Source organism: Chryseobacterium sp. AC417 (assembly GCF_979258215.1).
Genome location: NZ_OZ409845.1, coordinates 2765725 through 2823395, shown reverse-complemented (window position 1 = coordinate 2823395; position 57671 = coordinate 2765725). Strand labels below are relative to the sequence as shown.

The window sequence follows — 57671 nt, the reverse complement described above, 5'->3', positions numbered from 1 at the left end:
AATACGATGAAATACCATCCTCACGGTGATGCTTCTATTACCGATGCAATGGTAGGAATAGGGCAGAGAGAACTTCTGATCGATACTCAGGGAAACTGGGGAAATATTTACACAGGAGATTCTGCGGCGGCGGCAAGATATATTGAAGCAAGGTTAACTCCTTTCGCTCTGGAAGTAGTTTTTAATCCAAAAACTACGGTATGGTCAAAATCATATGACGGTAGAAATAATGAGCCGGTTGATTTACCGGTGAAATTTCCGTTGCTTCTGGCGCAGGGTGTTGAAGGAATCGGGGTTGGGCTTTCTACAAAAATTCTTCCGCATAATTTCAATGAATTAATTAATGCATCTGTTGCTCATCTAAAAGGGAAAAAATTTGAAATTTTCCCTGATTTTCTTACGGCAGGTTTTCTTGATGTTTCAGAATACAACGACGGGCACAGAGGCGGAAAAGTAAGAGCCAGAGCCAAGATTTCTCAGGTAGACAAGCATACTTTGATGATTTCTGAACTTCCTTTTTCTAAAAATACAGGTGATCTGATTGATTCGATCATTAAAGCCAATGAAAAAGGAAAGATTAAAATTAAAAAAATTGAAGACAATACATCAGATAAAGTTGAAATTCTGATTTATCTTCACAACGAAGTTTCGCCCGACAAAACGATTGATGCTTTGTACGCATTTACCGATTGCCAGGTAACGATCTCGCCAAATGCCTGTGTAATTGTTGGTGATAAACCTATGTTCCTGAATGTTTCCGAAATTTTAAGAATGAATACCGATCATACGGTTTCATTGCTAAAAAAAGAACTGGAAATTGAACTGAATGAATTACAGGAAAGCTGGCATTTTTCTTCATTGGAAAGGATTTTTATCGAAAACAGAATCTATCACGATATTGAAGAAGTAAAAAGCTGGGAAGATGTTTTAACAACTATTGCAAACGGTTTAAAACCTCACACAAAACATCTTTTAAGAGAAGTTACGGAAGAAGATATTCTGAGACTGACAGAAATTAGAATTAAAAGAATTTCCAGATTCGATTTAGATAAATTTAAAGAAAATATTGCATCCCTTGAAGGTAAAATAGAGCAGGTAAGACATCATTTAGCAAACTTAATTGAATATGCAATTGATTATTATCTGAATATTCAGAAAAAATACGGAAAAGGGAGAGAACGAAAAACCGAACTGAGGATTTTTGATACTATAGATGCTTCTAAAGTTGCCGTAGCGAATGAGAAATTCTATGCCAATTTTGAAGAAGGTTTCGTAGGAACTTCATTAAGGAAAGATCAGTTCTTATTTGATTGTTCTGATATTGATGACATCATTACATTCCGAAAAGACGGAAGCATGAAAGTCGTAAAGGTGGAAGCCAAAACATTCATCGGAAAAGACATTCTGCATGTAGCTATCTGGAAGAAAAACGATAAGCGCACAGTCTACAACATGATCTACCGTGAAGGAATGCAAGGTCCTTATTATATGAAACGTTTTTCGGTAACCGGCGTGACGAGAAATACAGATTATCGTTTGGCATCAGATGCAAGAGGTTCAGAAACCCTTTATTTTTCGGCAAATCCTAACGGAGAAGCAGAAACGGTAACGGTTCTTTTAAAACCAAACCCAAGAATCAGAAAAAATAAAATGGATATTGATTTCTCTGAAATAGGAATCAAAGGTCGTGACTCAAAAGGGAATTTGGTAACGAAGTATTCTGTGAAAAAAGTTGATTTAAAAGAAGAAGGTGTTTCAACTTTGGCACCCCGAAAAATCTGGTTTGATGACACCGTCAGAAGATTGAATGCAGACGTGAGAGGAACTTTACTGGGAAGCTTTAAAGGCGATGATAAAATTTTAACCATCAATTCTCACGGCGAAGCAAAATTAATCAGTTTTGATCTTGGAAACCGTTTTGATGATGAATACATTGTTCTGGAAAAGTGGAGACCGCAACAGCCGATCACCTGTATCTACTATGATGGTGAAAAAGATATGTATTTCATCAAACGGTTTTTGCTTGAAAATACAACTAATCCGCAGACATTTATGCCGTCTGAACATCCCAAGTCTTTCATAGAAAGAATTTTAGTATCAAACGGATCGACTGCTGAAATCATTTTTGCAAAAGATAAAGGTAAAGAGCGTGATCCTGAAACTATAAACATAGACGAATTCATCGGTGTAAAAGGAATTAAAGCCATCGGAAATCAGTTTACAAAATTCAAAGTAAAAACAATCAATATCACAGTTCCCGAACCGGAGGAAGAGGAACCGGAAGTTGATGACGAACCAGATTTTACTCCTTCTGCAGATGATGAAGGTGGTACGATTGGTGATTTGTTTGATGAGGGAAGTATAGAAAATTAAGAAAATATGAATATTGTTATACTCATTATTGCGATTACTTGTATCATTAGCTATTTAGCTTTAAATGATATGAAGATTTTTGAAAAATACAAATTTAATGTGGGAGCAATTCTACATCGAAAAGAATATATAAGACTTTTATCGGCAGGTTTTCTACATGCTGATTTTATGCATTTGATTTTGAATATGTATGTGTTGTATATGTTCAGTACCGCAGTAATATATGATTTCGGGATAATTGGTTTTTTGATTATTTATTTTGCTTCTGTTTTATTAGGGAATTTATTTTCACTATTCATCTACAAATCACAAAATTGGTATTCTGCGATTGGTGCAAGTGGAGGAGTTGCAGGGATTATATTTGCCAGTGTTTCTTTAGATCCGGTCAATACAAAAATCGGAATTATATTTTTACCTCCAGAATTAAGCATTCCTGGATATATTTTTGGGTTCTTATATTTTGGCTATTCAGTTTATAGTATGCTAAAACCTCGAAGTCATGATAATATTGGGCATGCGGCACATCTGGGAGGCGCTTTTTTTGGATTATTATATTCAGTTATTGTTTTTCCAGAACTTGCATTAAGCAATATATTATTTTTGGGCATTATGTCTTTACCTCTTTTGTACTTATCTTACGAGATATTTATCAGAAAAAAAATCGGGTAAAATTTAAAGATTAAAATATAAAAACCAATGAATCATTCATTGGTTTTTATTTTGCTTAAAGTTAGATTTACTTAAAACAGATATTAATCAGCGTCATAAATAAAAGTGGATTTTTTTAAATTGAAATATCAATTCTACAAAAGGTCAATAAAAATAAAAGTCCGCCTCACTGTAAGTGAAGACGGACTCTCGATTAACATGGTAAATGTTTCTGGTTACTTTTTAATAATTGTTTGATTGAAAATTTCCTTCTTGGTTTTAATTTGTATGAAATAAACCCCGTTACTCAAGTTACTCATATCAATCTTAGTGGTGGTTTCGTTTATTTTTTTAACTACTTGTCCCGCAGAATTAGTGATAATCACCTGCTCTGCCAAATTGTTGCCAGGTGTTGCAATAGTAAGTATTGAACTTACAGGATTCGGATAAATAGTCAGTTTTCCTTTGCTATTCTCTTGTGTTCCCAAAGTTCCCGAATTGAAAACTGTTTTAATGTAGAACAAGTTGGCAACACTTCCTTTTGTAATCGTATGTGCTCCTGCTGCAATATTTTGAATAGTAACGAGACCAGCCGACGCAGTGTAACTCACATTATCAAACTTTACGGTTCCTGTGAAGGTAGGATCAAAAACCATCGTTAGCGTCGAAGTCTGCAGAGTGTTATAAGCTATAGAAGTTGCTGATTCTAATTTTAGGCGTTTTGTTAAAGTAAGCCCGTCATAAGTAGCTGATCCGTCTGTTGAGTTGATGTTGGCTGATGTAAAAGTATAGAATGAGCTGCTTAATGCTGATGTTGTGAAATTATGAATTTCATTTCCTTGTGCAGTTCCTGGTGCAATCACGCTGATGGCTCCTGTTCCTGAAACTGGTGTTCCTGCTGAGCCAACAGTATTTACAGTAAAGCTTACATCATCTGTAGGGTTTCCTGAGACTGTCACTGTTTTGTTTGTAGTATTTTTTACAAAGCTGACTCCCAAAGCAGGTAATCCTGTTACTGTTACGTCGGTTGCAGTTCCGCCCCAAGTAAATATCATAGGTGCCATTGCAGTTGCAGTTATTACTGTTTGGTCGTTATTTGCTGGGATCGTTAATGTTTGAGAGCTAACCGGAGGTGAGGTAATTCCTTGTACAGAAACCAACTGCGAAGTATAGTTTTGTAATAGAGCCATTAGTCCTGTATTTACAGAAGATGATGTGTCATCTATTGCATTGTTGAATGTCCAGCTAATATCTCCGCCAGAAACTCTACCTGAAAACTGCATTGTTTTATCTCTTCCCTGCACCGGATTATCAATCACTAAAGAATTGATATATAAAGCCGCATTTGTATCGAAATTATTATAGTTTGCACCTCCCTGAACAGCTGTAATACTGCTGGTTAATACTTCACTTCTATTAGTGGCAACATAAGCATCAAACTGAGTTAGTGCTGATGAACTGTAAGGTACAAAAGCGGTTTGGCCCGTCATGAAATTGTTATGAGCTTTGATCATTCCACCATCTTCATTAGAAAATGTTCCCTGTGAACCTCCGGCAATATCAGTTCCTTGTTTAGAAATCAACATTGGATATTTACAGTTTCTGAAGTAGTTTCCTTCTACAAAAATTGATGATCCTAAAGTTGATCCTACACCATATTTTGAGTTTCCGTCATAATAGTTGTTGTAAACATGTGCAGAAAAATAACGTACACGTGGATGTCTAGAATCTGAATGATCAAACCAGTTGTGGTGATAGGTTATATAAAGGTCAGTTGTAGTTCCTTCACTTAAACCCAAAAGGCAACTCTTTCCGTTATCCCAAAAGTGATTGTAAGAAAATGTTACATAAGTAGATTTTTTTGAATCAAGAGCGCCGTCACCTTTTGCCTGATCGGCATCAGATCCCGGAGCACCATAAAAAAGATCATTATTATGGGCCCATACATAAGAATTGTCTTGTTGAAGACTGAGGTTGTCACCTTCAGACGCGTCTGTCAGCATAAATCCTAAATTCCGAACTTCAATATTGGTCGCAGTTTTTATTCTGATACCCCAACCATTCACCAATGCATCAGATCCTACACCTTCGAAGGTGATAGAGCTTGCTGCAATTTTTTTGTTTTCTATGACGATATCGCCATTCAGCATATAATTAGGATCAGTAACATTTCCAATCATTCTGATGTCTAATGGACGGGTGTCAAATCCTTTTTTGAAGCCATCCAAGATCGTCTGTAAACCTACACACGGATTTGCATTGGCCCCCGTAACATTCATTGAAATAGTATTTTTTGTATCCTGAGTAACATATAAAACTACTGCATTAGCTTTTAGAGTTCCGTCAAGATTATAAGCCCCAGGTATTCTTCCATTGCTATGGGCAAACCCCGATCTGTCATGAGCAGTTACAGTAATAGGTGCAGATACAGTTGCCGGTCCGTCAACATTGGCAGTAACGGGAACCACTTTTATGGTATATACACCTGCACTCAGGCCAAGAACGTCAGCTCTATAGTAGGTGCCGTAATTTCTGATTAATTGGGTATCGATGATTTTATCGGTTAAATTTCCTCCCGTGTAATACACTTTATAGCTATCGGCACCACTTACAGGTGTCCATTTTACATAAGCTGTTTCCATCCAGCCGACCGCTTGGGTAATAGTGACGTTTTGTGCATGCAGGTTTAAAAACCCCATAAACATTACAAAAAGTATAATTATTTTCTTCATAGAATTGATCATTAAAATAGTTTGATAATAGTTTTTAAGAGTGTAATCGATTGCACGTAAATATAGTAATATTTTTAATTTAACAAAATTTGTTATCAAAAATTTATTTTTTGTTGATTTTAATTGGTGTATTAAAATAAATTTAAATTTTTTCTTGCGTATATCGAAATTAGATTTAACTTTATGCAATCGATTGCCTTAACAATAAATTTATATAATAATAACATTAAAAATCTTTAATTATGAAAAACACATTTACTTTATTTATGCTGTTCGGTCTGTTTTTTACGAACCTATTCACCGCCCAAAGCAAAACCTGGGATTTTGGAAACAGTGCTACCTGGCCGGTTTCTTCCGGTTACTCTACAGATACATTATTGGATAATTTAGCGATGATTCCGGGTTCGAGTGTTACCAATCTGGGTGCGGTAGAAGCAAACAGCGCTACGTTTCTTGACGGATATACTGCAACAAAACGTTTCAAACTAAACGGCGGTAGCTGGGATACGGGTGCAACTTCTTTTGTAATGCCCACTAAAAGATACATTTATTTTGCAGTAACAGGCGCATGCACGGTAAAAGTGTGGTTCAAAAGCGGAGGCTCAGGTACAAGAACCTTATATGTCACTAATGGAACCAGCGTTATTGGTTCTTTAGGAAGTGCAAGCTCTTCAGATCCTTTGGTATTAACTGCTAACTATACTGGTGGTGCAGGAATTATTTATGTGGCAGGTGACCAGGCGATGAATATTTACAAAATTGAGGTTTCAAACAATGTAGGCGCAACCACACTTGCAACTTTAGGAACACATGACGGAGTGAAAAAAGCGCAAGCAACAGTTTATACAAAAGGAAATTCTCTATTTGTATCTAACCTAAATAACACAAACACGGAAGTGAAAGTGTATACAGCAACAGGAAGTTTGGTTAAAACTGCAAAATCTAATTCAGAAATGAATTTTGATCTGGAAAGTGGTTTTTACCTCGTGCATTTAAAATCTGCGGCAGGTGAAAAATCTGTAAAAGTTGCTCTGAGATAATTTAAAATAGTAAAAAAAGAGCCTTGTGAAGTGTTTCATAAGGCTCTTTTTAATTTAAGATTTAAATATTATAAAAATTTATTTCTTGTATTCCCTTATTTTATTCCGAAAATAAAACGGTCATTTCCGCTCAGATCTTTGATTAATTCAGTTTTTGAGAAATTTGTTTGATATAAATCCAAGGTTTCCTGACCTAGTTTCTGATTAATTTCTAAGAATAACAATCCGCTTTTGGTTAAATATTTTTTTGAGTCTTCAGCAATTTTTTTGTAGAAAATTAAAGCGTCTGCAGTTGGTGAAAACAGTGCCATTTTAGGCTCAAATTCTTTTACTGAATCTGCAATTTCGTTCTCTTCATCAATTCCGATGTAGGGCGGATTTGAAATAATCACATCATACAATTCGCTCAAATTCAAATTCAGATAATCTGCGTGAATAAATTTGATGTCAAGCTGATGAAATTCTGCGTTTCTTTTGGCAACTTCCAAAGCTTTTTCCGAAAAATCTATGGATGTAATTTCTGCATTCGGAAAATGTTTTTTTAAAACCAAAGGAATCATTCCGCTTCCCGTTCCAATATCCAGGATCTTTAAACCCTGAACATCAAACCCTGAAGTTTGAATTTTACTGATCGCCAATTCAAGCAATTCTTCAGTCTCCGGACGCGGAATCAAAACATTTTCATCCACAAAAAAAACCATCCCATAAAATTCTGTTTCACCTAAAATGTGCTGATATGGCTTTCCTGTTTTTAATTCTAAAATAATATCTTGAAGTAGCTTTTGGTGATCATCTGATATTTCATTTTCGAAAAATATTCTTTGCTGAACAGGATTTAATTCTAAAATTTTCTCAATAAAAACCGAATAGAGAAAGTCACTTTCAGATTCTGTATACAATTCTGAAAGTTCTTTTTTGAAATATTTTTTTAATGCTGAAATTGTCATTTATCTCGTAAAAACCAATTTAACATCCGTTGATTTTTCTTCATCAATCCTGTAGCCTTCATAGTTGAAAGCTTTTACATCATTCAATGTTTTCACATTGTTTTCAGCACAAAATCTTACCATCAAACCTCGTGCATGTTTGGTATAAACAACAATGGTTTTTAGCTTTCCTTCCCTCAATTCATAAAATTCAAAGTCGATAACTTTGTGATTGAGTTTTTTCCGGTCAATCACTTTTCCGTACTCATTACTGGCAAGGTGGAGTAGGATTTCATTTTTTTTCATTTCAGAATTGAGGTGTTCTGTGATTTTATCGCTCCAGAAACTATACAGATTTTTGTATTCATCAAATTCAAATGGTCGTCCCATTTCCAGCCTGTAAAGCATAACCTTATCCGAAGGTCGCAGTAAGCCGTATAATCCGGATATTATTCTGTAGTTTTTCTGTAAATAATCTACAGCTTTTTTATCTAAAGTTTTAGCATCCAGACCCCGGTAAACTTCTCCTGTGAAAGCAAACATTGCAGGAGCAGACTCTTTTGCAGTAGGTTTTGCTTTCCATTTTTGGTTTCGTTCCCAGTTTTCGTCTGCTAATTTTGAAGAAATCTCCATTAGATCAGAAAGATATTTTGGAGATTTAGTTTTTAAAAATGAATGTATAAATGTTGCATCATCAATGAATTTGGGGCTTGTGCTTCTCAACAGATCTGTTGAGATTTCAGTATTCATTAATTTTGCAGGAGATGTTATGATTTTCATACGTTGAATAATGATAGATGTTTAGGATCAATGAAATTCATTGCCATGATGGATATAAAATCTATCAGAAAATGACAGATTATTAATATTTTAATGTTGGAATATTTTTTATAAAATAAAGCAAATATAATCCCAATAAAAAACGGGATAACAACCTGACCAATTGTTCCGTACGTGCTGTGAAGAATTCCGAATAATAACGCAGAAACTACCACTCCCAAAACCGGGCTGTTGTAAATTTTTTCAATTCTTGACTGAATATAAGCTCTCATCAATAATTCTTCAGTCACCGCTGCTGTTAAGCAAGTGAAAATCATCAGCAGATAATTATCTTTAAATAAAATTTTAAATTCCAAAAGCCTTCTGCTAACTTTTTCTTCAGTAAAAAGAATAATAATCGCATTCAGAATTGCTCCGCCAAAAACACAAATTAAATATAAGGAGATTATAGATCCGATATAAAACAATATTGGATATTTTCTGTCTTCCCAAGCGAAGAATGACCTGTTTTCGATAAAAAAATTATAGAATAATATCAAAATCAAAACCAGCCAGAGAGATAATCTGTTGTAGAAAAAAAGTTCTGCTGTTAAGATTTTTGAATTAAAATATAAATTAATTACAGGAATTGAATAAAGCATTGAGAGGATAAGCAATACAAAAGTAAGTACAATCCCGACAGCGTATCTTCCGTTCAGACTCATATCGTAAAATACTTCTAAATTTCTCCTTTCCCCTGTCTTATGATTTCCGGCTCGCCTGATGTCAAGTCAACGATTGTAGAAGCAATATTATCACCATAGCCGGAATCAATGACGATATCAACCAAATGATCATATTTTTCAGCAATCAATTCAGGGTCTGTAGAATATTCGATGATTTCGTCATCATCTTTTATTGATGTGGATGCGATAGGGTGTCCCAATTTTTCAACAATCAATTGCGGAATGGGATGATCCGGTACACGAATTCCGATTGTTTTATGATTTTTGTATGCTAAAGGTAAGCCTTTATTGGCTTCAAGTATAAATGTAAACGGACCAGGAAGATGGCTTTTTAGGAATCGGAAAACAGATGTGTCAATGGGTCTTGTAAAATCCGAAAGATGGCTTAGGTCGTTACATATAATTGAAAATTTTGATTTCTCAAGTTTGAGTTTTTTGATCTGGGCGAGTTTTTCCATCGCTTTAATATCGAAAATATTGCAGCCCAATGCGTATACAGTATCAGACGGATAAATGATCAGTCCGCCATTATTCAGGGTTTTAATAACCTCATTGATAAGGTTTTCCTGTGGATTATCGGGGTAAATTTTCAGTATTTTTGCCATAAAACAAAGATACAAATATTTAAATTATTTTCTGAAAGTACCGTATTTAAAAGAAAAACTTGCAATATTAAAATATATTCGTATATTTGCAATCCAATATCGCGGGATAGAGCAGTAGGTAGCTCGTCGGGCTCATAACCCGGAGGTCATCGGTTCGAGTCCGGTTCCCGCTACTAAGTTAGTGCTTTCGGTAAGCACTCTAAAAATACACCGCGGGATAGAGCAGTAGGTAGCTCGTCGGGCTCATAACCCGGAGGTCATCGGTTCGAGTCCGGTTCCCGCTACTAAGGTAAGTGCTTTCGGTAAGCACTCTAAAAATACACCGCGGGATAGAGCAGTAGGTAGCTCGTCGGGCTCATAACCCGGAGGTCATCGGTTCGAGTCCGGTTCCCGCTACCAACAGGAGAATTACGAAAGTAGTTCTCTTTTTTTTGTCTAAAATTTTAAACAAAAAAATCCCGCTTCTGACAGAAACGGGATTTTTTAATTATTTTACTAAAGTGTCAAAACTTTGAAGCTTATACTCATCAGATTTTAACTGATCGAAATAAGTAGATTTGTTGTTTCCTTTCATCTTTTTTACAGCACCTACAGCTCCCATGAAATCTTTGTCGATTTTGGTTGCAATCTCTGTAGGTTTAAAATCTAATTTTACGCTGTCATCAGCCACTCCTAAGTATCCATTTTTTTTAGTAACATAGGTGATGTAATTTTCATAAATGCCCAATGTATTTCGGAAGTATAACGTATGATAATTCATGCATTTTGTTGCTTTTTTAGATTTGCCCAAAACACAGCTTGCCATATTTCCTTTATAAAGATCAAATTCCTGAGATACTTTGTTGTACTCGTTTCTAAGAGCAACTTTTCCGTTATCTAAAACCGTCGTATTTCCTTGTGCGTCACTTACTTTTTTCAAGTGCTCTAATACGATAGGAACCGTAGCTTCAATTTTAGATTTTGCCTCGGTAACTGAGCCGAAAACTGATGACATCTGAGCTGATGTTAAGCCAAAAATAAACAATAATAAAACAGGTAGTAGATTATATCTTTTCATGAGAAATTTTTAAAGCACTAAAATAAATATATTTTCTCAGTTTAAGCAAGTAGATTTAATTTTATTTAATAAATTTTAACAAGTTTTATGGATTTTACAACTTTAAAGGTAAGTCATATAAGTTAATGATACATAAAACACAGATTTTTGATAATCTTACATATTTTAATGAAATTTATTGTGTTGATAATCAATTTGTTATAGGTATTTATAATTTATCACTAAAAAATTAGTTGTTAGTGTGAATTTAATTTCTACATTTGTATAACTAATTTATTAGTGATATAAGGATTGCTGATAAAATAATGAATAGAAAAATATGAAGATTCAAAATCTAACAAAAGCAGAAGAACAGGTGATGCAGTATTTATGGAAACTAGAAAAAGGTTTTCTAAAAGATGTGCTTGACCTTTTTCAGGAACCGAAACCTCACACCAATACAGTTTCTACGATTTTAAAAGTTTTGAAGGATAAAGAATTTGTTGATTATACTTTATATGGAAGACAGCACGAATATTTTCCTTTGGTTTCTAAAGAGCAATATTCTGGCAAGACGATGAAAAGCCTGGTGAAAAACTACTTTAAAGGTTCTTACAAAAGCGCCGTTTCTTTTTTGGTGGAAAAAAATGAGATGACGGTTGAAGATCTTGAAATGCTATTAAACGAACTCAAAAATAAAGACTGATATGGAAGCACTGATTTTATATTTCGGAAAAGTAATCCTCTGTTCGGGTGTAATGTTTTTGTATTATCAGTTGTCTTTAAAGGACAAGACATTTCATCATTACAACAGATTTTATCTTCTGGCTGCGATGTTGATTTCAATTTTGCTGCCACTCATCAGTATAGAATATTTTACAATAGAGGTGAGCAATGATATCTATTTGCTTATTAATAAATTTCAGAATTTAAATACAGATAAAAACATACACAATGACTACATTTATTTTAGAGTTATTTTTTCAGCTTTGGGATTGGTTTCTTTCTATTTTTTAGGAAAATTAATCTACGGAATTTTTAAAATCAATCAGTTGAAAAGACAGTTTCAAAAGGAAAGTTTTGAAGGTGTTAATTTTTACCAGACCGATCTTTCAGAAGCTCCTTTCTCTTATTTCAGAAACCTTTTCTGGAAGAATTCTATCATCATCAATTCTGATATCGGAAAACAGATTTTAAAGCATGAAATGGTTCATATCGAGCAAAAACACTCATATGATAAGATTCTTATTGAGATCATTACCTCTGTTTTTTGGTTTAATCCTTTTTTTCATATCATCAAGAAAGAAATCAATTTAATTCACGAATATCTGGCTGATAAAAAAGCCGTCAAACAATCGGACACAAAAGCATTTGCGCAGATGCTTTTAGCAAGCCACTTTTCCGGAAACCAGTTGCCTGCAACCAGTCCGTTTCTAAGTTCAAACCTCAAAAAACGACTCAAAATGTTACAAAAACCACAAACCAAATTCGGATATATGCGTAGAATTTTTGCATTACCGGTTTTATTTACTGTTGCTTTCGCCTATATGGTGAATGCGAAAAACAAAGAGATTGCAGAAACCAATATTGAAATTGCCAACGCAGTTTCTGAGATTAAAAAAGATACCATCAGTCCTAAAAATAATATTGATCAGATTGTGGAAAGACAGGAGGCTAAAATTTTGAAAGCTAACGAAAAGTTGAAGATTCAATCTGAAAAACTAAAAACTTTAAGTGAAAAGTCAAAGGAAAAAGCTGAAGAGCTGAAAAAAATTGCTCAGGAAAAAGGTGATAAAAGCTACGAGTTTGAATTAAAAGCCAAAGAACTGAAGCAACTTTCAGGTGAAATGGATAAAATTGTCGATAAAGATCTGGCATACCATCTCGATTTTGAAAGTCTTGAAAATTTGAGATCTAATATCCTTTCTGATCATCCTAAAATAAAATTAGAAAACCTGGAGCTGAGAAGATTTTTTCCTGATGGGGATCAATATAAAATCAGAATGAATAATAATAAGGATATTGAAAAATTATTCGATTCAAAAGAGTTTAGAAATAATTCCGGAATGAGCGAAGAAAAAATAAAAGCTTTAAAGGAAAAATTTAAAAATACTGACTTGAAAGAATTAAGCAAAATCAATCAATTGTATCTCAATGGAAAAGACATGCTTGCAGATAGTAATTTTCCAAAGGTTGAAATTGAATCTTTCTTAAAAGATACTTCAAAACTTTCTAAAAAAGAAATTCGTAAACTTGAAAAATTAGCTAAAGAAAAAGCTGAACTTACCAGAAAACAAGCAGAAATTGCAAGAAAGAAGGCGGAAATTACAAAAGAGCAGATCAAAGTGCAGGGAAATCCGTGGATCATTTCAGTTGATGCTCATGCGAAACCCGATGTTAAAATTATAGGTACAAGAACTTATAGGAATAGTGATAAAAGTAATAAAAATGCTATTGCAATTGCCAAAAGTTATCAAAAAGACGCTTTTAAAAATCTTGTTAAGACCGATTTTAATGAAAATACAAAGATCTACATCAACGGTAAATCTGCTTCTAAAAATGATATGAATGATCTGAATCCGAACGAAATAGCATCAATAAATGTTAACAAATCAAATTCTGATGGGAAAGAAGCTGGGGAAATTCACATCAAAACAAAAGACTAGAAAGCATTTCTAAAAAGATCATATCTAAACAAAATGAAAATATTCATCCTGGCTTTTCTTTTATCTGCAATTTCTATTCAAGCGCAGAATAAACGTTTTACCTATGACTATCAATTTATTCCCGATTCTACGAATATTTCTGATATGAAAAACGAAATGATGAATCTGGATGTTACAGAATTTGGATCAAAATTTTACAGCTACACCGTTTATCATTCAGATTCTGTGATGAAAGTAGATTTAGATAAGCAACTTGCTGCTACGGGTGCGATCAATATTAGATCTGATATGCAAAAAGGTCTGGTTAAATATTCGGTTACAAAAAAATATCCTAAGTATGAAGTTGATCTGCATTCCAGAATTTTAGCAGACAAATATAAAGTTGCAGAAGAAAGACCGTTTGTCTGGAAAATATCTTCTAAAAAACAGAAGATCGGTGAATGGTCTACACAAAAAGCAGAAGCCGATTTTGGTGGTAGGCGTTGGGTTGCATGGTTTACCACTGACATACCCATTCAGGACGGTCCGTATAAATTTCACGGACTTCCCGGCTTAATAGTAAAACTGGAGGACAAAACAAAATCTCATACTTTTACTTTACAGGGAATTAAAAATATGAATGCTATTCCTGAAGATGTCTTTGATGCTCAAGAAATATCAGTCAGTTTAAAACAATACAACAGGTTGTTGAAAGAGTATGAAAATGATCCCACAAAAGGTCTTAAGCAGATTCAAATGGGTGGGATCGTGATGAAAATGATCGACGGACAAAACAATCACATGAAAGATCAGGAAGAACGCATAAAAGCTAAAATGAAAAAAGACAATAACAAAATAGAAATCAATAATAATAAATAGCATGAAAAAAATATTTCTTTCCTTTCTATTAGTAGCAGGACTTGGAGCTTCTGCACAAAACCGTTTTTTCTACGAATATAAATTCATCCCGGATTCTACAGATAAAGCAAAAGTGATCAAAGAAATGATGCTTTTGGATATTGATAAAAATGGTTCCAGTTATTACAGTCATGATAAATTTGTTTCAGATTCTACCTCAAAAGCAGATTTAGAAAAGCAGCTTAAATCAAGCTCAGGCAACATTAGTATCAACAGGACTGAGAAAAGCGGGCAGGTTTCTTATAAAGTAACCAAACAATATCCTGATTTTAAAACCTATCTTTTCACTCGGGTTTCTACAGATAATTACAAAATTTCTGAAGATCAGAAACCGGAATGGAAAATTCTTCAGGAGAAGCAAAAAATCGGAGAATACAACGCTCAAAAAGCTACAACAAGTTTCGGTGGAAGAGAATGGACGGCCTGGTTTTCTACAGATTCTTCCGTTTCAGGACGGACCGTATAAATTCTACGGACTTCCGGGTTTAATTGTAAAATTAGAAGATAAAACGGGTTCTCATTCTATGACTTTGGTCGGTAATAAAACAATTCAGATTTTATCTGAAAAAGAAACCGAACTTCCACAGGGAATCCAGATTTACGGAATGGGAGGAAAAGATATCGAAGTGAACAAAAACCAATTTAAAAAGGTCTGGAAATCTTACGTGAATGATCCCACAAAAAATATGCGTGAAATGATGATGAAAAACTCAGAGTCAAACAAAGTTACTTTCAGAACAAGAACTGCGGACGGAAAGGAAATTTCAGATCCCAATCAGGTTTTCAGAGAAATGGAGAAAAAAACAAAAGAAGGATTTAAAAAGAACAACAACCCCATCGAGCCGGATTTGTATAAATAAAAATTTAATTAAAATTACATCTTTCAGGTTTGTGAAAATTCATTTTGATGAAATTTTACGATACATTCAAAAAAATGCGGGGAAAATTTTTCCCCGCATTTTTAATTTTACTTTTTACCTGTTAGCCATTGGCTTTGAAGTTTCAGTTCAGTTGGTGTAGGATTGGCCTTAAATTGAAGCGTTTCAATCGTCATTTTATCTAAAATCGCTTTTCCTTTAAGATCTATCTTGTCAGTTTTATCACCATTTTTTCTCAGGACCGTTACTGTAACGTTTTGTCCGTCTTTGATGGTTTTAGAATAATTGATAAATTCTTGTACGTTTTGAATATTAATAGTTTTACCATCCAAAGCAACTACCTCATCAGTAATTTTAAATCCGATACTTTTAGCGAATGGTGACAGAGCTGAGCTTTCGTCAAACACAAAAGTATTGTTTTTATCATTATATCCTGTCTGGTTAGGATCTTTTATCATCCAGAAAATTGGCGGCGTTTCCTGCTTGTTGATCTCTACACCAGCCATGTTCAGATATTCTGCGTAAGGTGTTGGCTGGCTTCCTGCAATGTATTTGTTGTAAAAATCTTTCACCTGAGGAAATCCTGTAATCGTTACCAGCTCATCGATTAATTTGTCATCTTTGAAAGGCTTGTTTTCTCCAAATCTTTGAGAAAGTTTTCTGATCATATCACGGTAACCCATTTCGCCGTTTGACAGTTTTCTTAATTCAATATCAAGACACATCGTCAAAAGAGTTCCTTTTTCATAAACGTTTCTGTACTGATCTTTGTACTCATCCAGGAGAATATTTTTACTCATTACCGTAAATGGCATCGTGTCATTGTAGCTTTTTGAGTTTTTGATTTTGTCACTCATTCGCTGCAGAAACTGATCTTTAGTGATCAGACCTTCCTGAATCTGGAATAAATTGGCAAAATATTCCGTTCCGCCTTCATACATCCAAAGATGCTGAGACATTTTAGGATTAGCATAATCGAAATAATGTATTTCTTCAGAATGCGTTTTCAAAGGATTTACTGTATGGAAAAATTCGTGAGAAACTACATCCACAATCGCTTCATCAATCGCTTCTTTGGGCATCATCTCATGAAGCACAACGCTCGTAGATTCATGATGTTCCAAAGCGCCGAAACCTTTGATCTGAGGACCTTCAGTTCCACCAAGATAAAGCATGATGGCGTATTTTTTATTGGTATTCATATCGCCCAGGAATTTTTTCTGAGCAACTACCATTTTTTCTAAATTTTCCTTAAAATCTGCAGCTTTGTATTTTCCTGTCGGAGAATAAACTCCCAAAACCAGGTCCATTCCGCCAGCGTTGAAAGTGATATAATCAGGTTTTGAATACATAAGCGGAGAATCTGTCAGTTTAGCATAGTTGGCTAAAGTGAACGTATCTGTTGACTCAGATTTATCCTGATCTACCAAAGCTGTTGTTCCGTAGAAATCGTTTGGTTTTTGAATAACCAACTGATAAGGAACATCCTGCATATTATCGATGTATCCTACGAAACCGTGAGTATTGATTAAGTACAGTTTGCCTTGCTCAATATCTGTTCCTGAAGGTGAAAATACTGCTTTGTGTTTTCCTGTTTCATTTTCTTCATCGAAACTGTCATTCACCAAATACGAGACTTTAGTTAAAGCCTGCGCATTTTTTAGAGAATAAGTATTGTCACCGACTTTTGTGAAGGCCAATTCTTTTCCTTTGTTGTCTAAAAACTTGATTCCTTCAATGAATCTTCCGTAATCATCCACAGAATATGTTCCCGGAACGGTTTTCGGAAAGTGAAATTTCACATCTCCCGATTTCATTTTCGGAAATTCCAGGGTTACGGCTACTTTATCGTCTTTTACATTCACAAGGTCGATATTAGTTTTGATCGACTGTGCATTTACAAAAGCTGCGGCAAGAATTCCTAAGCTAAGTGCTGTTTTTTTCATTAGGTTTATTTTATAGATAAGTAGTTGATGGAAATTTGCTTTTGTTACAGATTCATTAAAAATTAATTAAAAATTGATATGCAATTAATTTTGAAAATAAAAAGACAAAACTATCCAGAAGTTTTGTCTTAATTATAATTATTGAACTTTTTTATATCGAATGTAATAGTTTTTATTAAACTCAACAGGAGTTCCGTTTTTCAAAGTAGTTTTCTGCCAAGATTCGGTCGGAGAAATCGTCTCATTATTAAATTTAACAGGAAGATTTAGGTTTTTAACTACGTTTGCAAAACGGTATTTCAATTCAGTTCCATTCTGAGAATATTCTAAAACCGGAACGTTTATGGTTCTCAGATATTGATTAAAAACTGTTGAAAAATCAATTCCTGATTTCTCAGAAATGTATTTCTCAATCTGTTCGGTAGTAACGGTTTGATGATAAAAATCTTTATTTAAGCCTCTTAAAATCTGTCTGAATTTCACATCATCATTAATAACTTGGCGCATTGTGTGAATCATGCTTGCACCTTTCGGATACATATCGCCGCTGCCTTCATTTCTCACGCCATATTTTCCAATAATTGGAATATCATTTTCAATATTATTCTGAATTCCCTGAGCATACATATCTGCAGATTTTTTATCCATGTAATTTTCGGTAAAAAGCACTTCAGAATACATCGTAAAACTCTCATGAATCCACATATCCGCTTTGTCTTTTGCTGTGATATTGTTGGCAAACCATTCGTGACCACTTTCGTGAATGATAATGTAATCCCAGTTTAATCCAACTCCGGTTCCTGAGAGATCATTTCCCAAATATCCGTTCACGTATTGATTTCCGTAGGCAATATTACTCTGATGTTCCATTCCTAAATAAGGGGAATCAACCAGTTTATAAGAATCTTCGTAAAAAGGATACGGTCCGAACCAGTATTCAAAGGCTTTAAGCATTGGTTTTACTTGCTGGAATTGTTTTTTTGCTTTATTTAAATTATAATCAAGCACCCAATAATCAAGCTCCAGTTTTCCTTTTTCTCCATTATAAGAATCTTTAAAATTTATATATTTCCCGATATTTGGGATGATAGAATAGGCATTGATAGGGTTTTTTACCTCCCATGTGAAAATATTTTTTCCGTTTTCCGTTTTTTTATCAATTAACTTTCCGTTCCCGATACCCACTAAATCTGATGGAGTAATAATTTTCATCACAATTCCGCTTTCCGGTTCATCAATCCAGATATCCTTTGTGGGAAGCCAAACAGATGCGCCAATCCCTTCATCTGCAACGCTCATCCAGGGATTTCCTTTTTCGTCTTTAGTGAAAACCCAACCGCCATCCCAAGGTGCATTTTTTGCAATCACAGGATTTCCGGAATATGAAATGTCGATGGTATATTTTTCTCCTTTTTTAAATGTTTTATTAGCGGTTACAAATATAAAATCGCCGTCTCTTTTAAAATTATTTTTTGTTGGAAAACTGCATTCAATTTTATCAGCTTTCATAGGATTTTGAAGGTCAATCTGAAAAACAGGGTTTGTAATGTCTTTCAGAATTTCAAAACTGATTTTATTATTTCCCTGAATGCTTTTTTGTTCGAAATTGGGTTCAACAGACAATTCATATTTTTTTACATCCCAAAAATTTCGGAATTCGGTATTAGAACCTTTTAAGGTATCTTGTCTGGTGAACGATTTATTTTTTTCAAAAAATTGTCCGAAAGCTAATCCGGATATCAACAATATCGAACATGAAATTCTTTTCATAATATACTATGTGAAATTTGATGTTACCAAAAATATAAAATTAATATGAATTGTATGAAAAAGTGTGCGAAAAATGTAATTTAAAATAGATTTTAGGGTATTTTTTTTACAATTTTAAAGAAAAAAGCGGCGGGAAAATCTTCGATTTTCCCGCCGCTTTTATGATTGTTTTATTTTGCTCTTAACCTTAATTTATTTCGGTACAACAGGCAATTTAGCTTCTCTTTTCTGTACTTTTTTAAATGTATAACCGCACATCAAAATACTTACTTCGTAAAGGAACAACAAAGGTAAAGCTGCCATCATCATACTTAAAACATCGGCTGGAGTAATAATTGCTGCAACCACCATAATCAAAACAATGGCGTGTCTGCGGTATTTTTTCATGAAAGCAGGATTCAGAATTCCGATTGTTGTAAGAAAATAAATAAGTACCGGAAATAAAAATACAACTCCCATTCCCAAAACTACCTGTAGAAATAAAGTAGTATAATCACTTAAATCGTAAAGCGGTATAATAATGTCAGAAATTTTGAAAATAACTCCAAAATTAACGGCGAACGGCAATATCAAAAAGTAACCGCACAAAACTCCCATTATAAACAGAATCCATACTGAATTGATGATGAATATAGAATTTTTTCTTTCGTTAGGATGCAGAGCCGGACCGATGAAACGCCATAACTCCCAAACAATGTAAGGAAAACCAATCACCAAACCGCCAAAAATGGAAACTGCCATCATCACATTAAATTGCTGATACAATCTCTGCACACGCACAGGAAATTCTGCTGGCAAAGTAATGCTGTCTTCACCCAAAATCATTCTCGAAAAGTGATTAACCGCTTTAAAAGTGGGGAAATCATTTCTTGTTGGTCCGAAGAAAACGTGATCCATGATCCAGTTGATATTGAATCCAACTACAAAAGCAGCAATAATGATAGCAATAATTGAACGGATAAGATGACCTCTCAGTTCACCAATATGCCCAAAAAAGGACATTTCTTTACCTTCACTCACAGATTTTTTTTTAATGGTTTCAAATGTAAGAAAAAAAGCGGGGAGTTGGAAGCTGAAAAGCGAAGTTTAGCATCAAACTTAAAGTTAATTAAATTATTAATCTAAATTAAAAATTGCTACAAAAATATCTTACTTCTCTCAATTTCAGAATCCCTTAGTTAATTCCCTCATCTAATAATTTATGAATATCAATAATACCGAAATACTGACCGTGTTCAGTGACGATCAATTGCCCGATATTATTGTCTTTTAAAATTTTCATGGCTTCTTTTGCCAAAGAATCTTTTTCGATAGTTTTAGGATTTCCGGACATGATATCTTTAGCCAGAACTTTAGAAATGTCGTCACCGTTCAATAACATTCTTCTCAAATCGCCGTCTGTAATCACACCAAGAATTTTTTCTTGATTTGTGACAACCGTAATTCCATGGCTTGATGCGCTGATAGAAATGATGACATCTCTTATTGAAGATTCTTCAGAAACCTGTGGTTTTTGGGACGAAACAAACTGCTCAACTCTCGCCGTTAAATTTTTCCCTAAACTTCCACCGGGATGAAATTTTGCAAAATCATTTTCTCTAAAATCATTTAACTCCATTAGACAAATCGCTAAAGCATCACCCAATGCCATTTGTAAAGTGGTAGAACTTGTTGGAGCCAATTTATTAGGACAAGCCTCTAAGTCTACATGAGTATCCAGAATCACATCAGAATATTCTGCCAGTTTGCTTTTCCTGTTTCCGGTCATTCCTATTAGAGCGGAAGAGTAATCTTTAAGATAGGCAACCAAATTAATAATTTCAGGAGAATTTCCTGAATTGGAAATACACAATACAACATCTTGTTTCTGAATAACTCCCAAATCACCATGGATTGCTTCTGAAGCGTGTAAAAATTGAGAAGGGGTTCCTGTGGAATTTAACGTAGCAACGATTTTATTTCCGACATGAGCAGATTTTCCGATTCCTACGACAATTAATTTTCCTTTTGCAGAATTGATGATTTCTACTGCCTTTACAAAGTCATCATCGATTCTGTTTTTTAGTTTTTCTAATTCAGCAATTTCTATGGCTAGCGTACTCTTAGCGATTGAAATAATGTTTGATAACTCCATTTTTCCGGTATAATTTATATCTAAAATATTCCAAAGTGAAACTGCATTATTTAAGAATCTTTAATGCGGGTTTTATTTTTTATAAAACGGTTTACTTTTATTTTCAGTAAAATTGTTATAACTTTGGGTAGGATGCAAATTTAGCAATACAAAATTAGATGAGCGCAAAAAAAGCCAATTTATCAGGCGAGTTAAAGAAATACTTCGGGTTTTCTACTTTTAAAGGTCAGCAGGAGCTTATTATACAAGAACTGTTAGAAGGGAAAGACATATTTGTCTTGATGCCTACCGGAGGCGGAAAATCTTTGTGTTACCAACTTCCCGCCCTTATTTCAGAAGGAACTGCTATTGTGGTTTCCCCATTGATTGCTTTAATGAAAAATCAGGTAGATGCCGTCAACGGTCTTTCATCTGAAAACGGGGTAGCCCATGTTCTTAATTCATCTCTAAACAAAACTCAAACCAAACAGGTATTTGACGATATAAAAAGCGGAAAAACAAAACTTCTCTATGTAGCTCCGGAATCTCTGATAAAGGAAGATTATCTTGAATTTTTCAGAGAAGTGAAAATTTCATTTGTTGCGATTGACGAGGCGCATTGTATTTCCGAATGGGGTCATGATTTCAGACCGGAATACAGAAACTTAAAATCAATTATCGACAAGATTGCAGATGTTCCGGTTATTGCTCTTACAGCAACGGCAACACCGAAAGTTCAGGATGATATTCAGAAAACTCTTGGGATGACGGATGCTTTGGTTTTTAAAGAAAGTTTTAACAGAGCCAATTTATATTATGAAGTCCGTCCAAAAGTGAATGTAGACAAAGAAATTGTAAAGTTTATCAACAAGCACAAAGGAAAATCTGGTATCGTTTATTGTCTCAGCAGAAGAAAAGTGGAAGAGTTTTCCCAGCTTTTACAGGTAAATGGCGTTAACGCACTTCCTTATCACGCTGGTTTAGATCAGAAAGTGAGAGTAACCAATCAGGATAAATTTCTGATGGAAGAAGCGGATGTTATTGTTGCCACTATTGCTTTTGGAATGGGAATTGATAAGCCGGACGTTCGTTTTGTCATTCACTACGATTTTCCCAAATCTCTGGAAAGTTATTACCAGGAGACCGGTCGTGCAGGTCGTGATGGAGGAGAAGGTCACTGTCTCGCATTTTATGACCCGAAAGATATTGAAAAATTAGAAAAATTCTTAGCTCAGAAGCCTGTATCAGAAAGAGAAATAGGATTACAGCTATTAAATGAAGTCGTGGGTTATGCCGAAACTTCAATGAGCCGCAGACAATATATTTTATATTATTTTGGTGAAATTTTTGACCCTGTCACGGGTGAAGGAGCCAATATGTGCGACAATGCATCGAACCCGCCGAAGCTGAAAGATGCAACAAAAGATCTGGAAAAAGTGCTTGAGCTTATTAATGAAACAAAAGAAAAATTCAAATCTAAAGATCTTATTTCCGTTATTGCAGGAAAAGAAAATGCAGTTACAAAGTCTTATAAACTTGAGCAGACTTCATTTTTCGGTTTTGGAAAACATGAGAAAGACAATTACTGGAAAACGATCCTAAGACAGGCAACGGTACAAAATTTTTTACTGAAAGATATTGAGACGTACGGCGTTTTAAAAATTTCTCCAAAAGGTCATGAGATGATCAACGGTAAATTTAAAGAGTCTTTTTTAATTGCCGAAGACCGAGAATTTGATTTATCACAAACCAAAGCAGACAGCGATCAGGTTCAGATGCAGGCAAGCGGATGTTTAGATCAGAATTTGTTTGGTCAGCTTAAAGAATTAAGAAAAAAAGTAGCCAAAAAATACGGAATTCCCCCTTATACGGTTTTTATGGATCCGAGTTTGGAGGATATGACCGTCCAATATCCGATCACCGTTGAAGAAATTGCAAAAATCTATGGAGTCGGAGAAGGAAAGGCTAAAAAATATGGCAAAGAATTCGCAGATTTTATTTCAAAATATGTTGATGACAATCATATAGAACGTACTCAGGATATGGTGCTGAAAAATGTGGCGAATAAATCCAGCCATAAGGTTTTCATTATTCAAAGCACCGACAAAAAAATTGATCTTGAAGATATTGCAAGAGCCAAAAACTTGTCAATGAACGATTTGTTAAAAGAAATGGAACGTATTGTTTACCAAGGCACCAAGCTGAATATCGATTATTATATTGAAGAAAATTTTGATGAAGATATGGTTGATGAGTTCATGGAATTTATGACCGAATCTGAAAGCGACAGCATGAAAGTTCTGCTTGATGAGTTTGGAGACGAACTTTCAGACGAAGAAGTGAGAATGCTGAGAATTAAGTTCATCAGTGATGTTGCCAATTAAAAAATAATTATTAGTGCTGAAGGAATAGATTAGCATTTTTTTACTCATGAAAAAGAAAATTTCTGTCATGTTTATTCTGCCGGATTTAGAAACCGGAGGTGCAGAAAGAATCATTACCACCATTGCAAATCATCTTTCCCGTGATCGGTTTGAGCCTAAGATTTTGCTTTTGCGCAAACAAGGCGGTTATCTCAATGTATTGAAAGATGATATAGAAATTATAGACATTAATACTGAAAGAATAAGACATTCTCTGAAGCCTATTTTAAAAGAAATTTACAGAAGAAAACCGGATATCGTATTTTCCGGATTTGGAGAAGTTAATGCCTATTTATCAATGTTTATTAAGCTTTTTCCGAAGGTTAAATTCATTGCAAGAGAAACGAATGTAGTTTCACAGCACGTTACAAAAAAAGAAATTAAATTTTTCTATAATTTTTATAATAATTACCAGCAGATTATTGCACAAAGCGATGATATGATGAATGATCTGGTTACAAATTTTAAAATTGACCGGTCAAAAATTATTAAAATCAATAATCCTGTTGACTTTGAATTTATTGATGAAAAATTACTTTTTGCCCGAAAACCGGACTGCTTTAAATACAACTACAAAAACGTGGTTGCAATCGGTAATTTATCTGCAAGAAAAGGATTTGATAATTTACTGAAAGTTTTTTCCAGAATTAAAAAACGAAAAAATTATCCTTCATATTTTAGGAGACGGCAGAGACAAAGAAATTCTTCATCAGATGAAAGATTTTTTAGGCTTGAAAAATGTAGTTTTTCATGGAAGACAAGACAATCCTTATCAGTTTTTAAAATATGCAGATCTGTTTATTCTTTCTTCAAGATACGAAGGATTTCCAAACGTTCTGCTTGAAGCCGGAGCGTGCGGAACGTATTCTTTAGCCAATAATTGTCCGGGAGGAATCAATGAAATCATTCAGAATGACATCAACGGAGAAATCGGAAATATTGAAAATCATGAAGATTTTGCTCAGAAAATCAAAACACTTTTATTACAGAATTATGATGAAGAATGGATTATCAATTCTATTAAATCAAGATTTTCAAAAGAGATTATTTTAGACAGATATGAAAAGATTTTGTTGGATTTGATGAAGAGATAATCATTTTTCCTTCATTAAAAAATAGCTTATATTTCCTTACATTTGAGCCTTAAATTCTTTTAAAACCAATTTTCATTCATGAAAAAAATCCCAAAGTTAGGATGTGGCTGCGAACAACCTTCCCAAAGTTCCTCAGACTATAGAACTTCAAAAATAGGAACCGATTCTACAGATAACCGAAATGCAGAAGTAAGCATAATTCAATGCAGACTTTGTCAGAGAATATGGTTGAAATATTCTGTTGAATCTGAAAATTCTCAAAACTTAAACAGATGGTTTAAAGGAATTATTGTAAAAAAAGAAGTTGCAGGAATGAAACCTGAAAACGCAGCAGATTATCTTGAAAATCTTGAATGGTATATTTGCGGAGGAGAATTTTTTGGAAACAAAGAAGTCTTTGGCAAAGGGAAGCTGTTAACAGATATCTAAAATTGATATTAAAAAATGAGTGACGAATTAACAAAAGAATCATTAAAAAGGGAAATATATAAAAAATATAACAGCTACGTTGCGGGAAATTATAATGAAAAATTTATTTGCAGATTAATTATTCAAGAAGGCTATAATCAAGAGGATGTTGAAGAAGTGATGAGGGAGATTAATGCCGAAAAGCAGAAAATTCTAAAAAAGCAAAACAAATACCGGTCTGTTAAAAGTCTCGTTTTATATATATTAGGTACAGTATTGCTTTGTGTAGGTATAGGACTCATAATAATAGGTGGAAGATTAGGATTCGGTTTGATTTTTCTAGCTGTTATTATTTGGATCAATGCAAACAAATAAAATTATGTTGAATGATAGGTAAGTTTAAATGCGATTAGCAACAAACTTCCATCATCCATCACCCAACATTCCGCTCTCAAAAACTTGATAAAACTCACTTTCTCAAGTGGTAATTAATCATTAAATTTGTAATGCTCTAAGAATAGCTAATAATAAATTATAAAAATAAAATGAGTCAATTCGATGTTACCGTAATAGGTTCTGGTCCTGGAGGTTATGTAGCTGCAATTCGCGCTGCGCAATTAGGTTTCAAAACAGCAATTATTGAAAAATATTCAACTTTAGGCGGAACTTGTCTTAACGTTGGATGTATTCCTTCAAAAGCGCTTCTTGACAGTTCTGAGCATTTCGAAAACGCAAAACACAATTTTGAAAACCACGGAATTATCATTAATGAGCCAAAAGCAGATATCGCAAGAATGATTGCGAGAAAAAATGAAGTGGTAGATCAGACAACAAAAGGAATCAACTTTTTGATGGACAAAAACAAGATCACTGTTTTTGAAGGTCTTGGAAGCTTTGAATCTGCTACTCAGGTTAAAGTAACTAAAAACGACGGTTCTACAGAAACGATCGATTCTAAATATACAATCATTGCGACAGGTTCTAAACCTTCATCTCTGCCTTTTATCACTTTAGATAAAGAAAGAGTGATCACTTCTACAGAAGCTTTGAATTTAAAAGAAATTCCTAAGCATTTAGTGGTCATCGGTGGTGGAGTGATTGGTCTGGAATTGGGCTCAGTTTATCTAAGATTAGGAGCTCAGGTTACTGTGGTTGAATTTATGGATAAAATTATTCCTACCATGGATGGAGCTTTAAGCAAAGAATTGACTAAGGTTCTTAAAAAGCAAGGGATGAAGTTCATGCTTTCTACAGCAGTTTCGGCAGTTGAAAGAAATGGAGACACTGTAAAAATTACGGCAAAAGACAAAAAAGGAGAAGAAGTTACGGTAGAAGGTGATTACTGTTTGGTTTCTGTAGGAAGAAGACCTTTTACTGACGGACTTGGATTGGAGAAAGCAGGTGTAGAGCTTGACGAAAGAGGACGAGTGAAAACAAATGACCACTTACAAACTAACGTTGCAAACATTTATGCAATCGGTGATGTAATCAAAGGTGCAATGCTGGCTCATAAAGCTGAAGAAGAAGGCGTTTTCGTTGCTGAAACTTTAGCCGGACAAAAACCTCACATCAATTATAACTTAATTCCTGGAGTAGTTTATACCTGGCCTGAAGTTGCAGGAGTTGGTAAAACTGAAGAGCAGTTAAAAGACGAAGGTGTAGCTTACAAAATCGGAACTTTCCCTATGAGAGCATTAGGAAGAAGCCGTGCAAGTGGTGACATTGACGGTCTTGTAAAAATTATCGCTGATGAAAAAACAGATGAGGTTCTAGGTTTCCACATGATTGGTGCAAGAGCAGCAGATTTAATTGCTGAAGGTGTGATTGCTATGGAATTCCGTGCAAGTGCAGAAGATATCGCAAGAAGTTCTCATGCTCACCCAACTTACGCAGAAGCCATAAAAGAAGCTGCTTTGGATGCTACAGGAAAGAGAGCATTGCATATGTAAGACCATCAACTTAATATAGAAGAGAGGCTTTTGTCTCTCTTTTTTTGTAAAAAAAACCAGATTATCGATGAAATGGTTGTTTTAAAAATTCCTCAAAAGCTTTCAAAATCCAGATATTATTAAAGAAAGGAAAAGCTAATCTCATCTTCAGGTAACTTATTATAAAACTCCAACCCTCCAAATCCTGAAACTCTCCAACTAATTTGCGTACCTTTGCCCATTAAATTTATCATTACATGCAACTCGGAAAAACCCAGACTTTAAAAATTTCAGAAAAAAATAGTTCAGGATGGATGCTTGAATCAGAAACCGGCGAAACCGCTTTTTTGTCTAAAGTTTTCATTCATGAAGAAAAAGAATTGGGTGACGAAATAGAAGTTTTTGTTTATCAGGATGACCACAAACTGAAAGCGACTACAGAAACTCCTTTGGCAGAAGTAGGTGAATTTGCTGTGATGAGCTGTGTGCAAAGTCTTCCAAGTGGAGCGTTTATGGATTGGGGAATTATTAAAGATCTTTTTATTCCGTACAAACAGCAGAAATCAAAAATCCTTGAAGGCAAAAGATATTTGGTTAATCTTTATGTAGATGAAGATTTGGGATTGATTACAGGAACTACGAAATTTAAAAGAAACCCACAATACGAAGATTTACCGCTTAAAAAAGGTGATAAAGTAGAATTGATCATGATGAATGAAAGTGAATTGGGGTGGAATGTGGTGATCAACAAAAAGTATATCGGGCTGATCTATGTTTCAGATGTTTACAAAAAATTATATCCACTTTCTGAAGAGGAAGGATTTATCAAAGCCATCCGGGAAGACGGGAAAATAGATGTTTCGCTTCAGCCGGAAGGTTTTGAAAATATTGATGAGTTCAGACAAAAAATTCTTAACAAACTAGAAGAAAATTTTGGCTTACTTCATTTATCAGACAAATCTTCTCCTGAAGAAATCAAAGATGAACTCCAGATGAGTAAAAAGAATTTCAAAAAAGCACTCGGTGGTTTGTACAAAGATAAAATCATTGATATTTTGGATGATAAGATAAGATTGGTATAAAATAAAAAAGAGCAGAAATTTCTGCTCTTTTATTTTTAGTTCCTGTTTTTGATCAATAGCCAGCCATTATAAACCCTTCCATCTGAAACTTTTATCGTATACCAATAATTTCCTGTGGCGAGTGGAGCAGAGTTGTATTTTCCGTCCCATTCAAATAGTTTCTTAATTAAAATTTTCATAGTAAAATAGATTATGAATATCTAAGTCCCTGTATAAGTCCCTTGTAGCTTTTTCAAAACTTGACCTGTTTTTCCATCCAAAATCACTTGCTCTGTTTTTATCTTCTTTTCCCTGAGTAATTAAATAGGTAATCTCCCAAACTTTTTTGTTATCTGTTTATTCTTTTACAATTAACATATTTGCAAACGGTGTAATTTCTTCATTTTTAACAATTTTCAAACCTGCATCAAAAATTGCTTTTTCCCATTTCTTTTGGCTTAAAAAATGAAATGCTCCAATATTGAAAAAAATAAAATTGGTAATATCTCTAAATTGTTCTGAAACTATTATTAAACCGCCCTTTTTCACAATTCTTTTTGCTTCTTTAAAAAATAAAACTCTTTCTTTATGGCCTAAAATTTCATGAAGAGCTGTAATTGCAAGGATTGCATCTTGAGATTTATCTTCAAAGGGTAATTCGCTTGGAATTATCTTAATTTCTTTTGGATTTGGTGGAAATACTTTCTTAGATGTTATAATTCCTCTGTCTTGTTCGTGTCTGTTCTCAAAAATATCACAAACACTTAAATTCAAATTTGGATATTCATCTTCTAATTGTCTAGACAATGGGTCAAAACTTGCATGAATTAAAACTACATTCTCGATTTTTTCAAAATCTAAAGTCCCTCTTAAATTATTTAACGTGTACAAATCCGACTTATCGTAAAGAATGTACGAAGCTAAAATTGAAGCAATTATATTTATTAGTATTAATGCACTTAAAATTTTCAGCAAAAGACTAAAAGTTGTAGAACTTGTTTGAGTTGAAGCAATTAATAAAAATACTGCAACACAAATCCCTAGCAATATTTTTTGATAATTGAAAAGGATAACAAGTTTAGTTATTTTCATATGTTAGAATTTTTATTTTTAATGAAAATTTTCTCCGCAATTTTTTTATTTAACCAAAAAAGGGGCAACAATAGCATTAACATTATTGACATAGGGAAAAAGAAAATAAACTACATATATGAAAATTATTGCTAATCTGTTATCAATAAAAGTATATCCAATAATAATTATTTTTATGATGATAAAAGTGACAAGTAGTCTAGCAATCGTTTTAATAACATTTTCTTTACTATACCATCTATTTGCAATATAAAATAAAATAGCACTAATGAATAAATTAAAAAATAAAAATAAAAAGTCACCTAAGGAATATGTTGAAAATATATTATTTTGACAAAGAAGATATTTTCTAATAACACGGTCGATAGGCGTGAGTATATTTCTATTCTTTTCATCAAAATCATAAAATGTAACTAACGTTTCAAATACTAAATGATATAAAACGATGCAAGACAATATATTTATTATAAGTAATCTATATTTCATCTTCACTCATTTTTTTATATTGTGGGATGTTTCCTATGTTAGAAACAGGGTTTTTGTAATATTTATCATTGAATTTTTTAAAATTAATTCTATCCATTTCAGCCTGCATTATCGTTGTTGCACCTCCGTTTTTAACTATAAAATCCGATACATTTTTAATTAAGTTTATCCATGTAGAGTCTGCTATCTTTAAATAATCTTTTATTACTAAATTTTTTTGTCTCAAACTTACATTTAATACAGTATTACTTGGCCATATTCTATCAATGGCTCGTGCAAAAAATCGATAATATCCTTCTTCGTCTTTATGAATTCCAAATTGTCTGTGCCCGGAAAATGGCTGCGTACCACTTTCTTCAGTAAAAATAGTAGTAAATATCCAACACATTTGAGATGAGTCACTTTCACTTTCGAGGACGGCACCATGATCACCAATTAAATCCTCTACTGCTCCTCCACCTGCTTCAATAAAAATAATTGTGCCTCCACGCTCATTCTTCCAAGCTTCCAACTGTTTTTTTGCATATGTTGGCTCATCTTCTTTGGGATATGGTTTAAATTCCCAACTACCTGTAATATTTTTATGAAGTGGTTCTATATGAGACTCGAATGGCTTACTGCCCTTAGAGAGAGTTAAAAAGTTTTCTCTAATTTTTTTATATAGCAGCTTAACATCATTCTTAGCAAAATGTGGTAATTCATTAATCCTGACAGAAAAGTAATCCATGTTCACTTCTCTATCCTTTTTTGGCTCTTTTTCTAATGTAATTATAGGCCATATATAACCAATTGAATATTTATTACCATCAAATTCATATAATTTGAAAGAAATAATATTTTGTTTTTCTGTTGATAGGTCTGTCTTTGGAAATTCATCAGTCATTTCTATTTGAAAATATACTGTATCTCCAATTTTCGCATTGGTTATTTTATTATTGCCTGCAAAGTCCGAACTCCACCATCCTTTATCAAAATAATCTCCAGCAGGTGGGGGAGGTGGCGGTGATCCAAAAATAATTTCTTCATCGGAAGTCAAACTAATTTTTCCTCCGCTGTTTATGGTATAATTATCCGTCCAAATAGTATAATCACCTTCTATTTCTTTAGTGAGATTTCCACCTACAATTCTTGTAATTGTTCCTCCTGCCATAATTAATGGAAATTAGATTTTTCGCCACTATTCTTATGAATATTTTTCTGAGCATGAACATTCGTTTTTCCTTCTGTATTTGCTGTATTCTCAGAAGAATTTTCGTTCATCACTTTTGCCTTGCTTTTCCTTTCTCCCTGTGCTACTTCCATAATATTCGCCGCCATCAGAGAATAATCTGCAACCGCATTCTGCATCATCATGGCTCCGGCGAAACTAGAATGGTTGACTACAGCAGTTTCAGAAATGTTTATCCCTGCATTGGATGTAATATTCATGCCTGCCGTAATTGTTACGTTTTCACCCGCCGTAAAACTCATATTCTTTGGCGCATTCACATTAATATTTCCAGCTCCATCAAATACGTATTCCCACTCGGGTCTTCAATGAAAACACTTCCTTCAGCGTCATTCAGAATGATCTTGGTTCCGCTTCGTGTGTGAATCACTTTTTTATCGTTGCCACTTGTATGGTATGAACTCGTTTCACTCCCATTATAATGCGTTCCCATCACAAAAGGTTTTCTGTATTCTGAGATTCGTGGCTTACCAGAACTTCTTCAACAATTTCTGAAATAAAATATCTGTATCAAAAATAAATAGCCTGTTATAATTAATTAAATAACTTCAAATACCTATCATATTTTTCAAGAAAATTGTTTAGACTTTGTTTTCTTTGTCTTTGTTGAATCCAATTAAGCGTAATTCTTTCAAAAAATATGAACAGTGAATCTGAAATATCTTTTCTGTTTATAGAATAATCAAAATAAATTCTCTTTAGATTTTTATGTACAACTTCCGGAATTTCAATTGTATCTAACCATTGATTGAATTTTTTAACTTCTATCGAGAATAAAACTAAATCTTCAGAATCAATATAATCCTTCTTTAAAATATCGACTGCATAGTTTAAAATAAACACAAACTGCTTTCTTACAATTTTTAGATTTTCATATTCCATTTTTACCATTTTATTTTAAATCTTTGCGATTTGAATACTTTTTCTTTTTTATTGCTAGTTGTAATTTCTAACACATCAGGAACTTTTTCCATATTTCTTATAATTTCTGGAAAATCTTTTCGGAACTCTTTATAGGAAGCTATTTTTGCCGAATCCCTAAAATTTTCTATATCTTTATTTACTCCATATTTTTTAAAGACTTTTTTAACATCGTCTTTGTCAATGTAAAGTTTTTCTATATGGGATATTATTGTATTGCTTTCTCCTTTTAATAGATTCCAATGTATCTCGTATTCAATTCTTGTTTTTTTATCTATATTTTCGTAATCTCCTAATGAAGCATGCTTTTTATCAATATAAAATGTAGTTTCAACATAATCAAAATTTGTATTACTATTATTTTTGATATAGAACTCTAATGGAATATCGATCTTTAAACTATCTCTACTTTCCGAATACATATCGGGAGTAATGTAGACAAATTCATTACTGAAACTTTGATTAAACCCTAATCCGTTTTCTTGATTTTTACAAGAGTAAATGCATATGAAAATTAGAAATGAGATAATTATTCTTTTACTATTCATAGTTAATAAATCAACTTTCCATTATCCCATTTTTCTTCTTTAATAACTTTTCCATTTTTATCGTAATACTTCCAAATTCCTTGATATTTACCCTCTAAAAATTCTCCCTCTGCAAAATTATAAGGTATAAGCTTAGGATTATCATCTCCTGAAGTTTGATAGTAAGTAAAAAGTGTTGTTTTACCATCAAGTATATTACAGTTTTTATCTATTTTCCAGCAATATAAACTATCTTCATTTTTTCTAAATCTCCCAAATTTATATAATTGAACAATCTTGGAAGTTTTTGTGTTTGTTGTATATTTTTCATATTTTTTGGTGGGAATACTGGAGATTTATCAATTTTTTGTTGTGCACATGATATAAGAATGAGTAATAATATAGTTATGTATTTTGCTTTCATTTTCATTTTTATTTATTTTCTATTACATTACCATAAAAAGATTTTACATCATTTTGCATCATCTTCCATTGCCATTGAGTATAAATATTTACTTTAGATGAATAATCCATTATATTTAAAGTTGATTTTTCTTTAAATTTATTTATATTCTTTTCTATAAATCAACATCCCATTATCCCAATTTTCTTTTTTTATAACTTTTCCATTCTTATCATAGTATTTCCAGCTACCATCATATTTTCCTTCTAAGAATTCTCCTTCAGCATATAAATATTCTGATACACTTGCATTATCTCCTCTTGCAATACTATGACTATACAATGTAATTTTACAATCAATGACATTGCATTTACCTTCAGCTTCCCAACAATACAAATTATCTTCTTTTTGCTTTAATTCGCCTAAATTTAATACAATATGTCCTTTTTTAATTTTTGTAGGCGGAATACCTTTTGAATTTTATAATTCTTACCTTTCCCGGTTTCGGAGGTTTTTCAAACTTTTGTTGTGCACAAGAATTTATAAAAAAACATACACTCAAATTAACGATGTAAATAATTTCATGTTTATCTATTTTCAGTAACTGAGCCATAGTACGTTTTTAAATCATTTTACAAATTCTCCTACCATTGCACGTCCGCCACTTTTCGGAGAATCAAAATGCCAGAAGATACCTTCTGTTACCAAAAACTGATCTTTGTAAAAACCGACAAGACTTGAAAGAATCGTAAAATCTGTTACATGATGTACTTTCCATGTTTTATCATAGTCATAAGAATAGCGAATCTCAGGTTTGGCTCCTAGTTTACGGTAATCGCAGACAAAGTTTTGGTACCTGTAATTGTCTATATTTTTATCTGTCAAGTCATATAGTTTATTTTCACTTGAGTTATAAACACTAGTACTAAATGTATCGTCTTTATTTACTTTATCATCAACTCCAAAAGTATAACCTTCTTCTTTATACCAAAAATAATCATATTTTCGAGCAAGCTTTTTAATCATATTTTTTGAATCTGTTTTCACATCATATTCTATAATTTCCTGATTTGCCATATAAAGCAATTTGCCATTTCCTGTATTATAGAAATTTATATTCTCTTCTAATAAAAATTTAGGTATTCTATATTCTTCATTTTTATTAAATAAATTAATTAATTTTGAATTTAATCTACTTTTTCTAATAATGTATTTACCATCGAACTTACTATAAGAAATGCTATCAAATTCTGTATACTCATCTACCTTTTTCAGTTCAAACGTTTTGTTGTTCAAAAGTTGTATTTTATAAGTTTTGATTGCTTCTTTGTTACTTGTAAAAGATTCTATAAATGTATAATCTCCTTGAGACTGGATAAAAGTTAAATAATCATCATTTAAATAAATTTCCTTATAACTTTTCCCCTTGTCATTAGATACAAACAACACGGCGATAGTACTCCCTTTTAAATTATCATTAAATTCCCATTCTCTTTTTTCTCCTCCCAATATTATTGTATCATCATAAGAAATAATTATGTTTCTAATAGTAATTGCACTACCAGGATTAAATTGACCTTTTCCAAGCCGCTTTTTATATAAATCAAAAAAATCATATTTTGCTGTCCATTTCATATTATCGTCTTTTGTTTGTTGCGAGCAGGCAAAAAACGACAACAACAAAGTCAACATTGATATTTTCATTATTCTGATCATTTTACAAATTCTCCTACCATTACACGTCCGCCACTTTTCGGAGAATCAAAATGCCAGAAGATACCTTCTGTTACCAAAAACTGATCTTTGTAAAAGCCGACAAGACTTGAAAGAATCGTAAAGTCTGTTACATGGTGTACTTTCCATGTTTTGCCATAGTCATAAGAATAACGAATCTCAGGCTTGGCTCCTAATTTACGGTAATCACAGACAAAGTTTTTATAACGATAGAAATATTTATTTTCGTTAGTTTCTTCATATAACTTGTTTTCATAAATATCATAAATTCCGTACTTATATTTATCTCCTTCTTCTAATATTTTTTTTTGAAGAGTTAGTTGATTATCTAAATAAAAAAAATAATTATATCTATTTTTAAGTGTATTTAAAAGTTTATCTTCTTTTGTTATTGCATTATATTCTCGGATTTCATTACTTTTTTGATAAACGATTTTTCCATCACCTATATGAAAAAAATAGTCTCCAATCTTACTTGTTGGTATCGTATATTCTTCTTTTATATTAAGCAGGTTTATTAATTTAGAGCTATCATTACTTCTATGACTTTCGAGAATATATTTTCCATCAAAATAGCTGTAAAAAACATCTTCTTTATCAGCATAATCCAGCACTTTTTTCAGCTCAAAGGTTTTGTTGTTTAGCAATAAGATCTTATAATACTTTACTGCCAAGCTATCCGCAGTAAAGGCTTCTACTAATGTATAATCGCCTTTGGATTCCATGTACTCTAAATCTTTTTCTCCTGTTTTTATTTCTTGGTAACTTTTCCCTTTGTTATTAGATACAAACAATACAGCTGTGCTACTTTTTTTGGAGGAATCAAATGAATGTTCATCTTTTTTTGCTCCCATAATGATGGTATTCTCATAAGGGATGACTATTTTGTCTAAACTGATTGCACTTCCGGGGTTGAAAGTATTATCATTAACTTTTACCTTATATAAATCAAAAAAATCATATTTTGCTGTCCATTTCATATTATTGTCTTTTGGTTGTTGCGAGCAGGCTGATAGGGATTTTATAATGCATAATGCACCCAGTAAGAATCTGCTTATTTTGTAGAGTAGTTTAATCATGTGTGATGCAGTTTTCTCGTATGAATTTTTCTATGTCTTCCAACAGCATAATATCTACAACTTCATCTTTTATTTTTTTTCCGGCTTCTTTTGCGACTTCCCATCCATCCACTATCACCGAGTTTTCATCCTTACCATAATGGTCAACATTGGTTAGAATCAGTTCTCCATAATTCATATTGCCGGCTACAATGGCTGCCTGCATCCAGGTGCCATACGCCCCTTCGCCAATCCATTCTTTGAAATCTGGAGACAAAGATATCAATGCCAGATCTTTAATGGGTAATGCAGACATTCTTTTAGGATCATAAGCATCGGGATGCGTAGCGAAGGCAAATTCCTGAAAACGTTTGTTGATCAGCTCGATATTTTTGTAATATTTTTGTTTTTTTAATATTATAGCTCCTTTTACACCCTCTTTGCCAGCAGCTATTACTTCTTCTTTGGTCGGTGCAAAGTTTTTATTGAAGGTGCTTTCCATGCTTTCTATGATTTTGTCATATTTCGCCTCGTATCTGTAATAGATTAGCCCTTCTTCCATTAAATTTTGCAGTCTGAATCTTGCATTGTAAAGCCAAGTTTTTCCTTCAGGAGATAATTTTGGATTCAGCACATGTGTAAATCTCACACAATACTTAAAGCCATAGCTGTACCCAACCAAAGGTTTTCCGGCTACGCCCAGTCTGTCTTCTGTTTTTATTCTTGTAACGGTCATCCCAACAGGGTTTTTCATTTCATCATTAAGGGCATAATGATCATAAAATTTTTGGGTATCTTCATTTATCTTTATCATCGGCCCATAATAATAGTCGGGTGGTACATGCCCGCATTTCTCATGTCTCCTCATAAAATCATTGTACCTGTACTGGTAAAACTCGCATCTCCCATAGCCAATACTTTCATAACTCTGTACTACTTTTTTGTCACATGTTTTTACCAAAAGATAGTCTGATTTTTCTTTTGGCAGAGGAATCATGAAATCTTCCTTGTAGGCACACTGAAAAAAAAGCTTTATATCATCATCAATAGCCACTTCTTCTACTCTTTCTAAACCTGGCGACAAAGTAAGTTCAGATATAACGGCTTTGTTATTTTTTACTGAAACAGAGACAATGCGATTGCTATTGCTATTCTTATAATTTACAGTAATAGGGTCATGATATCCATCATCATCGTGATCGTACAATTGAATACTGATTTCAGAATCAAATCCTGATTTTGGATCTTTATCCGTAATATTTTGTGTTTCAATATGGAAGTATACTACATCTCCCAAATTGGCCGTTGTTATTTTTTCACCATTTTTATCTGCCCACCACGCATCTATAAAATATTTGGTTTCATTTCCTTTGTCTTTTGCCGGCTTGCCAATGATTGTTTCTTCTTTTGCTGTGAAGTGACTGAATTGCCCTGCATAGGCTTCAAAATCATCCGTAAAGACAGTCCATCCTTTTTCTATTGCTGTAATATGGTCACCTTCTGTAATTCGTGTAATAGACATAATTAGTGCATTTTAGAATTTTCGCCGCTGTTATTATTAAAAGTCTTTTGAGAGTGGATATCATTATTTTCCTGAGAAACTATTTCCCTTCTTTTTAGAATTTTCTTTTACCTCTTTTGCTTTGGATTCTCTATTTCCTTTCACAAACTCCATCAAACTTCCCATAACGTTTGTCATAAAATTCGTTCCAACAGAAAGATTTTTAAGCATTCCCACACTTTCTGTTTGGTTCATGCCTATTGTATTGTTTTGGTTTTGTCCTACTGTAGTATTCATATTCTGCCCCACATTAATGTTCATATTCTTACAGTTGAATGTCATCGTTTCAGGAGCAGTAACTGTAATATTACTTCCAACAGTATCAAAAATAATTTCGTTACCGCTTTTATCTGTCAAAATAATACTTTCATCTTCTGTAAATTTTAAAATATGACCGCTCCTTGTATGAATTGCTTTGATACTGTTGTCAGAAGTTCCATAACCACTCGTTTCACTCCCATTATAATGCGTTCCCATCACAAAAGGTTTCTCCGCATTTCTGGGATTCGTGGCTTACCAAAACCTCTTCGCCAATCTCCGGGATAAAATGAAAACCTTTGCCTGATCCTGAATGTGGCTGTATCAGTCTGATCCACGGGGTTTTCTGTCCTTTATCTTCCTGCCACGGGAATTGTACCCGAACTCTTCCCATTCCCATCGGGTCGTTGTTATCCATCACTCTTGCAGGCTGCTCTTCACCTTTCGGTACGGCTTCGGTATCGATGTAAGGGGAGGCATTGAATAAATCGGGGATTCCGACAAACTCGTTGTAATAATCACCCGGCTCATAAACGTGCTTGATTTCTATAATGCGGTAGGTTTCCATTGCTTTGCCGTTGATGTCCGAAAGCTGGGTTCTTCCGCCTATTTTCAGTTCGGGAGTTTTACTTCTGCCTTTTACCTGCATCAGGTTCTCCCGCTTTTCTTTTTCCAATCGAACGGCTTCTGCCAATTGTCCTTCTGACCCTTTTTGGATTCCTGTATGGTTGAAGTGCATTTTTGGTTTTTTATTAAAAATGGTTTGGGAAGCAATGACCGCAATTGCCTGAAAAGGACTTTCTTTGAACTCGCTTTGTACACCATTGCTGTGTTTCTCTATTTTGGCTCCGCTCTGCGAGTCATAACAAGTGAAGGTAAATTCCTGTGCCTGCATCCGCATCTCAAATTCAACATCGATCAGGTCCATATTTTCCCTAAGCTTCAAAACAGGCTGTACCTGACCTCCAAAAACCAGTTTTTCACCGTTGTAATATAAATATTCACCGTGACGAATGGCGAGTCTCCGGATAAACTGATAATCAGATTCTTTATATTGAACGGTGTAGGGAAGGGATTTTTTGTTGTAAGCATTCAGGTGATTTGAAGAAATCTCTACCTGTGCTTCCTCTGGATATTCTTCGTTAATTTGCTTGATGATCTGTTCCAGTGTTTTGTCTTCAAAGCTTTGGCAATCCTTACCGCTTTCTAACAAAATGCCTGGTGCAAATCCTGTAATGTGCAAATCTCCGTAACCGCCGCCTTCGTCTTTTTGTTGCGGATTTTCCCGACGATGCCTCTAAAATAATACCGGGATTCGCCAAAACGCCAATAGGTAATTCCTATTTCTTTTCCGAGTAGTTTTCTGGAATTTTCCATCACATACCCTTTGAATGTGTCTAAAGCATCATCCGGAACGGTAATGGTAAAGGTATCGTGGTCATTGGTTTTCTGGTGAAGTTCTACTTCATAGCTGTTTTTTCTCAGAAATTCTTTTCCGTCTATGGTCAAAAGACAATAAACCATGGAGTTGGTTTTGTCGTGAAGCCAGTCTTGAAAAGAACGGCAAGTGCCGAATATAGAGGGGTCGAGGTTTTCGCTTTCCATAAAATGTGTTTTTTGTTGTGTCAAATATAATTAATTATTTTATTCGATGTAGTTTTATTACGGCAATTTCTGAAATATCATAAGTGAGCTCATAAATAAGATGATACAAATCATCAAAATTCTCTTAGTTATTTTGTTTAACAATTTTGTCAAAACAATTGTTTGATCTATATTTGCACAAAATTGTTTAACAATAATGTCAAATCAAACAAAAAAAGATCAAACACAAGAATTAATCAAAGAGACTGCGAAGAATTTGTTTTTCGTGCAGGGGAAATTTAATGCAACAACACAGGAGATCGCAGACGAAGCCGGCGTCAACAGAACGCTCATCAACTATTATTTTCGCTCTCGAGATAACTTGATTCAGATTATTTTTGATGAAGCGCACAGAGTAGAAAAAGAAAAATCTGAATTGATTATGAATTCTGATCTGCCTTTTAAAGAGAAAATATCCAATTTCATAGACGGAAGTTTACAAACAAGTCTTCAATATCCATATCTGGAAACTTATATTGTTTCACAAATCAATAAAGGAAGCTGCCACAAAAAAGATGTGGAAGAAGAAGATCTGAAAAAAATGTATCGAGAGATAGAAATAGAAATGGATTTGGGGAATATAGAAAAAATGGCACCTGTACAGTTTGTACTCAACATGATCTCATTGCTGGTTTTTCCAAGTGCTGTTCGTCCTTTGTTCTTAGAAAATATGATGATCAGTGAAGAGGAATTTGATTTACTCATTGCTGACAGAAAAGAAATCATTATGAATATTCTTTTTAAAAATTAATCAAAGAGTGTTAAAGTATTTATAAAACTGAATCGTCCTTTAGCAATAAAAGCTAAATAATCAAAACTATTAAAAAAAATAAACGAAGTAATATATTATGAATAGAAAACTTGTAACTGCAAAAAAGCTAAAAATTGGGATAGCTGCAGCATTTATGATTTTCGGCTCTACATCTGCCTTTGCCCAGCAAGAGGTATCTTTACAGGAAGCCATCAAACAGGCTTTGCAAAATAAAGCTGAAGCCAAAAAAGCGGCTTTGCAGATCAAAAAAGCCGAATACAAGATTGCCGAAGCGAGAGCGGGTGCATTGCCACAAATTAGTGCTACTGCGGGTTTGACGTATAACCCGATCATTCAGGAATCACTTTTAGAATTCGGTGGAGAAAGAATTCGTGCTCAATTGGGACAGCCATGGAGCTCAAGCGCTGTCGTAACAGTGAATCAGGCTATTTTTGACCAAAGAGTTTTTACAGGTCTTAAAGCTGCGAAATCTACAAGAGAATTTTACGTTCTGAACGCTCAGCTTTCTAATGAGCAGATTATCGAAAATGTGGCAACTGCCTATTATCAGGTTTTTGTGCAGGAAGAAAATCTTAAAACATTAAATGTAAGCTATACGAATACTGAAAAAGTAAGAAACGTAATCAAAAGTTTAGTTGAAAACGGTTTGGCAAAAGGTATTGATCTTGACCGTACCAATGTACAGTTGACCAATATCAGCGCAAGCAGACAACAATTGGTGAACGCTGTTGAGCTATCTAAAAACTCTTTGAAGTTCTACATGGGAATTCCTATTGATACACCAATTGATCTGGAGGAAAAAACAATTGAACCAAAACCTGAATTGATTGCAGGAAATGTAGACTTAGATACAAGAACTGAAGTGAAAGTTTTGCAGAAAAACAGAGAACTTCTGCAATTTAATAAAAAAGCAACAGAAGCTTATTTATATCCTACGGTTGGTTTGCAGGCAAACTACGGTTGGGCCGGTCAGGGTTCTAAATTTCCTTTAGCAAACGGTATCAATAATGGTGTTCTTTGGAGCGATTATTCGGCGATTGGTTTAAATATTAATATTCCGATTTTTACGGGTGGAGCTACGAAATCAAAGATTCAGCAGGCTGAGATTGATATTTTAGATTTAGACCAGGATATTCAGAATACTCAGTTGACTTTAAGCTTAGATTATAAAAATGCCATCACCAATATTGAAAATTCTCTGATCAATATAGAAAGCATGAAAAATAACGTAACCCTGGCTGAAAAAGTTCAGAGAGATACACAGGCTAATTACCAATATGGTTTGGCAACATTGACGGAAGTTTTAGATTCTGAAAATGCTTTAACCGATGCAAAACAAAACTATACAACGGCATTATTAGATTACAAACAGGCTGAAATTAAATTAATTAAAGCTAAAGGCGAACTTAATACTTTACAAAACCCATAATAGAAATGAAATCGCTATGAACTACAGTACAAAAACGTATGAAAATGTGGCGATTGCATTTTACTTTTAAAATAATAAATAACTTCAAATGAAAAAAACTTTAATATATATCATCGTAGCTGCAGTGCTTATTGGTTTAGCAGCCTGGAAAATTACGGACAACAAAAAGAAACAGCAAACCGAGGTAGAAGAAGTAGCGAAGCAGGTTGACAAAATCAATGTGAATGTAGTGACTGTTTCTAGAGAAAATATTAACACAGATTATTCTGCAAACGGAACTTTTATCCCAAAACAGGAATCCAATCAGTCTTCTGAAATTTCAGGACGTATCGTGAGCGTTTTGGTGAAAGAAGGTTCTAGAGTAGGAGCAGGTCAGGTTTTAGCAACCATAAAAAGAGATGCGATTGAAGTAGACGTTACTCAGGCTCGGAACAATCTACAGAATGCAATTGCAGATAATCAGCGTTACGAAAATGCTTTCAAAACAGGAGGTGTTACCAAACAACAGCTAGACAATTCCAGATTACAGTTGAAAAATATGCAGGCTGCAGTAAGAGCTCAAGGTGTAAAAGTAAATGATACAAGCATCAGAGCAGGAATCAGCGGTATTATCAACAAAAAAATGGTAGAACCGGGAATGGTGGTTGCACCGGGAACAGCTTTGTTTGAAATCGTCAATATCAACAGCTTAAAACTTTCAGTTTTGGTAGACGAAAGCCAGATTGGAAGAATTCAATTGGGTCAAAATGTTTCTATCAATGTAAATGTTTTGCCAGAAGAGTCTTTCAGCGGACGAATTACCTTTATCGCTCCAAAAAGTGATGCTTCTTTAAATTTCCCAGTCGAAATCGAAGTTTCAAATAACGGAAAGTTGAAAGCCGGTATGTACGCAACGGCTTTATTTAAAACAAATAACGGCGCTGAAACTCAGAATATGCTGACGGTTCCTGCAGAAGCTTTCGCAAATGGAGTGAGCTCAGGACAAATCTTCATCGTTCAAAATGGTACTGCAAAAATGATTACTGTGAAAACAGGAAAAGTGTATGGTGACAAAGTACAGATCATCAGCGGACTGAACGGTGGCGAGCAGGTAATTACCAGCGGACAGATCAACCTTGATAACGGTTCAAAAATCAACATCGTAAAGTAACAGAAGAATGAAGTTAGCAGAAATATCCATTAAAAGACCGTCCCTTGTTATCGTATTATTTACGATCCTGACGTTGGGAGGTTTATTAAGTTACTCCATGATGGGGTACGAGTTGATTCCGAAATTTGAAACCAATATGGTAACAATTTCTACGGTTTATCCTGGAGCTTCACCTTCTGAGGTGGAAACTTCGGTGACCCGAAAGATTGAAGACGCTGTTGGTTCTTTGGAAAACGTAAAAAAAGTAGAGTCTTCCTCTTATGAGAGTTTATCGGTAATCATGGTTCAGCTGAACACTGGTGCCGATGTAAACTACGCTTTGAATGATGCACAGAGAAAGGTAAATGCTATTTTGGCAGACCTTCCTGAGGATGCAGATCCGCCATCGTTACAGAAATTCTCACTGGATGATTTACCGATCATGACGTTGAGTATTTCAAGTAATAAGTTAAATAATAAAGAACTTTACGATCTATTAGATAAAAAAGTAGAGCCGGTTTTCTCCCGTGTAAACGGTGTTGCTCAGGTTGACCTTGTGGGTGGACAGGAGAGAGAAATTCAGGTGAATTTAGATGAAAAGAAAATGCAGGGTTATGGTGTTGCGATTGCAGACGTACAGCAGGCAATTCTTTCTTCTAACTTAGATTTCCCTACTGGAGCTTTGAAGACGAGAACTTCAAGATCTACCATCAGACTTTCAGGAAAATATAGAGATATTGCTGAAATGAACAGTCTTGTCGTGTCAAACAAAAACGGAGCTCAGGTTCGTCTGTCAGATATTGCAACAGTTTTCGATACTCAAAAAGATATTGAAAAAGTGGCGAGATTTAACCAAAATCCTACTATTTTACTTCAGGTAAAAAAACAGTCTGATGCCAATGCAGTATCAGTTTCTGAAGCAGTAAAGAAGACGATTGAGCAGGTTCAGACCAATTATACAGTTCAGGGATTAAAAGTTGCGATTGTAGATGACAATACAGACTTTACGCTTGAAGCGGCAGACCACGTAATTTTCGATTTATTCTTGGCGATTATTTTGGTTGCTGTAGTAATGCTATTATTCCTTCACAACATCAGAAACGCATTTATTGTAATGGTTTCTATTCCGGTATCGTTGATTGCAACGGTAATTGGAATGTATTTGATGGGATATACTTTAAACCTGATGAGTTTACTGGGACTTTCACTGGTTGTAGGTATTCTTGTGGATGATGCAATTGTGGTATTGGAGAACGTTTACCGTCACATGGAGATGGGAAAAAGCAGAATCCGTGCAGCCTACGACGGAGCTTCAGAAATTGGCTTTACCGTAACAGCAATCACAATGGTAATCGTGGTGGTATTCTTGCCAATTGCGATGAGTTCAGGTTTGGTTTCAGACATCTTGGCGCAGTTCTGTGTCACGGTAGTTATTGCAACATTGTTCTCATTATTGGCATCATTTACCATTATTCCTTGGCTGTCTTCAAGATTTGGAAAATTGGTGCATTTAACAGGGAAAAATCCTTTCGAGAAATTTATTCTTTGGTTTGAAAAGCAATTAGATAAATTCACACAATGGATTACGGGAATTCTGGAATGGGTTTTAAAAACCGGTTTAAGAAGGGTAATGACGGTTGTTCTTACATTTGTACTTCTGATTGTCGTGACAGTGGGATTAATGGGTGGAGGATTTATCGGTGGAGAATTCTTCCCGAAAATGGATAGAGGTCAGTTCCTTGTTCAGATGGAATTACCTAAAGATGCCTCTGTTGAAAAAACAAACCAATTGACTTTACAGGTTGAGAAATACCTGAGAAATGATAAAGATGTAGTCGATATGATTACAACGGTTGGTCAGCAGTCATCAGGTTTTGGTGGAGCGCAGGCAACTTTATACCAATCCGAAATTCAGGTTATTTTAGTTGATAAATCTGAACGTAATGAAAGTACAGATATTAAATCGGCTAAGATTAAAAGAGCTTTAGAAGAAAAATTCACCGGAGTTGAATTTAAAACAGCACCAATCGGATTAATGGGAGCAGATGCTGCGCCAATCGAAATGGTTGTTACCGCTCCTGATAATGCAACAGCAAATAAAGAAGCTAACAGAATTCTTGCTTTGCTTAAAAAAGTTCCGGGATCTGTAGATGCAGAATTATCTTCCGACTCAGGAAATCCTGAAGTGCAGGTGAATATCGACAGAGATAAAATGTCTTCTTTAGGTTTAAATCTTTCAAGTGTAGGTCAGACAATGCAGACTGCATTCTCAGGAAATACAGACGGAAAATTCAGAGCCGGAGAATACGAATATGATATCAACATCCGTTTTGGAGATGCCAACAGACAGTCGATTGATGACGTAAGAAACTTAATGTTCACCAACCCATCAGGCGAGCAAATAAGACTAAGTCAGTTTGCGGATGTGAAAATGGGATCAGGACCAAGTTTGCTGGAGCGTAGAGATAAAACAGCTTCCGTAAAAGTGAAATCTAAAGTGGTAGGACGTGCAATGGCTGATGTCGCCAACGAATGGGCAGACCAGTTTATGACCAACGAAAAAACAAAACCAGCCGGAGTAAATTACCTCTGGAGTGGAGATATGGAAAACCAGACAGAAGGGATGGGTACGTTAGGAATCGCTTTACTGGCGGCTATTGTACTGGTTTATCTGGTGATGGTTTCGCTTTATGATTCGTTTGTGTATCCTTTTGTGGTATTGTTCTCAATTCCTTTGGCATTGATCGGAGTAATGTTGATTCTTGCCATTACAGGAAATACGATTAATATCTTTACAATGTTGGGGATGATCATGCTGATTGGTCTAGTGGCGAAAAATGCGATTATGATTGTCGATTTTGCCAATATGAGAAAAGCTGCCGGCGCAAGTACACATGATGCTTTGATTCAGGCAAACCACGCCCGTCTCCGTCCAATTTTGATGACAACGATTGCGATGATCTTCGGGATGATTCCGATTGCGATTGCAAAAGGAGCAGGAGCGGAGATGAACAACGGATTGGCTTGGGTAATCATAGGTGGTTTAACTTCATCATTATTCCTTACCTTAATTATTGTTCCCACGGTTTATTCACTATTCGACTCACTGTTGAGAAGAATGGGTAAACATGAAACAGTTGATTATGACGCTGAAATGAAAGCCGATTATGAAGAAAAAGAACTGAGTGAAGACGGTTACACCCCGAAACACACAGACTAAGATAATAACCTTAATTAACCTCAAAGCGCATCGATTTATTGATGCGCTTTTTTTGTCATTGCGATGGGCAAAGCGAAGAAGCAATCTCAAAGATAAACAGATCTCTATCATCCCGTATCTAGACACGAATCTTTCTACTATTCTCTAAAAACATTGTTTAGATCCCTCTTTTCGAACGAAAATACATTCATTTAATTTAAATAAACTTTACGCCTACACTTTAAAAATTAAAATTAAAGATCAATAAAAAAAGCTTCCGGAATCAACCGAAAGCTTTCACTTATTTTTATTTGGAAAAATTAGTCTGCCATCACTTCACCAGACTTTCTAAAGATAAAATTTCCATAGATATGTCTTCTTGCAAAGCGGCTTGGAGAATCTGCATTCACCATTTTAATATAGGTATTTCTTGGAACTCCGATGTATTCAAACATTTTCCCGTTCAGATGTTGAACTTTCAAAATCGATTTTTCAAGATAAAAATCCTGAATATTAGATTTCGTGATTGTTTCCGTGTATTCTTCTTTATATTTTTCCTGCGTTTCTGGGTTGATGCTTACCAAAAAGTGATAGGCTTCAATGATAGATTTGCTTTTTTCTTCAGCTGCCAGCTTTCCTTCTTCATCATTTACAAATTTGTCAGGATGTGTATCCTTCATTGTATTTCTGTAAATTGTTTTTAAATCTTTTAAAGTAGCCGTTTTATCAACGCCGAGAAGCTTTCTGTGTTCGCCAACTCTTTTCATATATTTTAACCTTATTTTCGGAATGCAAAATTAAGCTTTTAAATTTAAATAACCGTAAGTTATTCATTATTAATTTATTTGATGAAAACGAGTGAAAATTATTGCAATATATTTATAAATATTAGCAATTAAAAAAAGATTTGCTTCAATTTATCTTTTACCTAAATTAAATTTTATCAAGAATTATATCAAATATTTTACTCCTGATCCAGATAAGTAAGTTTAGCATCTTTTACAAACTCCTCGATGCTCATATTTTTAACTGCTTTAGAATTCGTCAGTTCAAAAAAGTAAATTATAGGATTCGGCAAATTTCTGTTTTTGGTAGTCATTCTAAATCTTTTTACCTTATCGTTAATATTCAAAAAAGGAAGTTCAGAAATTTTTACCGTAATATTATTGACATCAAAAGATGCTTTTGGATCTTTCTGCAGTTTTAAAAATCTTTTTTGCGTTTTATCTGTGGTTTCATCCAGAAACTTCTGCATTTGATAGTCTGTCAGAAGTTGCGGATAGATTAATCTCTGATTTAGAATTGAGTAAGTTATTTTATCTTTATTATCAAAGAAAATTACTTTATTATCAAACAGAACCTGATTTTCTTTTGCGGTGATCTGATCTTCAAATTTTTTATAATTTTTCTTTTTATACTCAAATTTAAAATGTTCTGCAGCACGTTGGTCTTTTGTACTCAATACTTCTTTTTTCTGACCAAAAATAAAGACCGAAAACAATAAATAAAGTATAATAGAAAATTGCAGTTTCATAGTTTTTATGTTTTTAAATAAATCTATAGTAAATTTTTAAGGCGTAAATATTGAAGCAGCATGATGGTTTTTGCATCTTTAATCTCACCCGCATCAATCATTTCAAGAGCTTTGTCAATAGTGATTTCCAAAACTTCAATGTCTTCACCTTCTTCTTCCAGACCACCACCGTTTGTGATTTTCATCTCGCTGGAATATTCAGCAATGAAAAAATGAAGAATTTCTGTAACAGATCCGGGCGACATATATGCTTCAAAAACCTTTTCAACCTTCGCTATTTTATAACCGGTTTCTTCTTCAGTCTCTCTTTTTATGCATTCTTCGGCATTGTGATTATCCAGCAAACCGGCACAGGCCTCAATCAGCATTCCGTCATCATTTCCGTTGATGTAAGTCGGCATACGGAATTGTCTCGTCAAAATTACCGTTTTTGTGGTTATATTGTACAATAAGATCACGGCTCCGTTCCCTCTGTCGTAGGCTTCTCTGCTTTGAGTTTCAGTTGTTCCGTCTTTTTTTAGAATATTGAAAGTGATCTTTTTTAAAGTATACCAATTATCAGATAAAATTTCTGTTTTTTCAATAGATATGTTTGTATTTTGCATAGATTTTACAATCTTGTTTTATATTTTGTTTAAATTTATTTTTTGAGTAAATCTTCCAGCGCATTTTTCAAATCTGGAAACTTAAATCTGAATCCTGTATTTTGAAGTTTTTCTGAAGAAGTTCTTGAGCCTTCAAGCAAAGCTACAGCCAGTTCACCAAAGATTATCTTCATCATAAATCCCGGAATATTGGGCATAAATAGAGGTTTATTTAAAACTTCAGCGATTTCTTTCGTGAAATTTTCATTATCGGTATGTTGAGGTGCAGATGCATTGTAAGCTCCGATCATAGGTGGGTTTTTTATTGCAAATTCATAAACAGAACAAAGATCATCAATATGAATCCACGGAATATACTGTCTTCCGGTTCCGATGGGTGATCCGATTCCGAATTTTACAGGTTCCGCCATCTTTTTTAATGCACCTTCTTTATCTGACAAAACTATAGAAGTTCGTATTTTAACCACTCTCTCTGCAACACCATTTTCCAAAAATTTGTCTGCAGCTTTTTCCCAGAGAATAACGACTTTACTTAAAAAATCATTTCCTTTTTCGTCATCTTCTTTGAAAATTTTTTCTGAAGTTATTGCACCGTAAATTCCTACAGCCGAAGCTGAAATAAACGATTTCAGTTGAATATTTTTCTTTTGTAAAGTTTTTAAAATTAAATCTGCAGAATCAACTCTGCTTGAGATGATTTCTTTTTTTCGCTCATCAGTCCAGCGTTTTTCTGAAATATTGGCTCCGGCAAGATGAATGATATGGCTTACATTTTCAAAAGCCTTCTCATCAATAGTTCCTTTTTGAATATTCCATTCAAACTCATTTTCATGCTTTTTAGTACGGGTTAAAAATCGAAGAGAATACTCGTTTTCAAGTTTTTTTGCTAAAGCTTTTGCGACAGATCCGCTCGCTCCTGTGATGACTACGATTTCTTTCATGTATTGATTTGCCTATGTCTTATTAAATATATATTGAAACAATTTATGCTTTAAAGTGGAGGGTAGAAATTGATTAAAATGAATCAATTAATTTTTAACGATTAAAATATAATCATCATCCAAAAATTTATAACCTTGATCGTACACAAATTTATATTCCGATCCGTTTTTATAAACTTTTATTTGTGTAAAATAATTAAAATCAAATCCTAAGCCATCGAGTTTAGATTTTGTGATTTTGGTTTTTCCCTCAATATTGGTTTCGCTCAAAATTCGATAATTACGGCGGAGTTTGTTATTAACATTCCGCATCAGATTGCTGGAATCTTTATTTTGTTTGTTGTTGTAAGCATTTCTACAGGCGTCATTGCAGAATTTTTTATCTGATCTTCCAATGATTTTTTCACCACATTCCAGGCATTCCATAATAATTAGTTTTTCAAACGGTGATTGTGTTTTTTATGAAGAAGTTTTTTCCATCTATTGCTTGCAGGGTAACTTCTGTTTTTTGTGATATTGTTAAAAAATAAAGCCACCAAAAGTAAAATTAGGCAACCCGATAAAACCGGAGAAAGTACATACCAATATCCTAAATCAGCAATTTTTCCGGGAGAAGTTACGGCAATCAAAGCGGTTGCTCCACCGGGAGGATGAAGTGTTTTAGTATATTGCATTAAAACGATAGAAAAAGCTACTGCCAAAGGTGCAGAAAGCCATACGATATCCGGAACAATCTGATAAATGGTAACTCCTACCAAAGCTGAAAGTACATGACCACCTATAAGATTTCTCGGTTGGGCCAACGGACTTTGAATGGCACCATAAATCAGTACACTTGAGGCTCCGAATGAACCAATTAAGAAAATATTTTCCTGTTCCAACAAATAGTGTGATTGCATAAAAGCAATAATTCCGATTCCGAAAAAAGCACCTAGAAAAGACCAGAAATGTTCTTTATAATCAACCAGGGTTTCTTTATAGATCACATATTTTGATACACGGTAGGTTCTTCTCAGCGTTTTCTTCACAGTTTTTATATTAAAATTTAAAGATACAAATATCCATTTGAAAACGGTTGCTGTTTAACTGTAAAAGAGTTGATTCAAAAAAGAGTAAATCAAAAATTTATATTAAATGAATATTCTTAACTAGAAATATGCTTCGACAAGCTCAGCACGACAATTTTAATTCTAACCGTTTGATTTTATGCGATGTCAGTCTGAGCCTGTCGAACACTTCACCAATTTTTAAACTAAATTTAAACAGTTGATATAATTGTCCGAAATTTTGTCTCTTTTGGTCTTGTCGGGTCTATAATTTACGGTAAAAAAATACTTTTTAATTTTTTATTCTCAAAAAAAAACTTCACTTTTGCGCTATCAATGGGGTGCTGCACAATTGCGGCTGAGATGATACCCGGGAATCTTCCACACCTGATCCGGATAATGCCGGCGTAGGGAATTTGATTTATCATCTCATCATTTAATTTATATAAGTTAATTTGATGCAGGAAATTTTACAACAGACAACCTGGCCGGAATGGTTTGGGGTCTTCTTTTCAATTTTTCAGGTTCTTTTGGCCCGAAAAAACAATTCGAACAATTATCTTTTCGGGATTGCCGGAATTTCACTCACGCTGTATGTGATGATTCAGTCTAAGCTCTACGCAGAGTTTACGCTCAATCTTTACTATTTGGTAATGAGCATTTACGGCTGGATGTATTGGAAGTTTGGAAAGAGAAAATCGGAAACGATGATTTCTGAAACTACCAATCAGGAAAAATTAATCACAGCAGGAATTGTGATTGGAACATTCAGTCTTTTCTGGTTTTTTCTGACGCAATTTACAGATTCTGATGTTCCGATTTTAGATTCATTAGTGAGTGCTTTTGCATGGGCAGGAATGTGGTTGATGGCGAGAAGAAAAATCGAAAACTGGATTTTACTCAATGTCAGCAACATCATTGCAATTCCGTTATTGATTCACAAAGATCTGTATCTGTATGCAGTGTTGACGGCTTTCTTATTCATCGTTGCAATTTCAGGATATATGGAGTGGAGGAAGATCATTAAAAAAAGAGTCGATGCTTACACTTGAAGAAATCAGAGATAAAATGTTGGGAGCTACAGAAGTTTCTCCATCAATAATTGATCAGATTCATCAGGAAAGATTGCTGCAAATTTGGGTTCCGAAAATCTACGGCGGATTAGGTTATCGCCTGAAAGAAGGATTGTCTGTTCTGTTTGATTGGTCCAAAATTGACGGAAGTTTAGGCTGGATGCTTACTTTATGTTCGGGAGCCAATTTTTTTTCAAGAAATTTAAAACTAAATATAGCTAAAGAATTATTCTCTGACCCAAAAACCTGTTTCGGTGGAAGCGGAATGATTGGCGGAACTGCCGAGAAACAAAATGACGGAACTTTTCTGATCAACGGACTTTGGCATTTTGCAACCGGAGCTCCACATTTAAGTCATTTTACTTTAAATGCTGCATTAGCTGAAAACGGAAATCCTTTGCTGGATGAATCGGGTTCTGAAATCATTCGGTCATTTGTTATTTTTAAAGATCAGGCAGAAATTATTCCCAACTGGAAATCGATGGGCATGAAAGCTACAGGAACGTATTCTTTTAAAGTTGAGAATGCAAAAGTTTCGGAAGATTATAGTTTTATTTACGATGAATTTTTCACAGATGATGCGCTTGACAAAATTCCCTTTAGAGTTTTTGCAGATTTGACTTTGCTGGTCAATTATCTTGGGATGGCGAAGCATTTTTCGGAGGAAGCGATTAAAATTCGTCCGCATTTAGATTTGAATTCATTTAATCAAAACATAGAAAAACAAAAAGAAAATGTGATGCATTTTGCCGACGAAATTGAAGATTTACTGAATGATTTTGAATTGATTAATTCTGAAAAACAATCAGAAATTCACAGCTTTGCAAATGGTTTGGTAGAAAAATTATCACATCAGATTTTGGAAATTTATTTTCAATTAGGACTTCGTGCAACGCATACAGATTCTGAAGTTTATCAGGTTTTTTGTGATTATTTTACGGCGACTCAGCATTCTAATTTTAGGAGGGAAGAATATAACTTTTAGGAGTTAAAATAAGATTTACGGGTGCAAGAATATAACTTCCGGAAACGAAATATAGTTTGCGGATGCAAGAATATAACTTACAGTAGCAAGAATATTGTTTACAGGAGCGAGAAAATTGTTTTCGGGGACAAAAATATAACGTACAGGAGCGAGAATGTTGTGAGTGATTGAAGAATATGATAATGAAATATTGATTTAGAATATTAAATCACAGTATAATTTAAATCTAGTAACGTTTTTTGTGGCTTTATGAAGTTGGGGATTTGTAAGCTCTCCATCGCCAATTTTTTAAAACTGCTTGTGCATTCGGTTTTTTATTCTTCGATATATTCACTTGATTTTCCACTCCAATAACATTTTTCACAACGATTTTCTATGAAATTATGTTTATAATTCTCTTGTTGGCTGTAGGTTATTTATTCGTCATAAAAATCACATTTTCTAAACATTATAAACTGTTTTAGTCCTTGGAAGTCACTTTTCAATTTCCAAGATTTTGCATAATCTGTAATGTCAGACAATCCTTCTTCCCAAGGTTCATTATTAAAAAGACATTCACCTATTATTGTTCCATCTGTACGTTTTGAAATATATAGTTTTAACCAATTTATTTTATTTAATGTCAGTTTGTCTTTTAGTTTGTCTTTGATGATTTCAAAAAATGGTTCATTTTCGGGTTGGTCATTCCATTGTCCTTGAAGTGTTAGATTGCCCAATTTTGGATGCCAAAGAACTTCTTTCCCGTTTATGATTGTCGAAAAGTCCAAGTCTGGATTATGGCTATCAGAGAAGCTTTCAATTATTGGTAGAAAAGTGGTGTTAATGTAATTGTCTATTACAGAAGTGACTTTGTCGTGAATATTCGTTCCAATACCAACAATATTTTCTTCAATGCCATTCGGGAAATATTTAGGCTGAATAGTCAAAATCATCAAATGTAAGATGCTGGGATGATTATTTGGATTGTCAATAATAAAAGTAGCAATCTCAATTTCAGAGTTAATGATTAACGCAAGGTATTGCGGATGTTTGTCAACCTGATAGCCTAATGCAATAAGCCTGCTTCTTAATGTTTCAAGTAAGTACGAATTGTTATCAATTGGTTCAGGTTGTTGACTGTCAACTTGCTTGCTTTCAGAAGATTTTTTTTTGAAAAAGTCAAATAGTCCCATTTATTGTTTGTATATAATGTGTGTTAAACTTACAGCCAACTCACAAATATACGAAATACATCAATCAAAAATTATTTAAAAAATTTGTCGTTTTAATTTTTAAGATAAACTCTTAAAAATAGTTTAATAATAATCTTATCCATTTTCAAACGACTACAAACGAATTTAAATAATTTTCAACCGATTAAATTTTCAAACCTGACGAATCTTTGCAACAGAGATTTGAGAAAACAGTGAATGTCTCTTATCTGAATTACTAATCTTAAAAATATAAAGTTATGTCACTAAGAAACAAAGTAACCTTGATCGGTTTTACAGGAAAAGAAGTTGAAACAGTAAACTTTGAAAATGGAGGAATGAAAGTTTCCGTATCACTGGCAACCAACGATCACTACACCAACGCAAAAGGCGAGAAAGTGGAAGAAACGCAATGGCACAGTTTGGTAGCTTTCGGGAAAACTGCTGAAATCTTCCAGAAATATGTTCCCAAAGGAAAGGAGATTGCTGTTGAAGGTAAAATTACGTATAGGTCGTATGACGACAAAGACGGTGTGAAGAGATATATTACCGAAATAAGAGTAGACGAAATTCTGCTTTTGGGAGGAAAATAAATGTTGAATTCTAAAATCACAAATGATGCAAGTAAAAGTTTTAAAAGTAAGAATTGCAGACGAATATCTTCTGCAGGATCAGAAAATGATTGATGATTTTTTAAATAATCATGAAATATTGAAAGTAGAAACCGCTTTTGTTCATGATGAAAACTTTTGGTCTGTTGTTTTATGTTTCAACGAATATCAAAACACAGCAAACAAAAATGTTGTCAAAGATTCTAAAGCAGTAAAATATTCTGCAGAAGACGAAATGCTGAATCCGGACGAAATAATAATTTTGGACGCCTTAAAAACCTGGCGTTCCGAAAAAGCAAAAGAACAGAATCTTCCGTCTTATTTTATTGCTACCAATAAAGAATTGATTTCTGTAGCAAAATATAAACCTGCAAAAAAAGAAGAACTGTTAGATATTAAAGGTTTCGGAAAACATAAGATTGAAAATTATGGTGAGGAGATTTTGGAAATCCTAGAAAGCGTATAAAATAAAAACACTTAAACACAAATGATTAAATGAAAGGTCGGTGAGTAAAATCTCCGGCTTTTTATTCATTTAAAAGTCCTTTCAATTCCTTATTTTTGCAGGAAATTACTCATTATTTATTACATATTACCCATAAAATATGAAGCCAAGCTTAGCCAAAGGAACAAGAGATTTTACATCCATTGAAGTTTCAAGAAGAAAATACATCATCAATATATTACAGAAGAATTTTGAATTATTCGGGTTTCAGCCTTTGGAAACACCGAGTTTTGAAAATCTTACCACTTTGACGGGGAAATATGGAGAAGAAGGAGATCGTTTGATTTTTAAGATTTTGAATTCTGGAGATTATTTTTCTGATCACATCAAGAAAAAAAAACAGAGTATAATAATTTGTTCAAGAAAGGCTATGACAATTTTTTGAATAATTTAGAACATATTGAAAAACCATTTGAATTTAAAACAATCGATGAAAAGCTAGTTAGCATTTTTTTTCATCATTTCGGAAATGTTAATAAAATAGATAAAATATTAATCAAAAAATTAATAAAAGAAGGTGTCCAAAAATCTAAAGATGTTTTTTTGAAAAAAGACTATACTAAGTTTGCCGACGATTTATTATATGAATTTCAAATGTTTTTGCAGCTACAGGTAGATAATGATTCGCAAAAATTGATTTCTCAAATTTCCGAAAAAGCACTTCGTTACGACCTCACTGTTCCCTTTGCAAGATTTGTAGCCATGAATCACGGGAAACTGACTTTCCCATATAAACGTTATCAAATTCAGCCGGTTTGGCGAGCAGATCGTCCACAAAAAGGGAGATTCAGAGAGTTTTATCAGTGTGATGCCGATGTTGTAGGAAGCGAAAGTCTTTGGCAGGAAGTTGATCTGGTACAATTGTATTTGAAATCTTTTGCGGAATTAAAGGTTTCGGTTACCATTCACATCAACAACCGGAAAATCCTTTCTGGTTTGGCAGAATTTGCAGGAATTACGGATAAGCTGATTGACTTCACAGTCGCTTTAGATAAATTAGACAAAATAGGAAAGGATGGAGTCGTGAAGGAACTTTTAGAAAAAAATATTTCTCAGGAATCAATTGATAAATTAGATTTCCTTTTCACGCAGTCGAATGATGCCTTAGAAAATCTTCTTCTGTTAAAAGAAAAATTTGAAGGAAACGAAATTGGATTAAAAGGTGTTGAAGAGCTGGAATTTGTCATCACTCAGTCTGTAAATTTGGGAGTCGATATTCAGAATTTGGTTTTCGATATTACTTTAGCTCGTGGTTTAGATTATTACACGGGAGCAATTTTCGAGGTGAAAGCTGATGAAGCACAAATGGGTTCCATCGGCGGCGGCGGGAGATATGATAATCTTACGGAAGTTTTTGGAGTGAATAATATTCCCGGAATCGGAATTTCTTTCGGTCTTGACCGAATTTATCTTGTGATGGAAGAGTTAAATCTTTTTCCTGAAGACGCTACATCAAACGTAGAATATTTATTCGCCAATTTTGGTGGTGAAGAAACTTTGGAAGCTTTAAAATTGATCATCCGATTAAGAGAAAAAGGAATTTCTGCTGAACTCTATCCTGAAAGTGCAAAAATCAACAAGCAATTTACTTATGCTGAAAAGAAAGGGATTAAAAATCTTGTTTTCTTAGGCGAGGAAGAAATGAAGAACAAAACGGTTACTTTTAAAAATTTAGAAGCAGGTGAACAGAAAACGGTTTCATTGGAGGAGTTTTTAGGATGAAAATTTTGAATCTCGAACGAAAAAAATATTATAGTAATAATCACCTTTTCTTTATTGGAATGGTGATTATTATGTTAATATATGCTTTGTATTCAGATAATAAATATCACAAAACTACTGAAAATGGTGTGAAGAGTTCGCACATTGTTACACGTCAACATTGTAGAAATTATCATAGCTCATCTAGTGTATTAATTAATGTGGATGGAAAAGAATATTCAATAAAACTGAGTTCTGAAGTTTGCGAACAATTTCCCACAAAATCTACAATCGGTGTTTACTATCTTAAAGAATTTGATGAGTATATTTATAAAGTTAACGATTATAATAACAAGTCTAAGATGTTGCTTGCATTTTTGCTAATTTCATTATTTCCTTGGACGTTTTATTCTAATCGTTTTATTTCTAAACATACTGTTAAAAAAAACAAACCAAATGAAAAATTATTTAGAAATTAACAAAAACTCATGGAACGCTAGAGTAGAACCTCATCTGGAGTCAGATTTCTACTTTGTCAATGAATTTCTGAAAGGAAGAACTTCTCTTAATTCTATTGAACTCGAACTTTTAGGCGACCTTAAAGGTAAAAGTATTTTGCATCTTCAGTATCATTTTGGGCAGGATTCTATTTCCCTTTCCAGAATGGGAGCAAAGGTTACCGGGATTGATCTATCTGATAAGGCTATTGATGTGGCAAAAAAATTAGCAGAACAGTGTAGAACAGATACCCAGTTTATCTGCACAGATTTGTATAATCTTCCAAATATTTTAGAAGAAAAATTTGACATCGTTTTTACCAGTTACGGAACGATTGGCTGGTTGCCGGATTTGGATAAATGGGCAGATGTAGTGAGTCATTTTTTAAAGCCTGAAGGAGAATTTGTCATGGCAGAATTTCATCCTGTAGTTTGGATGTACGATGATGATTTTAACGGAGTGGCCTATAATTATTTTAACGAAAAACCGATAGAAACCTCGGAAGGAACATATGCAGATACTTCCGCAGATATTGTTCAGGACTATATCTCATGGAATCATCCTTTGTCTGATGTCCTGCAAAATTTAATCAATAAAAATTTAATACTGGAAAATTTCAGCGAGTTTGACTGGTCACCCTATTCATGTTTCAGGCATGTTGAGGAGTTTGAAAAAGGCAAATGGAGAATCACAAAATTCGGAAACAAAATTCCGTTAGTTTACGCATTAAAAGCAAAAAAGAAGTCATCGTAATGATGACTTCTTTTATATGAATGTAAATAATATTAAAATTTGTTATCTAAAATTAGATATTTGATGCTGTATCTTCAACTTTAGATTTTGTTTCATCAAATTTATTTTGAGCCTGTGAAGCAACATCATTTGCTTTAGTTTTCAAATCATTTCCCCATTTATTAAGGTTGTCTTTCGCACTGTTGATCTTATCCTTTACAGCTTGTTGCTCTTCCGGAGTAGATTTTTTGTATTTCCAATAAGCTAAAGCACCTAATCCTAATAAAGCTAAAATACCGTTTGTCTTATTTCCCATGATTTTTGATTTTAAGTTATATTAAATTGTTATACAACTTACTATGTAAAATACGTGCCAAAAAATTATTAGGATTGATAAATAAATGTTAAAATTTAATTAAACATTTCAAAATTTTCTCCGTCAAAACTTGCAAAAACCATAGTAGGGTAAGAGTCTTGATGATAAATATTTCCTTTTCTATCAATAGCAATCGCACCTGCAAAACCATCTATTGTTTTTAGTTCTGAGAAAGTTTTCTCAAACGCTTCTTTGATATCCATTCCGTCAGTAACTCGGGTTACAATTTTTGTTGCAGTTGCGTTACTCACAATATCTTCTCCAACTCCTGTACAGCTAACCGCACAAAATTCATTGGCATAATTACCTGCTACGGTTGCAGAGTCAGAAATTCTTCCGGGGATTTCAAAACCTTTGCCACCTGTAGAAGTTGCCGCTGCCAAT

The 57671-nt window shown here is 33.9% G+C and carries 59 protein-coding genes, 3 tRNA genes, 2 pseudogenes and 1 riboswitch (2 of these 65 only partly in view); of the genes and pseudogenes, 29 read left to right on the top strand and 35 right to left on the bottom strand.

The genetic code is table 11. From position 1 onward, the window contains the following. Both ACZZ9T_RS13505 and ACZZ9T_RS13500 read left to right on the top strand, forming a co-directional pair. Positions 1-2373, top strand: the 3' portion of a protein-coding gene (locus tag ACZZ9T_RS13505) for a DNA gyrase/topoisomerase IV subunit A (protein ID WP_463442514.1). Its footprint begins 210 nt before the window's first position; 2373 of the gene's 2583 nt are visible here — the last part of the coding sequence; its start codon lies beyond the left edge, outside the window; it ends in the stop codon at positions 2371-2373. A 6-nt stretch (positions 2374-2379) separates the two neighbouring features. Next, positions 2380-3042, top strand: a complete 663-nt coding sequence (locus ACZZ9T_RS13500) for a rhomboid family intramembrane serine protease (RefSeq protein ID WP_463442513.1) — start codon at positions 2380-2382, stop codon at positions 3040-3042. Between the two features lie 215 nt (positions 3043-3257). Here the strand turns inward: ACZZ9T_RS13500 and ACZZ9T_RS13495 are convergent, their stop codons facing one another. Next, positions 3258-5753 carry a pectate lyase family protein gene (locus ACZZ9T_RS13495; protein WP_463442512.1) on the bottom strand — a complete coding sequence of 832 codons (2496 nt, stop codon included), beginning with the start codon at positions 5751-5753 and terminating at the stop codon, positions 3258-3260. 242 nt (positions 5754-5995) lie between these two features. Here ACZZ9T_RS13495 and ACZZ9T_RS13490 point away from each other — a divergent pair, with 242 nt between their 5' ends. Beyond that, positions 5996-6793 carry a T9SS type A sorting domain-containing protein gene (locus tag ACZZ9T_RS13490; protein WP_463442511.1) on the top strand — a complete coding sequence of 266 codons (798 nt, stop codon included), beginning with the start codon at positions 5996-5998 and terminating at the stop codon, positions 6791-6793. Between the two features lie 95 nt (positions 6794-6888). On the opposite strand, the gene prmC is transcribed toward ACZZ9T_RS13490, so the two are convergent. From prmC to ACZZ9T_RS13470, 4 genes are read right to left on the bottom strand one after another with little or no spacing between them, the layout of a single operon-like run. Next, positions 6889-7740 (bottom strand): peptide chain release factor N(5)-glutamine methyltransferase, encoded by an 852-nt coding sequence (prmC, locus tag ACZZ9T_RS13485; protein WP_463442510.1) that lies wholly within the window; start codon positions 7738-7740, stop codon positions 6889-6891. Then, positions 7741-8499 (bottom strand): peroxide stress protein YaaA, encoded by a 759-nt coding sequence (gene yaaA, locus ACZZ9T_RS13480; protein ID WP_463432954.1) that lies wholly within the window; start codon positions 8497-8499, stop codon positions 7741-7743. It lies immediately after the preceding gene. Continuing rightward, positions 8496-9203: a lysostaphin resistance A-like protein gene (locus ACZZ9T_RS13475; protein WP_463442509.1), complete on the bottom strand. Its 708-nt coding sequence runs from the start codon at positions 9201-9203 to the stop codon at positions 8496-8498. The genes yaaA and ACZZ9T_RS13475 overlap by 4 nt, the downstream gene beginning before the upstream one ends. A 14-nt stretch (positions 9204-9217) precedes the next feature. Continuing rightward, positions 9218-9829: an L-threonylcarbamoyladenylate synthase gene (locus tag ACZZ9T_RS13470; protein WP_463432950.1), complete on the bottom strand. Its 612-nt coding sequence runs from the start codon at positions 9827-9829 to the stop codon at positions 9218-9220. A gap of 100 nt (positions 9830-9929) precedes the next feature. Here ACZZ9T_RS13470 and ACZZ9T_RS13465 point away from each other — a divergent pair. From ACZZ9T_RS13465 to ACZZ9T_RS13455, 3 genes are all read left to right on the top strand, one after another. Next, positions 9930-10002, top strand: a tRNA-Met gene (locus ACZZ9T_RS13465). A 38-nt stretch (positions 10003-10040) separates the two neighbouring features. Further along, positions 10041-10113: transfer RNA gene (locus ACZZ9T_RS13460), tRNA-Met, on the top strand. 39 nt (positions 10114-10152) lie between these two features. Then, positions 10153-10228: transfer RNA gene (locus ACZZ9T_RS13455), tRNA-Met, on the top strand. A gap of 88 nt (positions 10229-10316) precedes the next feature. Here ACZZ9T_RS13455 and ACZZ9T_RS13450 read toward each other — a convergent pair. Further along, on the bottom strand, positions 10317-10886 hold the full coding sequence (locus tag ACZZ9T_RS13450) for a hypothetical protein (RefSeq protein WP_463432948.1): 570 nt from the start codon (positions 10884-10886) through the stop codon (positions 10317-10319). Between the two features lie 319 nt (positions 10887-11205). Here ACZZ9T_RS13450 and ACZZ9T_RS13445 point away from each other — a divergent pair, with 319 nt between their 5' ends. The 5 genes from ACZZ9T_RS13445 to ACZZ9T_RS13425 are packed head-to-tail and all read left to right on the top strand — an operon-like array spanning position 11206 to position 15288. Next, on the top strand, positions 11206-11571 hold the full coding sequence (locus ACZZ9T_RS13445) for a BlaI/MecI/CopY family transcriptional regulator (protein ID WP_463442508.1): 366 nt from the start codon (positions 11206-11208) through the stop codon (positions 11569-11571). A 1-nt stretch (position 11572) separates the two neighbouring features. Then, on the top strand, positions 11573-13531 hold the full coding sequence (locus tag ACZZ9T_RS13440) for a M56 family metallopeptidase (protein WP_463442507.1): 1959 nt from the start codon (positions 11573-11575) through the stop codon (positions 13529-13531). Positions 13532-13564: 33 nt separating this feature from the next. After that, a complete protein-coding gene (locus ACZZ9T_RS13435) occupies positions 13565-14389 on the top strand; it encodes a GLPGLI family protein (protein ID WP_463442506.1) in 825 nt (274 codons plus the stop codon). Position 14390: 1 nt separating this feature from the next. After that, on the top strand, positions 14391-14894 hold the full coding sequence (locus ACZZ9T_RS13430) for a GLPGLI family protein (RefSeq protein ID WP_463442505.1): 504 nt from the start codon (positions 14391-14393) through the stop codon (positions 14892-14894). Beyond that, complete coding sequence (locus tag ACZZ9T_RS13425; protein ID WP_463442504.1) at positions 14833-15288, top strand: hypothetical protein; 456 nt, start codon at positions 14833-14835, stop codon at positions 15286-15288. Before ACZZ9T_RS13430 ends, ACZZ9T_RS13425 begins: the two co-directional genes overlap by 62 nt. Positions 15289-15395: 107 nt before the next feature. Here ACZZ9T_RS13425 and ACZZ9T_RS13420 read toward each other — a convergent pair whose 3' ends face one another. The 4 genes from ACZZ9T_RS13420 to ACZZ9T_RS13405 all read right to left on the bottom strand — a co-directional run bounded on the left by ACZZ9T_RS13420 (position 15396) and on the right by ACZZ9T_RS13405 (position 21156). Continuing rightward, positions 15396-17252 carry a M61 family metallopeptidase gene (locus tag ACZZ9T_RS13420; RefSeq protein WP_463442503.1) on the bottom strand — a complete coding sequence of 619 codons (1857 nt, stop codon included), beginning with the start codon at positions 17250-17252 and terminating at the stop codon, positions 15396-15398. 138 nt (positions 17253-17390) lie between these two features. Next, positions 17391-19022, bottom strand: a complete 1632-nt coding sequence (locus ACZZ9T_RS13415; RefSeq protein ID WP_463442502.1) for a M1 family metallopeptidase — start codon at positions 19020-19022, stop codon at positions 17391-17393. Between the two features lie 192 nt (positions 19023-19214). Continuing rightward, entirely contained in the window at positions 19215-20042 is an 828-nt protein-coding gene (gene tatC, locus ACZZ9T_RS13410) for a twin-arginine translocase subunit TatC (RefSeq protein ID WP_463442501.1), read from the bottom strand. Between the two features lie 154 nt (positions 20043-20196). Continuing rightward, on the bottom strand, positions 20197-21156 hold the full coding sequence (locus ACZZ9T_RS13405; RefSeq protein ID WP_463442500.1) for a KpsF/GutQ family sugar-phosphate isomerase: 960 nt from the start codon (positions 21154-21156) through the stop codon (positions 20197-20199). Between the two features lie 158 nt (positions 21157-21314). On the opposite strand from ACZZ9T_RS13405, the gene recQ reads away from it, so the two are divergent. The 6 genes and pseudogenes from recQ (at position 21315) to ACZZ9T_RS13375 (ending at position 28070) form a co-directional block, all read left to right on the top strand. Then, on the top strand, positions 21315-23519 hold the full coding sequence (gene recQ, locus ACZZ9T_RS13400) for a DNA helicase RecQ (RefSeq protein ID WP_463442499.1): 2205 nt from the start codon (positions 21315-21317) through the stop codon (positions 23517-23519). A gap of 46 nt (positions 23520-23565) precedes the next feature. Beyond that, a pseudogene (locus tag ACZZ9T_RS13395) lies at positions 23566-24652 on the top strand (glycosyltransferase). A 78-nt stretch (positions 24653-24730) separates the two neighbouring features. Beyond that, positions 24731-25081, top strand: coding sequence for a hypothetical protein (locus ACZZ9T_RS13390; RefSeq protein ID WP_463442498.1), 351 nt, complete (start codon positions 24731-24733; stop codon positions 25079-25081). Positions 25082-25096: 15 nt separating this feature from the next. Beyond that, complete coding sequence (locus ACZZ9T_RS13385; RefSeq protein WP_463442497.1) at positions 25097-25435, top strand: hypothetical protein; 339 nt, start codon at positions 25097-25099, stop codon at positions 25433-25435. 170 nt (positions 25436-25605) lie between these two features. After that, positions 25606-27009 carry a dihydrolipoyl dehydrogenase gene (gene lpdA, locus ACZZ9T_RS13380; RefSeq protein WP_463442496.1) on the top strand — a complete coding sequence of 468 codons (1404 nt, stop codon included), beginning with the start codon at positions 25606-25608 and terminating at the stop codon, positions 27007-27009. A gap of 236 nt (positions 27010-27245) precedes the next feature. Then, the gene (locus ACZZ9T_RS13375) at positions 27246-28070 is read left to right on the top strand and encodes a CvfB family protein (RefSeq protein ID WP_463442495.1); all 825 of its coding nucleotides are present in this window, start codon (positions 27246-27248) and stop codon (positions 28068-28070) included. A gap of 35 nt (positions 28071-28105) precedes the next feature. On the opposite strand, the gene ACZZ9T_RS13370 is transcribed toward ACZZ9T_RS13375, so the two are convergent. From ACZZ9T_RS13370 to ACZZ9T_RS13295, 16 genes are all read right to left on the bottom strand, one after another. Next, a complete protein-coding gene (locus ACZZ9T_RS13370; RefSeq protein WP_463442494.1) occupies positions 28106-28249 on the bottom strand; it encodes a T9SS type B sorting domain-containing protein in 144 nt (47 codons plus the stop codon). A gap of 157 nt (positions 28250-28406) precedes the next feature. Then, on the bottom strand, positions 28407-29141 hold the full coding sequence (locus ACZZ9T_RS13365; RefSeq protein ID WP_463442493.1) for a class I SAM-dependent methyltransferase: 735 nt from the start codon (positions 29139-29141) through the stop codon (positions 28407-28409). Between the two features lie 45 nt (positions 29142-29186). Beyond that, positions 29187-29627, bottom strand: a complete 441-nt coding sequence (locus ACZZ9T_RS13360; protein ID WP_463442492.1) for a hypothetical protein — start codon at positions 29625-29627, stop codon at positions 29187-29189. After that, positions 29617-30777, bottom strand: a complete 1161-nt coding sequence (locus ACZZ9T_RS13355; protein WP_463442491.1) for a hypothetical protein — start codon at positions 30775-30777, stop codon at positions 29617-29619. Before ACZZ9T_RS13355 ends, ACZZ9T_RS13360 begins: the two co-directional genes overlap by 11 nt. Positions 30778-30779: 2 nt before the next feature. Further along, a complete protein-coding gene (locus tag ACZZ9T_RS13350; protein ID WP_463442490.1) occupies positions 30780-31097 on the bottom strand; it encodes a hypothetical protein in 318 nt (105 codons plus the stop codon). 14 nt (positions 31098-31111) lie between these two features. Then, positions 31112-31288 carry a hypothetical protein gene (locus tag ACZZ9T_RS13345; RefSeq protein WP_463442489.1) on the bottom strand — a complete coding sequence of 59 codons (177 nt, stop codon included), beginning with the start codon at positions 31286-31288 and terminating at the stop codon, positions 31112-31114. Between the two features lie 101 nt (positions 31289-31389). After that, the gene (locus ACZZ9T_RS13340; protein ID WP_463442488.1) at positions 31390-31737 is read right to left on the bottom strand and encodes a hypothetical protein; all 348 of its coding nucleotides are present in this window, start codon (positions 31735-31737) and stop codon (positions 31390-31392) included. 2 nt (positions 31738-31739) lie between these two features. After that, entirely contained in the window at positions 31740-32198 is a 459-nt protein-coding gene (locus ACZZ9T_RS13335) for a hypothetical protein (protein WP_463442487.1), read from the bottom strand. 334 nt (positions 32199-32532) lie between these two features. Next, positions 32533-32727 (bottom strand): hypothetical protein, encoded by a 195-nt coding sequence (locus ACZZ9T_RS13330; protein ID WP_463442486.1) that lies wholly within the window; start codon positions 32725-32727, stop codon positions 32533-32535. Positions 32728-32865: 138 nt separating this feature from the next. Next, on the bottom strand, positions 32866-33102 hold the full coding sequence (locus ACZZ9T_RS13325; protein WP_463442485.1) for a hypothetical protein: 237 nt from the start codon (positions 33100-33102) through the stop codon (positions 32866-32868). 231 nt (positions 33103-33333) lie between these two features. Beyond that, on the bottom strand, positions 33334-34341 hold the full coding sequence (locus ACZZ9T_RS13320; RefSeq protein WP_463442484.1) for a hypothetical protein: 1008 nt from the start codon (positions 34339-34341) through the stop codon (positions 33334-33336). A 77-nt stretch (positions 34342-34418) separates the two neighbouring features. Next, positions 34419-35420 (bottom strand): hypothetical protein, encoded by a 1002-nt coding sequence (locus tag ACZZ9T_RS13315; protein WP_463442483.1) that lies wholly within the window; start codon positions 35418-35420, stop codon positions 34419-34421. Positions 35421-35511: 91 nt separating this feature from the next. Beyond that, entirely contained in the window at positions 35512-37020 is a 1509-nt protein-coding gene (locus tag ACZZ9T_RS13310; protein ID WP_463442482.1) for a hypothetical protein, read from the bottom strand. A gap of 63 nt (positions 37021-37083) precedes the next feature. Beyond that, positions 37084-37536 carry a hypothetical protein gene (locus ACZZ9T_RS13305; RefSeq protein WP_463442481.1) on the bottom strand — a complete coding sequence of 151 codons (453 nt, stop codon included), beginning with the start codon at positions 37534-37536 and terminating at the stop codon, positions 37084-37086. Next, positions 37520-38560: a phage baseplate assembly protein V gene (locus tag ACZZ9T_RS13300; RefSeq protein WP_463442480.1), complete on the bottom strand. Its 1041-nt coding sequence runs from the start codon at positions 38558-38560 to the stop codon at positions 37520-37522. Before ACZZ9T_RS13300 ends, ACZZ9T_RS13305 begins: the two co-directional genes overlap by 17 nt. Further along, the gene (locus tag ACZZ9T_RS13295; RefSeq protein ID WP_463442479.1) at positions 38524-38922 is read right to left on the bottom strand and encodes a hypothetical protein; all 399 of its coding nucleotides are present in this window, start codon (positions 38920-38922) and stop codon (positions 38524-38526) included. Before ACZZ9T_RS13295 ends, ACZZ9T_RS13300 begins: the two co-directional genes overlap by 37 nt. Before the next feature lie 196 nt (positions 38923-39118). Here ACZZ9T_RS13295 and ACZZ9T_RS13290 point away from each other — a divergent pair, with 196 nt between their 5' ends. The 4 genes from ACZZ9T_RS13290 to ACZZ9T_RS13275 all read left to right on the top strand — a co-directional run bounded on the left by ACZZ9T_RS13290 (position 39119) and on the right by ACZZ9T_RS13275 (position 45511). Continuing rightward, positions 39119-39712 (top strand): TetR/AcrR family transcriptional regulator, encoded by a 594-nt coding sequence (locus ACZZ9T_RS13290; RefSeq protein ID WP_463432904.1) that lies wholly within the window; start codon positions 39119-39121, stop codon positions 39710-39712. Between the two features lie 97 nt (positions 39713-39809). Next, on the top strand, positions 39810-41162 hold the full coding sequence (locus tag ACZZ9T_RS13285) for a TolC family protein (protein WP_463442478.1): 1353 nt from the start codon (positions 39810-39812) through the stop codon (positions 41160-41162). A gap of 88 nt (positions 41163-41250) precedes the next feature. Next, positions 41251-42312: an efflux RND transporter periplasmic adaptor subunit gene (locus tag ACZZ9T_RS13280; RefSeq protein WP_463442477.1), complete on the top strand. Its 1062-nt coding sequence runs from the start codon at positions 41251-41253 to the stop codon at positions 42310-42312. A gap of 7 nt (positions 42313-42319) precedes the next feature. Next, the gene (locus ACZZ9T_RS13275) at positions 42320-45511 is read left to right on the top strand and encodes an efflux RND transporter permease subunit (protein WP_463442476.1); all 3192 of its coding nucleotides are present in this window, start codon (positions 42320-42322) and stop codon (positions 45509-45511) included. Between the two features lie 299 nt (positions 45512-45810). On the opposite strand, the gene ACZZ9T_RS13270 is transcribed toward ACZZ9T_RS13275, so the two are convergent. The 6 genes from ACZZ9T_RS13270 to ACZZ9T_RS13245 form a co-directional block, all read right to left on the bottom strand. Next, positions 45811-46257 carry a KTSC domain-containing protein gene (locus tag ACZZ9T_RS13270; RefSeq protein WP_463442475.1) on the bottom strand — a complete coding sequence of 149 codons (447 nt, stop codon included), beginning with the start codon at positions 46255-46257 and terminating at the stop codon, positions 45811-45813. A 197-nt stretch (positions 46258-46454) separates the two neighbouring features. Then, positions 46455-47024 carry a hypothetical protein gene (locus ACZZ9T_RS13265; RefSeq protein WP_463442474.1) on the bottom strand — a complete coding sequence of 190 codons (570 nt, stop codon included), beginning with the start codon at positions 47022-47024 and terminating at the stop codon, positions 46455-46457. 23 nt (positions 47025-47047) lie between these two features. Continuing rightward, positions 47048-47629: a GDP-mannose pyrophosphatase NudK gene (gene nudK / locus ACZZ9T_RS13260; RefSeq protein WP_463442473.1), complete on the bottom strand. Its 582-nt coding sequence runs from the start codon at positions 47627-47629 to the stop codon at positions 47048-47050. 35 nt (positions 47630-47664) lie between these two features. Beyond that, entirely contained in the window at positions 47665-48570 is a 906-nt protein-coding gene (locus ACZZ9T_RS13255) for a TIGR01777 family oxidoreductase (RefSeq protein ID WP_463442472.1), read from the bottom strand. 87 nt (positions 48571-48657) lie between these two features. Then, entirely contained in the window at positions 48658-48996 is a 339-nt protein-coding gene (locus ACZZ9T_RS13250; protein WP_463442471.1) for a hypothetical protein, read from the bottom strand. Between the two features lie 5 nt (positions 48997-49001). Beyond that, positions 49002-49598: an HPP family protein gene (locus ACZZ9T_RS13245; protein ID WP_463442470.1), complete on the bottom strand. Its 597-nt coding sequence runs from the start codon at positions 49596-49598 to the stop codon at positions 49002-49004. A 345-nt stretch (positions 49599-49943) separates the two neighbouring features. Then, a riboswitch (TPP riboswitch) is annotated at positions 49944-50049 on the top strand. Between the two features lie 22 nt (positions 50050-50071). Between ACZZ9T_RS13245 and pnuC the strand changes: the two genes are divergently transcribed. Then, a complete protein-coding gene (gene pnuC / locus ACZZ9T_RS13240) occupies positions 50072-50668 on the top strand; it encodes a nicotinamide riboside transporter PnuC (RefSeq protein WP_463442469.1) in 597 nt (198 codons plus the stop codon). Continuing rightward, positions 50655-51674 carry an acyl-CoA dehydrogenase family protein gene (locus ACZZ9T_RS13235; RefSeq protein ID WP_463442468.1) on the top strand — a complete coding sequence of 340 codons (1020 nt, stop codon included), beginning with the start codon at positions 50655-50657 and terminating at the stop codon, positions 51672-51674. The genes pnuC and ACZZ9T_RS13235 overlap by 14 nt, the downstream gene beginning before the upstream one ends. A gap of 416 nt (positions 51675-52090) precedes the next feature. Here the strand turns inward: ACZZ9T_RS13235 and ACZZ9T_RS13230 are convergent, their stop codons facing one another. Next, on the bottom strand, positions 52091-52846 hold the full coding sequence (locus tag ACZZ9T_RS13230; protein WP_463442467.1) for a DUF6348 family protein: 756 nt from the start codon (positions 52844-52846) through the stop codon (positions 52091-52093). A gap of 278 nt (positions 52847-53124) precedes the next feature. On the opposite strand from ACZZ9T_RS13230, the gene ACZZ9T_RS13225 reads away from it, so the two are divergent. The 6 genes and pseudogenes from ACZZ9T_RS13225 to ACZZ9T_RS13200 all read left to right on the top strand — a co-directional run bounded on the left by ACZZ9T_RS13225 (position 53125) and on the right by ACZZ9T_RS13200 (position 56932). Continuing rightward, positions 53125-53457, top strand: a complete 333-nt coding sequence (locus tag ACZZ9T_RS13225; protein WP_463442466.1) for a single-stranded DNA-binding protein — start codon at positions 53125-53127, stop codon at positions 53455-53457. Between the two features lie 22 nt (positions 53458-53479). After that, the gene (locus ACZZ9T_RS13220) at positions 53480-53941 is read left to right on the top strand and encodes an HRDC domain-containing protein (protein WP_463442465.1); all 462 of its coding nucleotides are present in this window, start codon (positions 53480-53482) and stop codon (positions 53939-53941) included. Between the two features lie 139 nt (positions 53942-54080). After that, a pseudogene (locus ACZZ9T_RS13215) lies at positions 54081-54316 on the top strand (histidine--tRNA ligase); the annotation flags it as partial. Between the two features lie 258 nt (positions 54317-54574). Continuing rightward, positions 54575-55702: a histidine--tRNA ligase gene (hisS, locus tag ACZZ9T_RS13210; protein ID WP_463443004.1), complete on the top strand. Its 1128-nt coding sequence runs from the start codon at positions 54575-54577 to the stop codon at positions 55700-55702. Positions 55703-55707: 5 nt separating this feature from the next. Then, a complete protein-coding gene (locus ACZZ9T_RS13205; protein WP_463442464.1) occupies positions 55708-56160 on the top strand; it encodes a hypothetical protein in 453 nt (150 codons plus the stop codon). Continuing rightward, positions 56138-56932, top strand: a complete 795-nt coding sequence (locus ACZZ9T_RS13200; RefSeq protein WP_463442463.1) for a class I SAM-dependent methyltransferase — start codon at positions 56138-56140, stop codon at positions 56930-56932. Before ACZZ9T_RS13205 ends, ACZZ9T_RS13200 begins: the two co-directional genes overlap by 23 nt. Before the next feature lie 52 nt (positions 56933-56984). Here ACZZ9T_RS13200 and ACZZ9T_RS13195 read toward each other — a convergent pair whose 3' ends face one another. Next, positions 56985-57227 carry a YtxH domain-containing protein gene (locus ACZZ9T_RS13195; RefSeq protein WP_463432865.1) on the bottom strand — a complete coding sequence of 81 codons (243 nt, stop codon included), beginning with the start codon at positions 57225-57227 and terminating at the stop codon, positions 56985-56987. A gap of 95 nt (positions 57228-57322) precedes the next feature. Further along, positions 57323-57671: the final stretch of an isoaspartyl peptidase/L-asparaginase gene (locus tag ACZZ9T_RS13190; protein WP_463442462.1), read on the bottom strand. It continues 494 nt past the right edge of the window; only the last 349 of its 843 coding nucleotides appear in the window; its start codon lies off the right edge, out of view — the gene reads right to left on this strand; its stop codon occupies positions 57323-57325.

What these genes read in the sequence shown, in the direction of transcription:
- ACZZ9T_RS13500 (WP_463442513.1), top strand. Translation starts at nt 2,380, where the DNA reads ATGAATATTGTTATACTCATTATTGCGATTACTTGTATCATTAGCTAT.
- ACZZ9T_RS13495 (WP_463442512.1), bottom strand. Translation starts at nt 5,753, where the DNA reads ATGAAGAAAATAATTATACTTTTTGTAATGTTTATGGGGTTTTTAAAC.
- ACZZ9T_RS13490 (WP_463442511.1), top strand. Translation starts at nt 5,996, where the DNA reads ATGAAAAACACATTTACTTTATTTATGCTGTTCGGTCTGTTTTTTACG.
- prmC (WP_463442510.1), bottom strand. Translation starts at nt 7,740, where the DNA reads ATGACAATTTCAGCATTAAAAAAATATTTCAAAAAAGAACTTTCAGAA.
- yaaA (WP_463432954.1), bottom strand. Translation starts at nt 8,499, where the DNA reads ATGAAAATCATAACATCTCCTGCAAAATTAATGAATACTGAAATCTCA.
- ACZZ9T_RS13475 (WP_463442509.1), bottom strand. Translation starts at nt 9,203, where the DNA reads ATGAGTCTGAACGGAAGATACGCTGTCGGGATTGTACTTACTTTTGTA.
- ACZZ9T_RS13470 (WP_463432950.1), bottom strand. Translation starts at nt 9,829, where the DNA reads ATGGCAAAAATACTGAAAATTTACCCCGATAATCCACAGGAAAACCTT.
- ACZZ9T_RS13450 (WP_463432948.1), bottom strand. Translation starts at nt 10,886, where the DNA reads ATGAAAAGATATAATCTACTACCTGTTTTATTATTGTTTATTTTTGGC.
- ACZZ9T_RS13445 (WP_463442508.1), top strand. Translation starts at nt 11,206, where the DNA reads ATGAAGATTCAAAATCTAACAAAAGCAGAAGAACAGGTGATGCAGTAT.
- ACZZ9T_RS13440 (WP_463442507.1), top strand. Translation starts at nt 11,573, where the DNA reads ATGGAAGCACTGATTTTATATTTCGGAAAAGTAATCCTCTGTTCGGGT.
- ACZZ9T_RS13435 (WP_463442506.1), top strand. Translation starts at nt 13,565, where the DNA reads ATGAAAATATTCATCCTGGCTTTTCTTTTATCTGCAATTTCTATTCAA.
- ACZZ9T_RS13430 (WP_463442505.1), top strand. Translation starts at nt 14,391, where the DNA reads ATGAAAAAAATATTTCTTTCCTTTCTATTAGTAGCAGGACTTGGAGCT.
- ACZZ9T_RS13420 (WP_463442503.1), bottom strand. Translation starts at nt 17,252, where the DNA reads ATGAAAAAAACAGCACTTAGCTTAGGAATTCTTGCCGCAGCTTTTGTA.
- ACZZ9T_RS13415 (WP_463442502.1), bottom strand. Translation starts at nt 19,022, where the DNA reads ATGAAAAGAATTTCATGTTCGATATTGTTGATATCCGGATTAGCTTTC.
- ACZZ9T_RS13405 (WP_463442500.1), bottom strand. Translation starts at nt 21,156, where the DNA reads ATGGAGTTATCAAACATTATTTCAATCGCTAAGAGTACGCTAGCCATA.
- recQ (WP_463442499.1), top strand. Translation starts at nt 21,315, where the DNA reads ATGAGCGCAAAAAAAGCCAATTTATCAGGCGAGTTAAAGAAATACTTC.
- ACZZ9T_RS13390 (WP_463442498.1), top strand. Translation starts at nt 24,731, where the DNA reads ATGAAAAAAATCCCAAAGTTAGGATGTGGCTGCGAACAACCTTCCCAA.
- ACZZ9T_RS13385 (WP_463442497.1), top strand. Translation starts at nt 25,097, where the DNA reads ATGAGTGACGAATTAACAAAAGAATCATTAAAAAGGGAAATATATAAA.
- lpdA (WP_463442496.1), top strand. Translation starts at nt 25,606, where the DNA reads ATGAGTCAATTCGATGTTACCGTAATAGGTTCTGGTCCTGGAGGTTAT.
- ACZZ9T_RS13375 (WP_463442495.1), top strand. Translation starts at nt 27,246, where the DNA reads ATGCAACTCGGAAAAACCCAGACTTTAAAAATTTCAGAAAAAAATAGT.
- ACZZ9T_RS13370 (WP_463442494.1), bottom strand. Translation starts at nt 28,249, where the DNA reads ATGAAAATTTTAATTAAGAAACTATTTGAATGGGACGGAAAATACAAC.
- ACZZ9T_RS13365 (WP_463442493.1), bottom strand. Translation starts at nt 29,141, where the DNA reads ATGAAAATAACTAAACTTGTTATCCTTTTCAATTATCAAAAAATATTG.
- ACZZ9T_RS13360 (WP_463442492.1), bottom strand. Translation starts at nt 29,627, where the DNA reads ATGAAATATAGATTACTTATAATAAATATATTGTCTTGCATCGTTTTA.
- ACZZ9T_RS13355 (WP_463442491.1), bottom strand. Translation starts at nt 30,777, where the DNA reads ATGGCAGGAGGAACAATTACAAGAATTGTAGGTGGAAATCTCACTAAA.
- ACZZ9T_RS13350 (WP_463442490.1), bottom strand. Translation starts at nt 31,097, where the DNA reads ATGAGTTTTACGGCGGGTGAAAACGTAACAATTACGGCAGGCATGAAT.
- ACZZ9T_RS13345 (WP_463442489.1), bottom strand. Translation starts at nt 31,288, where the DNA reads ATGGGAACGCATTATAATGGGAGTGAAACGAGTTCATACCATACAAGT.
- ACZZ9T_RS13340 (WP_463442488.1), bottom strand. Translation starts at nt 31,737, where the DNA reads ATGGAATATGAAAATCTAAAAATTGTAAGAAAGCAGTTTGTGTTTATT.
- ACZZ9T_RS13335 (WP_463442487.1), bottom strand. Translation starts at nt 32,198, where the DNA reads ATGTATTCGGAAAGTAGAGATAGTTTAAAGATCGATATTCCATTAGAG.
- ACZZ9T_RS13330 (WP_463442486.1), bottom strand. Translation starts at nt 32,727, where the DNA reads ATGAAAGCAAAATACATAACTATATTATTACTCATTCTTATATCATGT.
- ACZZ9T_RS13320 (WP_463442484.1), bottom strand. Translation starts at nt 34,341, where the DNA reads ATGAAATGGACAGCAAAATATGATTTTTTTGATTTATATAAAAAGCGG.
- ACZZ9T_RS13315 (WP_463442483.1), bottom strand. Translation starts at nt 35,420, where the DNA reads ATGAAATGGACAGCAAAATATGATTTTTTTGATTTATATAAGGTAAAA.
- ACZZ9T_RS13310 (WP_463442482.1), bottom strand. Translation starts at nt 37,020, where the DNA reads ATGTCTATTACACGAATTACAGAAGGTGACCATATTACAGCAATAGAA.
- ACZZ9T_RS13305 (WP_463442481.1), bottom strand. Translation starts at nt 37,536, where the DNA reads ATGGGAACGCATTATAATGGGAGTGAAACGAGTGGTTATGGAACTTCT.
- ACZZ9T_RS13295 (WP_463442479.1), bottom strand. Translation starts at nt 38,922, where the DNA reads ATGGAAAGCGAAAACCTCGACCCCTCTATATTCGGCACTTGCCGTTCT.
- ACZZ9T_RS13290 (WP_463432904.1), top strand. Translation starts at nt 39,119, where the DNA reads ATGTCAAATCAAACAAAAAAAGATCAAACACAAGAATTAATCAAAGAG.
- ACZZ9T_RS13285 (WP_463442478.1), top strand. Translation starts at nt 39,810, where the DNA reads ATGAATAGAAAACTTGTAACTGCAAAAAAGCTAAAAATTGGGATAGCT.
- ACZZ9T_RS13280 (WP_463442477.1), top strand. Translation starts at nt 41,251, where the DNA reads ATGAAAAAAACTTTAATATATATCATCGTAGCTGCAGTGCTTATTGGT.
- ACZZ9T_RS13275 (WP_463442476.1), top strand. Translation starts at nt 42,320, where the DNA reads ATGAAGTTAGCAGAAATATCCATTAAAAGACCGTCCCTTGTTATCGTA.
- ACZZ9T_RS13270 (WP_463442475.1), bottom strand. Translation starts at nt 46,257, where the DNA reads ATGAAAAGAGTTGGCGAACACAGAAAGCTTCTCGGCGTTGATAAAACG.
- ACZZ9T_RS13265 (WP_463442474.1), bottom strand. Translation starts at nt 47,024, where the DNA reads ATGAAACTGCAATTTTCTATTATACTTTATTTATTGTTTTCGGTCTTT.
- nudK (WP_463442473.1), bottom strand. Translation starts at nt 47,629, where the DNA reads ATGCAAAATACAAACATATCTATTGAAAAAACAGAAATTTTATCTGAT.
- ACZZ9T_RS13255 (WP_463442472.1), bottom strand. Translation starts at nt 48,570, where the DNA reads ATGAAAGAAATCGTAGTCATCACAGGAGCGAGCGGATCTGTCGCAAAA.
- ACZZ9T_RS13250 (WP_463442471.1), bottom strand. Translation starts at nt 48,996, where the DNA reads ATGGAATGCCTGGAATGTGGTGAAAAAATCATTGGAAGATCAGATAAA.
- ACZZ9T_RS13235 (WP_463442468.1), top strand. Translation starts at nt 50,655, where the DNA reads ATGCTTACACTTGAAGAAATCAGAGATAAAATGTTGGGAGCTACAGAA.
- ACZZ9T_RS13230 (WP_463442467.1), bottom strand. Translation starts at nt 52,846, where the DNA reads ATGGGACTATTTGACTTTTTCAAAAAAAAATCTTCTGAAAGCAAGCAA.
- ACZZ9T_RS13225 (WP_463442466.1), top strand. Translation starts at nt 53,125, where the DNA reads ATGTCACTAAGAAACAAAGTAACCTTGATCGGTTTTACAGGAAAAGAA.
- ACZZ9T_RS13220 (WP_463442465.1), top strand. Translation starts at nt 53,480, where the DNA reads ATGATGCAAGTAAAAGTTTTAAAAGTAAGAATTGCAGACGAATATCTT.
- hisS (WP_463443004.1), top strand. Translation starts at nt 54,575, where the DNA reads ATGTTTTTGCAGCTACAGGTAGATAATGATTCGCAAAAATTGATTTCT.
- ACZZ9T_RS13200 (WP_463442463.1), top strand. Translation starts at nt 56,138, where the DNA reads ATGAAAAATTATTTAGAAATTAACAAAAACTCATGGAACGCTAGAGTA.
- ACZZ9T_RS13195 (WP_463432865.1), bottom strand. Translation starts at nt 57,227, where the DNA reads ATGGGAAATAAGACAAACGGTATTTTAGCTTTATTAGGATTAGGTGCT.